At 32.1% G+C, this 57,671-nt stretch carries 57 protein-coding genes, 2 tRNA genes and 1 pseudogene (2 of these 60 running past the window's edge); 37 read left to right on the top strand and 23 right to left on the bottom strand.

Annotated features, from left to right (window positions below; translation table 11 throughout):
• On the bottom strand, window positions 1-79 hold the 5' end (the start) of the coding sequence (locus FQU21_RS13965) for an ABC transporter ATP-binding protein (RefSeq protein WP_147678626.1). The gene continues 1,679 nt to the left of window position 1, outside the view; 79 of the gene's 1,758 nt are visible here — the first part of the coding sequence; it begins with the start codon at window positions 77-79; its stop codon lies off the left edge, out of view.
• A 199-nt stretch (window positions 80-278) separates the two neighbouring features.
• Between FQU21_RS13965 and nusB the strand changes: the two genes are divergently transcribed.
• The 3 genes from nusB (at window position 279) to yajC (ending at window position 2,163) form a co-directional block, all read left to right on the top strand.
• Window positions 279-1,226, top strand: a complete 948-nt coding sequence (nusB, locus tag FQU21_RS13970; RefSeq protein WP_246124840.1) for a transcription antitermination factor NusB — start codon at window positions 279-281, stop codon at window positions 1,224-1,226.
• A gap of 85 nt (window positions 1,227-1,311) precedes the next feature.
• On the top strand, window positions 1,312-1,776 hold the full coding sequence (locus FQU21_RS13975) for a DUF1573 domain-containing protein (RefSeq protein WP_147678627.1): 465 nt from the start codon (window positions 1,312-1,314) through the stop codon (window positions 1,774-1,776).
• Between the two features lie 90 nt (window positions 1,777-1,866).
• The gene (gene yajC, locus FQU21_RS13980) at window positions 1,867-2,163 is read left to right on the top strand and encodes a preprotein translocase subunit YajC (protein ID WP_147678628.1); all 297 of its coding nucleotides are present in this window, start codon (window positions 1,867-1,869) and stop codon (window positions 2,161-2,163) included.
• 109 nt (window positions 2,164-2,272) lie between these two features.
• On the opposite strand, the gene FQU21_RS13985 is transcribed toward yajC, so the two are convergent.
• Together FQU21_RS13985 and FQU21_RS13990 are read right to left on the bottom strand one after the other, a co-directional pair.
• Window positions 2,273-3,514, bottom strand: coding sequence for a DEAD/DEAH box helicase (locus tag FQU21_RS13985; protein WP_147678629.1), 1,242 nt, complete (start codon window positions 3,512-3,514; stop codon window positions 2,273-2,275).
• A 41-nt stretch (window positions 3,515-3,555) separates the two neighbouring features.
• The gene (locus FQU21_RS13990) at window positions 3,556-4,191 is read right to left on the bottom strand and encodes an MOSC domain-containing protein (RefSeq protein WP_147678630.1); all 636 of its coding nucleotides are present in this window, start codon (window positions 4,189-4,191) and stop codon (window positions 3,556-3,558) included.
• Window positions 4,192-4,374: 183 nt separating this feature from the next.
• Here FQU21_RS13990 and FQU21_RS13995 point away from each other — a divergent pair, with 183 nt between their 5' ends.
• The 7 genes from FQU21_RS13995 (at window position 4,375) to FQU21_RS14025 (ending at window position 10,446) form a co-directional block, all read left to right on the top strand.
• Window positions 4,375-5,382, top strand: coding sequence for a sugar kinase (locus tag FQU21_RS13995; protein ID WP_147678631.1), 1,008 nt, complete (start codon window positions 4,375-4,377; stop codon window positions 5,380-5,382).
• Between the two features lie 216 nt (window positions 5,383-5,598).
• Complete coding sequence (locus FQU21_RS14000) at window positions 5,599-6,333, top strand: energy transducer TonB (RefSeq protein ID WP_147678632.1); 735 nt, start codon at window positions 5,599-5,601, stop codon at window positions 6,331-6,333.
• A gap of 256 nt (window positions 6,334-6,589) precedes the next feature.
• Entirely contained in the window at window positions 6,590-7,918 is a 1,329-nt protein-coding gene (locus tag FQU21_RS14005; protein ID WP_147678633.1) for a histidine kinase, read from the top strand.
• Window positions 7,902-8,279, top strand: coding sequence for a 2TM domain-containing protein (locus tag FQU21_RS14010; RefSeq protein ID WP_246124841.1), 378 nt, complete (start codon window positions 7,902-7,904; stop codon window positions 8,277-8,279). The genes FQU21_RS14005 and FQU21_RS14010 overlap by 17 nt, the downstream gene beginning before the upstream one ends.
• 255 nt (window positions 8,280-8,534) lie before the next feature.
• Window positions 8,535-9,290, top strand: coding sequence for a LytR/AlgR family response regulator transcription factor (locus FQU21_RS14015; protein ID WP_147678635.1), 756 nt, complete (start codon window positions 8,535-8,537; stop codon window positions 9,288-9,290).
• Between the two features lie 148 nt (window positions 9,291-9,438).
• Window positions 9,439-9,927: a Panacea domain-containing protein gene (locus FQU21_RS14020; RefSeq protein WP_147678636.1), complete on the top strand. Its 489-nt coding sequence runs from the start codon at window positions 9,439-9,441 to the stop codon at window positions 9,925-9,927.
• Window positions 9,928-10,446 (top strand): hypothetical protein, encoded by a 519-nt coding sequence (locus FQU21_RS14025; protein WP_147678637.1) that lies wholly within the window; start codon window positions 9,928-9,930, stop codon window positions 10,444-10,446.
• Window positions 10,447-10,706: 260 nt separating this feature from the next.
• Here FQU21_RS14025 and lpxD read toward each other — a convergent pair whose 3' ends face one another.
• From lpxD to miaB, 9 genes are all read right to left on the bottom strand, one after another.
• Window positions 10,707-11,702: a UDP-3-O-(3-hydroxymyristoyl)glucosamine N-acyltransferase gene (gene lpxD / locus FQU21_RS14030; protein ID WP_147678638.1), complete on the bottom strand. Its 996-nt coding sequence runs from the start codon at window positions 11,700-11,702 to the stop codon at window positions 10,707-10,709.
• 219 nt (window positions 11,703-11,921) lie between these two features.
• Window positions 11,922-13,556 (bottom strand): chaperonin GroEL, encoded by a 1,635-nt coding sequence (groL, locus tag FQU21_RS14035; RefSeq protein WP_147678639.1) that lies wholly within the window; start codon window positions 13,554-13,556, stop codon window positions 11,922-11,924.
• A gap of 39 nt (window positions 13,557-13,595) precedes the next feature.
• Entirely contained in the window at window positions 13,596-13,946 is a 351-nt protein-coding gene (locus FQU21_RS14040) for a four helix bundle protein (RefSeq protein ID WP_147678640.1), read from the bottom strand.
• 34 nt (window positions 13,947-13,980) lie between these two features.
• Window positions 13,981-14,256, bottom strand: a complete 276-nt coding sequence (locus tag FQU21_RS14045; RefSeq protein ID WP_042498021.1) for a co-chaperone GroES — start codon at window positions 14,254-14,256, stop codon at window positions 13,981-13,983.
• 150 nt (window positions 14,257-14,406) lie between these two features.
• Window positions 14,407-14,766 (bottom strand): preprotein translocase subunit SecG, encoded by a 360-nt coding sequence (gene secG, locus FQU21_RS14050; RefSeq protein ID WP_147678641.1) that lies wholly within the window; start codon window positions 14,764-14,766, stop codon window positions 14,407-14,409.
• The gene (locus FQU21_RS14055; RefSeq protein ID WP_147678642.1) at window positions 14,766-15,719 is read right to left on the bottom strand and encodes a hypothetical protein; all 954 of its coding nucleotides are present in this window, start codon (window positions 15,717-15,719) and stop codon (window positions 14,766-14,768) included. The genes secG and FQU21_RS14055 overlap by 1 nt, the downstream gene beginning before the upstream one ends.
• 71 nt (window positions 15,720-15,790) lie before the next feature.
• A complete protein-coding gene (gene lptE / locus FQU21_RS14060) occupies window positions 15,791-16,297 on the bottom strand; it encodes an LPS assembly lipoprotein LptE (RefSeq protein ID WP_147678643.1) in 507 nt (168 codons plus the stop codon).
• A 61-nt stretch (window positions 16,298-16,358) separates the two neighbouring features.
• Window positions 16,359-17,627: a sigma-54 interaction domain-containing protein gene (locus tag FQU21_RS14065; RefSeq protein WP_147678644.1), complete on the bottom strand. Its 1,269-nt coding sequence runs from the start codon at window positions 17,625-17,627 to the stop codon at window positions 16,359-16,361.
• Window positions 17,628-17,727: 100 nt separating this feature from the next.
• Window positions 17,728-19,167: a tRNA (N6-isopentenyl adenosine(37)-C2)-methylthiotransferase MiaB gene (gene miaB, locus FQU21_RS14070; RefSeq protein WP_147678645.1), complete on the bottom strand. Its 1,440-nt coding sequence runs from the start codon at window positions 19,165-19,167 to the stop codon at window positions 17,728-17,730.
• Between the two features lie 297 nt (window positions 19,168-19,464).
• On the opposite strand from miaB, the gene FQU21_RS14075 reads away from it, so the two are divergent.
• The 8 genes from FQU21_RS14075 (at window position 19,465) to FQU21_RS14110 (ending at window position 30,144) form a co-directional block, all read left to right on the top strand.
• Entirely contained in the window at window positions 19,465-20,250 is a 786-nt protein-coding gene (locus tag FQU21_RS14075) for a hypothetical protein (RefSeq protein ID WP_147678646.1), read from the top strand.
• A gap of 203 nt (window positions 20,251-20,453) precedes the next feature.
• A complete protein-coding gene (gene topA / locus FQU21_RS14080) occupies window positions 20,454-22,973 on the top strand; it encodes a type I DNA topoisomerase (protein ID WP_147678647.1) in 2,520 nt (839 codons plus the stop codon).
• Between the two features lie 116 nt (window positions 22,974-23,089).
• Window positions 23,090-24,256, top strand: coding sequence for a formimidoylglutamase (locus FQU21_RS14085; RefSeq protein WP_147678648.1), 1,167 nt, complete (start codon window positions 23,090-23,092; stop codon window positions 24,254-24,256).
• 163 nt (window positions 24,257-24,419) lie between these two features.
• Entirely contained in the window at window positions 24,420-25,775 is a 1,356-nt protein-coding gene (porK, locus tag FQU21_RS14090) for a T9SS ring complex lipoprotein PorK/GldK (RefSeq protein ID WP_187269388.1), read from the top strand.
• 31 nt (window positions 25,776-25,806) lie between these two features.
• Window positions 25,807-26,454, top strand: a complete 648-nt coding sequence (gene porL / locus FQU21_RS14095; protein ID WP_147678650.1) for a type IX secretion system motor protein PorL/GldL — start codon at window positions 25,807-25,809, stop codon at window positions 26,452-26,454.
• A 47-nt stretch (window positions 26,455-26,501) separates the two neighbouring features.
• Complete coding sequence (gene porM / locus FQU21_RS14100; protein ID WP_147678651.1) at window positions 26,502-28,061, top strand: type IX secretion system motor protein PorM/GldM; 1,560 nt, start codon at window positions 26,502-26,504, stop codon at window positions 28,059-28,061.
• Between the two features lie 71 nt (window positions 28,062-28,132).
• Entirely contained in the window at window positions 28,133-29,023 is an 891-nt protein-coding gene (gene porN / locus FQU21_RS14105; RefSeq protein WP_147678652.1) for a type IX secretion system ring subunit PorN/GldN, read from the top strand.
• An 80-nt stretch (window positions 29,024-29,103) separates the two neighbouring features.
• On the top strand, window positions 29,104-30,144 hold the full coding sequence (locus FQU21_RS14110) for an NAD(P)/FAD-dependent oxidoreductase (protein ID WP_147678653.1): 1,041 nt from the start codon (window positions 29,104-29,106) through the stop codon (window positions 30,142-30,144).
• Window positions 30,145-30,325: 181 nt separating this feature from the next.
• Here FQU21_RS14110 and FQU21_RS14115 read toward each other — a convergent pair whose 3' ends face one another.
• The gene (locus FQU21_RS14115) at window positions 30,326-30,712 is read right to left on the bottom strand and encodes a DUF983 domain-containing protein (RefSeq protein ID WP_147678654.1); all 387 of its coding nucleotides are present in this window, start codon (window positions 30,710-30,712) and stop codon (window positions 30,326-30,328) included.
• Between the two features lie 85 nt (window positions 30,713-30,797).
• Between FQU21_RS14115 and FQU21_RS14120 the strand changes: the two genes are divergently transcribed.
• The 9 genes from FQU21_RS14120 (at window position 30,798) to FQU21_RS14155 (ending at window position 41,319) form a co-directional block, all read left to right on the top strand.
• The gene (locus FQU21_RS14120; RefSeq protein WP_147678655.1) at window positions 30,798-32,702 is read left to right on the top strand and encodes an ABC-F family ATP-binding cassette domain-containing protein; all 1,905 of its coding nucleotides are present in this window, start codon (window positions 30,798-30,800) and stop codon (window positions 32,700-32,702) included.
• Between the two features lie 150 nt (window positions 32,703-32,852).
• Complete coding sequence (locus FQU21_RS17470) at window positions 32,853-33,029, top strand: hypothetical protein (RefSeq protein ID WP_187269389.1); 177 nt, start codon at window positions 32,853-32,855, stop codon at window positions 33,027-33,029.
• 84 nt (window positions 33,030-33,113) lie between these two features.
• Window positions 33,114-33,932, top strand: coding sequence for a hypothetical protein (locus FQU21_RS14125; RefSeq protein ID WP_147678656.1), 819 nt, complete (start codon window positions 33,114-33,116; stop codon window positions 33,930-33,932).
• 3 nt (window positions 33,933-33,935) lie between these two features.
• A complete protein-coding gene (locus tag FQU21_RS14130; RefSeq protein WP_147678657.1) occupies window positions 33,936-35,081 on the top strand; it encodes a hypothetical protein in 1,146 nt (381 codons plus the stop codon).
• Window positions 35,082-35,338: 257 nt separating this feature from the next.
• Window positions 35,339-35,411 (top strand) — tRNA-Met (locus tag FQU21_RS14135).
• A 175-nt stretch (window positions 35,412-35,586) separates the two neighbouring features.
• A complete protein-coding gene (locus FQU21_RS14140; protein WP_147678658.1) occupies window positions 35,587-36,798 on the top strand; it encodes a site-specific integrase in 1,212 nt (403 codons plus the stop codon).
• A 48-nt stretch (window positions 36,799-36,846) separates the two neighbouring features.
• On the top strand, window positions 36,847-39,279 hold the full coding sequence (locus FQU21_RS14145) for a DEAD/DEAH box helicase (RefSeq protein WP_147678659.1): 2,433 nt from the start codon (window positions 36,847-36,849) through the stop codon (window positions 39,277-39,279).
• Window positions 39,280-39,449: 170 nt separating this feature from the next.
• Window positions 39,450-40,313: an AAA family ATPase gene (locus tag FQU21_RS14150; RefSeq protein ID WP_147678660.1), complete on the top strand. Its 864-nt coding sequence runs from the start codon at window positions 39,450-39,452 to the stop codon at window positions 40,311-40,313.
• Complete coding sequence (locus FQU21_RS14155; protein WP_147678661.1) at window positions 40,285-41,319, top strand: DUF3871 family protein; 1,035 nt, start codon at window positions 40,285-40,287, stop codon at window positions 41,317-41,319. The genes FQU21_RS14150 and FQU21_RS14155 overlap by 29 nt, the downstream gene beginning before the upstream one ends.
• A gap of 178 nt (window positions 41,320-41,497) precedes the next feature.
• Here the strand turns inward: FQU21_RS14155 and FQU21_RS14160 are convergent, their stop codons facing one another.
• From FQU21_RS14160 to FQU21_RS14195, 8 genes are read right to left on the bottom strand one after another with little or no spacing between them, the layout of a single operon-like run.
• Window positions 41,498-42,370: an Abi family protein gene (locus tag FQU21_RS14160; protein ID WP_147678662.1), complete on the bottom strand. Its 873-nt coding sequence runs from the start codon at window positions 42,368-42,370 to the stop codon at window positions 41,498-41,500.
• A 1-nt stretch (window position 42,371) separates the two neighbouring features.
• A complete protein-coding gene (locus tag FQU21_RS14165) occupies window positions 42,372-44,159 on the bottom strand; it encodes a DUF262 domain-containing protein (RefSeq protein ID WP_147678663.1) in 1,788 nt (595 codons plus the stop codon).
• Entirely contained in the window at window positions 44,143-44,535 is a 393-nt protein-coding gene (locus tag FQU21_RS14170) for a hypothetical protein (RefSeq protein WP_147678664.1), read from the bottom strand. Before FQU21_RS14170 ends, FQU21_RS14165 begins: the two co-directional genes overlap by 17 nt.
• Window positions 44,532-45,134: a hypothetical protein gene (locus FQU21_RS14175; RefSeq protein ID WP_147678665.1), complete on the bottom strand. Its 603-nt coding sequence runs from the start codon at window positions 45,132-45,134 to the stop codon at window positions 44,532-44,534. Before FQU21_RS14175 ends, FQU21_RS14170 begins: the two co-directional genes overlap by 4 nt.
• A 1-nt stretch (window position 45,135) precedes the next feature.
• Window positions 45,136-47,817 carry a DEAD/DEAH box helicase gene (locus FQU21_RS14180; protein WP_147678666.1) on the bottom strand — a complete coding sequence of 894 codons (2,682 nt, stop codon included), beginning with the start codon at window positions 47,815-47,817 and terminating at the stop codon, window positions 45,136-45,138.
• 9 nt (window positions 47,818-47,826) lie between these two features.
• The gene (locus FQU21_RS14185) at window positions 47,827-48,660 is read right to left on the bottom strand and encodes a hypothetical protein (RefSeq protein ID WP_147678667.1); all 834 of its coding nucleotides are present in this window, start codon (window positions 48,658-48,660) and stop codon (window positions 47,827-47,829) included.
• Between the two features lie 7 nt (window positions 48,661-48,667).
• Window positions 48,668-50,233, bottom strand: a complete 1,566-nt coding sequence (locus FQU21_RS14190; RefSeq protein WP_147678668.1) for a site-specific DNA-methyltransferase — start codon at window positions 50,231-50,233, stop codon at window positions 48,668-48,670.
• A gap of 4 nt (window positions 50,234-50,237) precedes the next feature.
• Complete coding sequence (locus tag FQU21_RS14195; protein WP_147678669.1) at window positions 50,238-50,531, bottom strand: helix-turn-helix domain-containing protein; 294 nt, start codon at window positions 50,529-50,531, stop codon at window positions 50,238-50,240.
• Between the two features lie 280 nt (window positions 50,532-50,811).
• On the opposite strand from FQU21_RS14195, the gene FQU21_RS14200 reads away from it, so the two are divergent.
• Complete coding sequence (locus FQU21_RS14200) at window positions 50,812-51,207, top strand: hypothetical protein (protein WP_147678670.1); 396 nt, start codon at window positions 50,812-50,814, stop codon at window positions 51,205-51,207.
• A gap of 388 nt (window positions 51,208-51,595) precedes the next feature.
• Entirely contained in the window at window positions 51,596-52,033 is a 438-nt protein-coding gene (locus tag FQU21_RS14205) for a JAB domain-containing protein (protein WP_147678671.1), read from the top strand.
• A 147-nt stretch (window positions 52,034-52,180) separates the two neighbouring features.
• Here the strand turns inward: FQU21_RS14205 and FQU21_RS14210 are convergent, their stop codons facing one another.
• Entirely contained in the window at window positions 52,181-52,411 is a 231-nt protein-coding gene (locus FQU21_RS14210; protein ID WP_147678672.1) for a helix-turn-helix domain-containing protein, read from the bottom strand.
• A gap of 104 nt (window positions 52,412-52,515) precedes the next feature.
• Between FQU21_RS14210 and FQU21_RS14215 the strand changes: the two genes are divergently transcribed.
• The 7 genes from FQU21_RS14215 to FQU21_RS14245 all read left to right on the top strand — a co-directional run bounded on the left by FQU21_RS14215 (window position 52,516) and on the right by FQU21_RS14245 (window position 55,175).
• Window positions 52,516-53,187 carry a hypothetical protein gene (locus FQU21_RS14215; protein ID WP_147678673.1) on the top strand — a complete coding sequence of 224 codons (672 nt, stop codon included), beginning with the start codon at window positions 52,516-52,518 and terminating at the stop codon, window positions 53,185-53,187.
• Window positions 53,177-53,536 carry a hypothetical protein gene (locus FQU21_RS14220; protein ID WP_147678674.1) on the top strand — a complete coding sequence of 120 codons (360 nt, stop codon included), beginning with the start codon at window positions 53,177-53,179 and terminating at the stop codon, window positions 53,534-53,536. Before FQU21_RS14215 ends, FQU21_RS14220 begins: the two co-directional genes overlap by 11 nt.
• A complete protein-coding gene (locus tag FQU21_RS14225) occupies window positions 53,484-53,843 on the top strand; it encodes a DUF3127 domain-containing protein (RefSeq protein ID WP_147678675.1) in 360 nt (119 codons plus the stop codon). The genes FQU21_RS14220 and FQU21_RS14225 overlap by 53 nt, the downstream gene beginning before the upstream one ends.
• Before the next feature lie 32 nt (window positions 53,844-53,875).
• Window positions 53,876-54,259, top strand: coding sequence for a hypothetical protein (locus tag FQU21_RS14230; RefSeq protein WP_147678676.1), 384 nt, complete (start codon window positions 53,876-53,878; stop codon window positions 54,257-54,259).
• 18 nt (window positions 54,260-54,277) lie between these two features.
• Complete coding sequence (locus tag FQU21_RS14235) at window positions 54,278-54,667, top strand: hypothetical protein (RefSeq protein WP_147678677.1); 390 nt, start codon at window positions 54,278-54,280, stop codon at window positions 54,665-54,667.
• Between the two features lie 3 nt (window positions 54,668-54,670).
• Window positions 54,671-55,015 (top strand): hypothetical protein, encoded by a 345-nt coding sequence (locus FQU21_RS14240; protein ID WP_147678678.1) that lies wholly within the window; start codon window positions 54,671-54,673, stop codon window positions 55,013-55,015.
• 87 nt (window positions 55,016-55,102) lie between these two features.
• Window positions 55,103-55,175, top strand: a tRNA-Met gene (locus FQU21_RS14245).
• Between the two features lie 90 nt (window positions 55,176-55,265).
• Here FQU21_RS14245 and FQU21_RS14250 read toward each other — a convergent pair.
• A pseudogene (locus tag FQU21_RS14250) lies at window positions 55,266-55,709 on the bottom strand (ISL3 family transposase).
• Window positions 55,710-55,963: 254 nt separating this feature from the next.
• On the opposite strand from FQU21_RS14250, the gene FQU21_RS14255 reads away from it, so the two are divergent.
• Window positions 55,964-57,671 carry part of the coding region annotated (locus FQU21_RS14255; RefSeq protein WP_147678679.1) for an HYR-like domain-containing protein on the top strand (this coding region is incomplete at its 3' end). 5,842 nt of the annotated region lie beyond the right edge of the window, so 1,708 of the 7,550 annotated nt are shown.

The raw sequence follows: 57,671 nt of genomic DNA on the forward strand, positions 1-57,671 counted from the left end.
TTATAGTTATAAAAATCCCGATTAAAAGGTTAGTTTTATATTTTAGAAAGTACTTATTTAAATGTTGTAATTCTTTCATTTATTTTAAAGGAAATAAGTGGCAAATATACGGTATTCATTGTAATTTATAATGTCGATATATTATAAGCAATTGTTAAATATAGTCTAAAGGGTTTCCAAATAATAAAGTGTTTAAAATCTGTTTTTATTTAAATATAGTGTTATTTTTGCCGAAGGAAAGCAATAAAAAATTTTCAACCTAAAAGAAGTTCTTTGTAATGATGTTAAATAGAAGACATATTCGTGTAAAAGTAATGCAAACCCTATATGCCTTTAAAGGTAGTGAAAGCGATGATTTTAGTAAAGATCAAAAATTTCTGCTGTACAGTATAGATAATATGTATAATCTTTATCTGTTACTTATTTCACTAATTATAGAAGTGCAAAAAAAAGCCGAAAGTAATTTAGAGAAAAAACAAAATAAACATCTTGCAACTAAGGAAGATAAAGATCCCAACCGGAAGTTTGTTAATAATGAAGTGTTTCAGGTATTATTGAATAGCACCGATTTAAAAGACAAATTGGAACTCTACAATATAAAAGATTGGGAACTAGATGGAGAGTATGTCGATGTTGTTTTTAAAGCCATTACTACTAGTGAGTTGTATGAAGACTATATGAAAACTAACACCTCTAGTTTTAAAGAAGATAGAGAGTTTTTAGTAGATGTTTTTAAAGAAATTATTGCGCCAAACGACAAACTTTACGAATATTTAGAAGATAAAAATTTAACATGGTTGGACGATTTGCCGACGGTAAATACCACCATTTTAAAGTTACTTAGAAAGGTGAAGCCTTCATCTATAGAAAATCATTTTACACCAAAATTATATAAGGATTTAGAAGATAAACAATTTGCTATCGATTTGTTTAGAAAAACCTTGTTGAATAGAACAGCCATAAATAAGGAGATAGCATTGAAAACAAAAAACTGGGATTCAGATCGTATTGCTAATGTAGATTATGTGCTATTGCAAATGGCTATTTGTGAAGTAAAGAACTTTCCTTCTATTCCAGCAAAAGTGACTATTAATGAGTATTTGGAAATTGCAAAAGAATATTCTACACCAAAAAGTAGTGTGTTTATTAATGGTATTTTGGATAAGTTAGTGAAAGAATATACCGAAGCAGGAGCCTTAAACAAAATTGGCCGCGGATTGCTGTAGGTTAATTTATGTTAAGAGTGTTTTAAAAATTTAAAAACCATTAAATAATTACTATTTTTACAACTTCAATTTAAAATTATTAAAAATGAGAAAAATACTTTTAGGATTAGGTGCCTTATGCTTGTTAGCATTAACATCATGTAAAGATAACAATGCCGCTAAAAAAATTGAAGAAGCTAATGTTGCAGCAGCAGCAGAAAGAGATGCAAAAGCCTCTAAATTTCCTGTAATTGAATTTGAAGAAACAATTCATGATTTTGGCGAAATTGAAGCAAAAAAATCTGTTGAAACCGTTTTTAAATATAAAAATGTTGGAGAAGCGCCTTTGGTTATTACACACATAGCAACGTCTTGCGGGTGTACAGTACCGGAAAATTGGTCTAGAGAACCATTGCCTGTTGGTGAAACGGCCGAATTTACCGTTAAATATAATGGTAGCGGTTCTGGTAAAATATCTAAAAGCTTAACCCTTACAGCAAATACAGAAAAAGGGAAAGAAGTGGTTAAAATTACGGCAATTGTTAAAACAGATTCTAATGCGCCAGCATAAGTTTATATAAATCAACGGTTTTAAGTATTTGCAATAAGTTTAGCATACAACCCGACCACGAAGGTCTTAATAACGATTAATTAAAATATAATGGGAGAAGGAATTGGTAGTTTATTACCGTTTGTATTAATGTTTGTAGTTGTGTATTTCTTTATGATTGCACCACAAATGAAACGAGCAAAAAAGGAAAAAAAGTTTATAGCCGAATTAAAACGCGGTGATAGAGTAATCACTAAAAGTGGTTTACATGGTAAAATTTTTGAAATCAATGAAAAAGATGATAGCTGTGTTATAGAAACCATGTCTGGGAAATTAAAATATGAGCGTTCAGCACTTTCTTCGGAAATGAGTGCGAAGCTTAATGCGCCAGCTGTTGATAAAAAATAAATAGTAACGTTTTTATAACGTGAAATAAAGCAAAAAAAGAACCTATTTGGGTTCTTTTTTTTTGCTCTATACTGAATATATTAATGTCTTATTCTTTATTATAAGCAAACTAATACCAGCGTTTTTTCTTCTTTTTAGAAGCTACACTTTTACGACCCTTTTTGTGTTTGCTTCCCGTTTTTTTCGATTTATGTACTATAGGTTTTGCTTTTGGATCTAAAGGGTAAGGATGCTCATCGATAATATCTATCTGCATTTGTATAAGCTGTTGTATGGCTAATATGTAGCTTTTTTCATCTGCGGAGCACAAGGAATATGCCATCCCTGTTTTTCCTGCTCTGGCGGTTCTTCCAATACGGTGTACATAAGTTTCGGGTATGTTAGGGATGTCAAAGTTTACTACGGCGTCCAAATCGCTAATATCAATACCTCGTGCAGCAACATCGGTGGCAATAAGAATATTAACCTCGCCATTTTTAAAGCGAAGTAAAGCATCTTGGCGTGTCGTTTGGCTTTTATCACCATGAATACTATCCACTTTATAGCCATTTTTTGTTAAGGTTTTTTCAAGCTTATCGACACCAAATTTAGTACGTCTAAAAATAATAATATGACCTTTTATGGTATTTCTAAGTAAATGTAATCCCAATTCTATTTTACTTTGTTTAGGTACAAAATATAATAATTGATTAACGTTTTTGGATGTTGAAGAGTTTTGGGCCACTTCAACACGTTCAGGTTCGTTTAATATGGTATTTGCTAATTGCTCTACTTTATATGGAATCGTTGCCGAAAACAATAAAATTTGTTTTTCGCTAGTACATAAACGTTCTACTTTTTTAACATCGTCAATAAATCCCATATCGAGCATTAAATCGGCTTCATCCAAAACAAGGGTTTCTACGTAATCTAAATTTAACGCATCTTGTTTATGTAAATCGAGTAAACGTCCCGGGGTAGCAATTAAAATATCGACACCTTTTTTTAATATCTCTTTTTGAGGTTCAATAGCTGTACCACCAAAAATAACAGAAGTTGTTAAATTGGTATACGTACTATAGCGTTTAAAATTATTCTCAATTTGAATCGCTAATTCACGTGTTGGGCTAATAATTAAAGCCTTAATTTTTTTTCCTTTTTTGGGAGCATCTTGGTTATTAAACAAACGCTGTAAAATAGGTAGCGCAAAAGCTGCCGTTTTTCCTGTGCCAGTTTGTGCCGAAACAATAATATCTTTTCCGTTTAAAACTAATGGAATGGTTTTTTCTTGAACCAAAGTCGGATTATCGTAACCGGCTTCGGCTACGGCTCTTAATATTGGGCGATTTAATTGTAAGTCTTTAAATGACATGTATAATAATTTACTGCAAAGATACTATAAACCACTTCAGCTTATTTTAAATACGTTGCTAATTTGTTTCTTTTTTTCTTCGGAAGCGCTTCGTTTTTAATCGCTAATTTTAATAGGTTTTGGTCTTTGTTTTTAGTGTAAATTAAACGAAACATGTCTTGTACGGTTAAGGAATTTTTAGCTTCTTCTTGTAAAATCATAAGGTCTCCTGCTTTTACAAAACCTTCTTTTAAAACCCGAATGTAGCTTCCTGGAAATTCATGGTTTATAAAAGCTTTTAGTATATTTTGATTCTTAAATTTTACACCCAATTTAAAACAAGGTTCACGGGGTTGCGTAATCTGTACCAAAGCTTCTCCAATTTTGTAAATACTGCCGATATATATTTCCGATTCATCGAAATTAGAAATTGTTAAATTTTCACCAAACATGCCCCAGTTCCAATTTAAATTTGGATAGCGTTTTTTCCAATAGTCATAATGTTTTTCAGAAAAAATATAGCAAGCTTTAAATTCCCCACCGTGATATTTACGATCGGTAACCGTGTCTTTTGCTACATCGGTTTTTCCTAAGAAAATAGCTGTGTTTGTTGGGGTTTTGTAAATACCTGTTACAACTTCTTTTTTATTCCAAATTATGGTGGTAGGTGTGGCAGTGTTGGTGGAAATTATTTTCATACTTTGAAAAAAAAGGGCTAATTTATTTCTATGTAAACCATATATACGAAGTTACTCTAATTTTAATTGCTTTACAAGTAAACCATGATATGTGCTACTTTGTTAAAAAACACAGGTAATTATTGAGTTATACCAAAATCAAATGTTAAATTTGTGGTAATAATTTTAATTATAACCTTATTTATGAGTCAGATAATCACCTTTGGAGAAGTGTTAATGCGTATATCACCTCGCGGACATAAAAAATTTATTCAATCTAATATGGTTGAATTTTATTTTGGGGGTACCGAATTAAATGTTGGGATTTCTATAGCAAATTTTGGAGGAAAGGTGAGGCATATTAGTGCAGTGTCGAACGATTTTATTGGAGAAACAGCACTTTCCTATATTAATAAATTTGGAGTTGATACCTCTGCTATTAGTTTGTCTAACCGGCCTTTAGGAGTTTATTTCTTCGAGGTTGGTGCTGTAATGCGCCCAAGTAATATTTCTTACAATCGCTCGCACTCATCATTTTCAGAGATTTTACCAACTATGGTAAATTGGGAAAAAGCTTTACATGGTGGTAAATGGTTGCACTGGACCGGGATTACTCCAGCGCTTACCCAAGGAAGTTATGATACCTTAAGAGAAGGACTCGTTTTAGCAAAACAAAAAGGTTTAACCATTTCTGCCGATCCTACTTATAGAAGTGGGTTATGGAAATATGGTCAGGACCCTAAACAGGCTTTAATAGAATTATTGCATTATTCAACTATTTTTATTGGTGGAATTAATGAAATGAATGAAGTTTTAGGAACTCATTATGGATATTCCAATGAAGATTTTGTTGAAGCCAGTAAACAATTAATAGAAACATTTCCTACTATAGAAAAAGTTTTCGATAAAATTAGAACATCCGTAAATGCATCATGGCATAAAATACGGGCTAGAATGTGGAATGGTATTGAGTTTAGAGAAACCAAAGATTTGGATATTACACATGTGGTGGATAGAATTGGAACAGGTGATGCCTTTGCCGCCGGACTTATATATGGTTTAGAAGAATTGAATGACGATTACAGAGCCATTGAATTTGCAAGTGCTGCTTGTGCTTTAAAACACACTTATGAAGGGGATGTAAATTTGGCTACTGTAAAAGAAGTTATGGGAATTTTAGGTGGTAATACATCGGGAAGGTTAACTAGATAACTTTAGATTTTAATACACATAAAATAAATATTATATGTTATCAAAGGCTGTCCAAAGGGACAGTCTTTTTTTTTGCACTATCTTTTAAATATGAAGTGTTCATTTATAGTGTTTTATGGATATCGTAATTATAATAGTTATTTTGTGGTAATATGACAATTGTCATTGTTGCTTGTGGGGAATTATAATAATTTTATAGTACTAAAAAAAGTAGTCATGGAAGTTAAAAAGAACCCACAATTGGAAATAGGTCGTAATAGTAGTATATATTTTGCTATCGGACTTAGTTTGATGTTATTCCTGTCTTGGCAAGCTTTAGAATTTAAAAGTTACGAGACAGATGAAGATGTTACTTTGGATGTTGTTAACATGGATGTTATTTATGAAGATGATATTCCTATCATTAAGGCAAGTGTACCGCCGCCACCAGCCGCACCACCTGTAGTGGTTACCGAAAGTATTGAAGTTATTGAAGATGATGCGATCGATATTGAAGAAACCGTTTTTGAAAGTACTGAAACCGGACAAGACGATGCTATTTCAGAACATATAGTTGCTGTTGGTGATGTTGTTGTTGAAGAAGTAGAAGAAGAAGTTGAAGTGGCTTTTGCGGTTATAGAAGATGTTCCTGTGTTTCCAGGCTGTGAAGGGTTGGATAAAGCAAAAACTAAAGCTTGTTTTCAGAAAAAAATGCAAGAGCACGTGGTAAAAAACTTTACATACCCCCAAGCAGCGCTAGATATGGGAATTCAAGGTCGTGTTTCTGTTATTTTTGTAATTGATACTAAAGGACATGTAAAAGGTATCCGTTCTCGAGGACCCGATAAAATATTAGAAACCGAAGCAGAACGCATTATTAGTAAGTTGCCAACCATGCAACCAGGGAAACAACGTGGTAAACCGGTTAAAGTAGCTTATGCTGTGCCAATATTTTTTAAATACGAACAGTAATAATAATAGTTTAATTTTATACACAAGCAGTCTAAAACATTTTTTAGGCTGCTTTTTTTGTAAATTACAATTCATCTTAAAAAAAATACGGTTCGGTAATTCAATTTTAAAAAATTAATAGTTCTGTTAGATATTTGTATCATCATTAATAAAGAAATAAATTATCATGGAACAAATAAGAATTAAAATTAGAGGAAGCGATTAGAAAAAGAACAAAATTTAATAATACAAATCTTAAAACTACTAAAATTAAAGCATGACAAAATCAGTAAAATATATTATAATCACCTTTGTGTTGGGCTGTTTTATTTTTTTAATTGGATCTTATTTGCAAAATAGATTTCAGTTTAATTCCCTTAACGATATATTTATTTCGTTTGCTTTTTATCAACTTTATACCTTTGTTTTGGGGTACTCTAATATGTTTTTTTTCGAATATATGGATCGAAAAAATTGGAAACCAACCCAGTATTTAAAACGTATTATTGCAGGGATTTTAGGGTCTACTTGTATTACACTTATAGAATTGTTTTTTCTACGAGCCGTAACCGATATGATGTATTACGGATATTCATTTAAAACATTTTTAGGGCACCAACATTGGCAAAGTTATCAATTTGGGTTATGGGTAACGTTATCTATAGTTACTGGATTTCACGTCGTATTTTTTTATAACCGCTACCAGCAAAATAAATTAAAAGAGCAGAAAGTTATAGCTGGAACGGCTAGCGCTAAATTCGATGCGCTAAAAAACCAATTAGATCCTCATTTCCTATTTAATAGTTTAAATGTATTAAGCAGTTTAATAGAGGAAAACCCTATAAATGCTCAAAAATTTACAACAGGTTTATCTAAAGTATATCGCTATGTTTTAGAACAAAAAAATAAAGAATTAGTAACAGTAAGCGAGGAACTGAAATTTGCAAAAACTTATATGTCCCTGTTAAAAATGAGGTTCGAGGATAGTATTGTTTTCTCTATGCCAGAAACCGTACAAAACCCAGAAAGTAGAGTCGTACCTTTATCCTTGCAATTATTACTAGAAAATGCCGTAAAGCACAATACGGTAAATTCTAGTAAACCATTAAACATAAAAATTTATGAAAGCAACGGGTATTTAATAGTTCAAAACAATTTACAACCTAAACAAATAGTAAAAAAGAGTACAGGCGTAGGTTTAAACAATATTAAGCAGCGTTATGCACTACTAACAAGTAAAAACATAATAATTAATCAACACGCGAGCAGTTTTGCGGTAAGCCTACCCATGCTCACAAAAAAAATAACCATCATGAACACACAACAAACAGAAGTAAACGATCAATATTTAAGAGCGCGCAATCACGTAAACCAACTAAAAGGATTTTATTATAACCTTCTTACATATTGTTTAGTGATTCCTTTTTTAATTTTTGTAAATTATAATACCTTTTGGGGCGTACAATGGTTTTGGTTCCCAATGTTTGGTTGGGGTATTGGGTTATCCATACAAGCTTACCGAGTATTTGTAAATCAAGCTGTTTTTGGAAGAAACTGGGAAAAGCGTAAAATGGAAGAGTTTATGCGTAATGACCGAAACCTTTAGAATTAGATTAACCAACTTAAAAAACACAGCAAGAATGACACAAATAGATCATAACAATAGCAACGATTTTAAAAAGCAAGACGCTTATTTACGTGCCGAAAAACAATTAAAAGCACTAAAAGGATTTTATTCACACGCATTTTTTTACGTCGTCATAAATCTTATTTTAATAGGGGTGGTAGCCTTTCATTCCAACGGCCATTTCTGGAATTTTGGCACATTTAGTACAGCCTTCTTTTGGGGGATAGGTTTAGCCTTTCATGCCATAGGCGTGTTTGCCAAAGGTTGGATGTTTAGTAAAAAATGGGAAGACCGAAAAATACAGGAGTACATGAAAAACGATCAAACCCGATGGGAGTAAATTTGGTTTCCATATAAATAGTAGGGCGTTCCCCTAACGGGTCAGGCTGTCACTACTCAATCTTTTTGTTTTTCACAAAACAAAAAGGATTTCAAACAAACCGTTCCATCCTTAACGCGGGCAAGTTTGCAGAAATAGTTTTTAAGAGCGTGTTTTTGTTAATCTGTAAAATACATATCAAAAAAATAGTATCATGTTCATAGCATATGGCACCCTTAAAAGAAAAACCGTAGTTTTAAAACAGAAATAAAATACATGAATATAATCATTATTGAAGACGAAAAACCATCGGCACGCCGCCTTCAGCGTCAGCTAAAAACTTTAAATTTAGAAACTCAAACCATGCTACATTCCGTAGAAGAATCGATCTCATGGTTTAAGGATAATCCGCATCCCGATTTAATATTTTTGGATATTCAATTAAGCGACGGCTTGTCTTTCGAAATCTTCGAAACTATCGAAATAAAAAGTGCCGTAATTTTTACCACAGCTTACGATGAATATGCGCTGCAAGCCTTCAAACTCAATAGTATCGATTATTTATTAAAACCTATAGACGACGAAGATTTAGAAATTGCGGTAAAAAAATATCAAGAACGTGCACCACAAAAAAAAGGTGTAACCTTAGATTTCAACGATATTAAAAAACTATTGGTAAACCCTATAGATCGGGTTTATAAAAAGCGGTTTTCTGTAAAAGTAGGACAACACTTAAAACTGATTAATATAGACGAAATAGAATGTTTTTATAGCGAAAATAAAGGCACCTATGCCCATACTACCGAAGGTAGAAATTACTTGTTAGACACCACGCTGGATCAGTTAGAAGATGAGCTGGAACCACAAACCTTCTTCCGTATCAACCGAAAATTCTATGTAAATATTAATGCCATAAAAGATATGGTGAGTTATACCAATTCGCGTTTGCAAATAAAGTTACAATCCTATCACGAGCATGAGGTTATTGTGGCTCGCGAACGGGTTAAAGATTTTAAAAACTGGTTGGAGTAGAGGGGCAGCGTTTATAATTTACATAATAGAGGTATGGCGTTTTTAAATAGTCATTTTTTATTTTATCGTATAGTTGGCAGTAAGCTAAAAAAAACATTACTGATTGAATAATTTAGGTTATGAATTTAATATTTAGTACTTTTGCAAAATGAAAGCGACAGTATTAGGACATATAATAACCGACTATGTAAATAGCAAAGGAGTTCCTGTATCACCAAAAAAATTACAGAAGCTTGTTTACTATGTAGAAGCTTGGCATTTAGTTCATCTTAATTCTGAATTGATTGAAGAGAATTTTGAAGCTTGGGTTCACGGACCAGTTGTTCCTGAATTATATCAAGATTTAAAACAATTCGGATATAACGACATTAAAGTACTTAATGACGAACTTGACTCTGCGGAAGAAAGAATCGAAAAAGTTGCAACAGAAAATGATTTAACTGAAAATCAACTTGAACTTATTTACTCTGTTCTAAATAAATATGGAACTTTAAGCTCATTTGAACTTGAAATGCTAACTCATAGTGAGAATCCTTGGATTGAAGCTAGAGAAGGTTTTCCACCTCACGAAAGATGCAATAACGTAATTCCTAAAGATAGAATGAAAGAATTCTATTTAGCCCAATTATCTGCATAAATGGCTAAAAAGGGTAAGAAGAATAAAGGATTTGATATACCAGACCCAAAAAAGCAACTTGAAAATGCTATAAATTCATTATCCAAATATAAAGTCGGAGAACAAGGTATTCCATTTCATTCTGTAAAAAATTTAAAACCATTTTTTGCATTTGACTATTTATCACTTGATAAAACTGATTTATGTTTTAATTGTAAAACTAACGACCGAGATGATTTATTAGGATTATTGGAAGGACTAAAAAAAGTTTCCTCATTTACTTACGAAAGTATGCGACTAACTAAAGCTTTGAGGTTTCATTCAATAGATTTATGGGATAAGGAAGTAAATTTACAGCCTAAAGATTTTTTAAAAATATTAGCACCTAGCTATCGTGGAATGACAGAAAATGAACTTCCTACTTTATATCAATTTGACTTACAATATACAATCGAAGCTAGGGCAGTTGGATTTTTATATAAAGGTATTTTCTATTTAGTTTGGTATGATAGAAATCATATCATATACCCGAAAAAATAAGGCCGACTTCCAACAAAGTACTGTGGTAAAAAACAAGTAAAACCTCATTAACTTTTCACTAAAACACTTCTATAATTATTATCATAGGTTAGACCAGATTTTGCGATAGCAAAAGCCTGTTTTAAAAGCTTATTACAAACCGCTATATATAATTTATTGCTGGTTCTAGCCTACTTACGAAAATCCTCGCGGATTTTCTATTCGGTTTTTATTTACTATATTAGATGCTTAAACCACGCAACAAACCATATACAAACACGTTATTTTTTTACCAATCTACGCATAGCTACCCATTGTTTCAGCATATCGCGAGCATCTTGTGCAGGATAACCTAAAACGGTTTGTCCGGCTTTTACATCGTTCATCACGCCCGATCCCGCACCTACGGTGGCACCAGAATCTATTTTAGTGTGGTCTTTTATAGAAGCGCTTCCGCCAATAATAACACCATCGCCTAAAGTTACAGAACCTGCCAATCCACTATGTCCAGCCATAATACAAGAACGTCCCATAACACTATTATGAGCGACTTGTACAAGGTTGTCAATTTTGCAGCCATCGCCAATAATGGTGGAACTAAATTTGGCTCTATCGACACAAGAATTTGCACCAATTTCCACAAAATGTCCAATAATAACATTTCCTATTTGTGGAATTTTAACCAAGCCTCTACCATCGTCACTTGGTCTGTATCCAAACCCGTCGGCACCAATACTCACGTTGGTATGGAAAATACAGTTACTACCAATAATACAGCGCTCACGAATTACGGTTCCCGACCACACTATGGTTTTATCACCAATTACGGTCTCGTCGAAAACGCAAACATTAGGATATAGAATAACCTCGTTACCTAATTCTACATCTTTACCAACATAGCAGTTAGCACCAATTTTACAACCGTTTCCTATGGTTGCTGTTTCGTGCACCACAGCGGTTGGGTGAATATCGGTATCAAAAACAGGAGCGGGTTGATTGTATAGCTCTAGTATTTTAGCCATGGCTAAATCGGCGTTTTTCACTTTAATAATAGCGCGATTATCGCCGGGTTCAATTTTTAAATTATCGTTTACTATAGCAGCACATGCTTTTGAGTTGGCCCAAAACTTGATATATTTAACACTTCCAACGAAAGTGATATGATTGCTGTTTGCTTGTTGTAATTGTTCTGGTCCTTTTATGTCTTGAGTTGTATGGCCTATTAATTCACCTTTTAATACCTCGTTAATTTCCTCAATAGTATATGACGTTTTCAAATTTTTATAATGATTAGTTGATTAGTATTCGTAAATCTAACTTAAAAAAATGAAATCGAGTGGTATTATATAAATATCTTTAAAATTGAGGATGGTGTGTTTTGGTTATGAATGATATTTTTAAAAAATTAGAAACTGTTTTACTTTTATTTAGAATATAAAAAAACGCTCTTTCCAAAAGTATGGAAAAAGCGTTTTTATTATGGTTTGGTATCATGACTACATCATGCCTGGCATACCGCCACCACCTCCCATTGGAGGCATAGCAGGGGCATCTTCTTTAACTTCAATTAACGCACATTCTGTGGTTAAAATCATTCCAGAAACAGATGCGGCATTTTCTAAAGCAACACGCGTTACTTTTTTAGGATCAATAATACCAGCTTTAAGCATATCAACATAGGTGTCAGATTTGGCATCGAAACCAAAATCTTTTTTGCCTTCTAGTACTTTGTTTATCACAACAGAACCTTCTCCACCTGCATTTTCAACAAGCGTGCGTAAAGGTGCTTCAATAGCACGGGCTACAATTTGTATTCCTGTAGTTTCGTCTAAGTTATCGGTTGTAAGTTTTTCTAAAACAGATTTAGCTCTTACTAATGCAACACCACCACCAGCAACAATACCTTCTTCTACGGCTGCTCTAGTTGCGTGTAAAGCATCATCTACACGGTCTTTTTTCTCTTTCATTTCAACTTCACTTGCAGCGCCAACATAAAGTACAGCAACACCACCCGCTAACTTCGCTAAACGCTCTTGGAGCTTTTCTTTGTCGTAATCTGAAGTGGTTGTTTCAATTTGAGATTTAATTTGATTTACACGAGCTTTAATTGATTCAGCATCACCAGAACCGTTAACGATAGTCGTGTTATCTTTATCAATAGTTACTGTTTCAGCAGTACCAAGCATAGATAAATCGGCATTTTCTAAAGTGAAACCTCTTTCTTCAGAAATTACAGTTCCACCAGTTAAAATAGCGATATCTTCTAGCATCGCTTTACGACGATCACCAAAACCAGGCGCTTTAACAGCAGCGATTTTTAATCCACCACGTAATTTATTTACTACTAAAGTAGCTAGGGCTTGCCCGTCAACATCTTCAGCAATAATTAATAAAGGACGACCAGATTGAGCAACAGGCTCTAAAATTGGAAGAATTTCGTTTAAGTTAGAAATCTTTTTGTCGAACAATAAAATGTATGGATTTTCTAAATCGGCAATCATTTTATCAGCATCGGTAACAAAGTAAGGCGATAAGTATCCGCGGTCGAATTGCATACCTTCAACAACGTCTACATAAGTTTCCATGCCTTTAGCTTCTTCAACAGTAATAACACCTTCTTTACCAACTTTGCTAAAAGCTGTAGCGATTAATTCGCCAATAGTATCATCATTATTTGCAGAAATAGCGGCAACTTGTTTAATCATTTCAGATGAGTTACCTACTTTTTTAGCTTGTTTTTCTAGGTCTTCTACAATGGCTTCAACAGCTTTGTCAATACCACGTTTTAAATCCATTGGGTTAGCACCCGCAGCAACGTTTTTTAAACCTTCTTTTACAATGGCTTGCGCTAATACGGTGGCAGTAGTTGTACCATCACCAGCTAAATCGTTAGTTTTAGAGGCAACTTCTTTAACCATTTGTGCCCCCATATTTTCTAATGGGTTTTCAAGCTCAATTTCTTTCGCTACAGATACACCATCTTTAGTAACTTGTGGTGCACCAAAACTTTTACTGATAATTACATTACGTCCTTTAGGGCCTAACGTTACTTTTACTGCATTTGCTAATGCATCAACACCACGTTTTAATCCGTCGCGTGCTTCAATATCAAATTTTATATCTTTTGCCATTTTTTTATGCTTTATGCCTTAAGCTTTATGCTTTAGGCGTTAGTTTAATTTTTGTTTTAATGAATATATTTTTCGTTTAATGGTATTTATATCTTTATCTAATTCTAAAAAAGAGTTTTCATTTATGAAATTTAAATCCTTTGAAAGTAAGATAAGATATTCAACTTCAGAGGCCGAACCTAAAGCTATGGTTAAAAAGCGATTGAATTCAGCATCAGTATCTCTGCCACATCCTTCACTTATATTTGTTGGAATGGAAGAAGATGCTCTTCGAATTTGAGAAATCATACCATAAATTTCCTCTTTAGGAAAAGATTTGGTGAGTTCATATATTTTTAAGGTAAATACATGACTTAATTTCCAAATATCGTATTTTTTGAAATCTCTCATCGCTTAAAGCTTAAGGCGCAGTGCTTAAAGTTATTTATATTATCGCAAGAATATCGCTCTCACGCATAATTAAATAATCGGTACCTTCTAATTTTAGTTCTGTGCCTGCATATTTACCATATAAAACAGTGTCACCAACTTTCACAGTAATAGGCTCGTCTTTGGTGCCTTTTCCTGCAGCAACAACAGTTCCTTTTTGTGGTTTTTCTTTGGCATTGTCTGGAATAATAATTCCTGAAGCTGTTTTTGTTTCAGCGGCAGCTGGTTCAATAAGAACGCGGTCTGCTAATGGTTTAATGTTTAAGCTCATTTTTATATTATTTTAATTAATTAAATTATTATTAATGCTGTAATAGTAAGCGAAAAATATGCCAAGAGCAATAGACTGACAAACTTGCAGAAATAAAAAATGCCAACTGTATAAGTTGGCATTTTAAGACTTTAAATATGTTTTGTGTAATTAGTTTACACTATCTTTTAGTGTTGCCGCAGCATCGTTTGCTGTATTAGTAGGAGCTGTTGGCAATGGTTGTGTGCTAGGTGCATCAGTACTATCTAATGCTTTAGATTCTAAAGCAGTGTCCCCTTTGTTAATGGCTATGTTTGATGTTAATATTAATACTAACAAAAATGTAGCTAAATACCATGTGCTTTTATCTAAAAAGTCGGTTGTCTTTTTTACACCGCCTAATTGCTGTGTGCCACCACCACCAAATGAAGAAGATAATCCGCCTCCTTTTGGGTTTTGAACCATGATTACTACAATTAGTAAAAATGCTACCACAACTATTAATGCTAAAAATATTGTAAACGTACTCATTATTTCTTGTTATTTTGTTCTTGTAATTGTTCTACTGCCCTAATTTGGTTTGCAAAGAAACCACTTTTTTCTGGATATTTCAAACTTAAAATTTTATAAGATTGAATTGCCTTGGAATAATTTTTTTGTTCGACATAAATACGCGCTAAAGTCTCAGTCATTAAAGTCTCTGGCTGCATTAATTGCACTTTGGCCAAATTACCTTTTAATGAAACGGGCTTTGTTGGATTTATTTTTGGGTTTTTTGTAATGAATTTATCTATTAAATCGAACTTTTTTTCAATTTCTAAGGGGTTGCTGGTTTTTGTTTTAACAGGTTTTTTTTCAACTTCAGTTTTTCGCTCAATGGGTTTAAATTTTGTAAGTTTTAGCCATTCATTGAAGGAGTGCGATTCCTTTTTATCGAACGGAAGCGGTTGGCCTAAATTTAACACTGCTTCTGGTGTGTTGTTTTTAGAGGTGATGTCTTCGGTGGAAGTTTCTGTTTTTTCAGATTTTTCTAATTCGTTTAAAACTGTCGTTATTTCTTTTGCCGGTTGAGTTTCTTTAGGTTGAAAAAGAGAAGGGTCTAAAACACCTGTTGTGTCCTCTATTTGTTGTTTTAAGGTATCATCGATAGTTAGGTTTTTGTTGATGCTAATATCTTCAATATCGATTTCTATATCATTTAAATTAGAATTGTTTTTTTTAATATGTTGCGAAATTTCATTTTGAATGAAATGATCTGAAGTAATAAAATCGAACAAAACACTACGATCGGTAGTATAGGCCGCCGTTGTTTTTAGTGCTTGATTATATGCTAAGCTACCTTGGTCTTTTAACCCTTTAAGATGAATAGCTCTTGCCGATTGAAAATAAGGATAAGCTTCTAAAATAGACTGAATAGCCTCGGTTTTCTCGTGGTTAATAGCTTCTGGGTGTTGCAGCAAATATGTAAAGGCGGTTTGGTTCATTGGCTAAGCCAAATTTTTTTTATTAGTTTGATATGGTTTTTTTTAAACAGCATCGTTATTGTAATGATACTTTACCATTTAGCAAGTGTGGCATTAAAAATATCTTGTGTTAAACGTTCAAATATTTCTTCGTGAGCTGTTGTTTTTAAGGAGCCCACAAGTTGTTCTGCGCCAGCATAATCGTAAAAAAAGGTAAAACTTTGTTCTAAATCGTCGTCTGGATTTTTTTTATTAAAAAATCTAATTTTAACCCCTATGGTTAGTCTGTTTTGTGCCGCAACGTCTGATGAGGTTGCTGTAGTTGGTGATATTCTATAATTTGATATTTCGCCTTCGTATACTAAATCGCCATTGGATGTAACGAGGTTTAGGTTGGTTTGATTTTGTATTAAATCTTCCAAAGCTAATTTAAAATCACGGTTTAAACCTGGCTCTACTAAAAGGGCATTATTTTCGAAATAATTAACTTGATAGGTTTTAATATCTGAAGAAATAGAAGCTCCTGTAAAGGAGTAAATACCACAACTTGTTAGGGTTGCCATAGTTAATGCGATAATGATATATTTTGCTTGTTTCATTTTTTGCTTTATAAATCCATGTCTGCTTTTTTGGTAAACATGTGTTTTTATTAACGTCTTTTTATAAATCGTATTGTTTAATTTTACGGTATAAAGTACGCTCGCTAATACCGAGTTCTGCTGCGGCTAATTTACGTTTTCCGCTGTGACGTTCTAACGATTTTTTAATTAATTCTAATTCTTTATCATGAATAGATAAGGTTTCTTCTTCTTCAATTTCTTCAGCAAAATGGTATTTGTCTTGCGAAGTTACGGGGTCATCAAGGTTTGATGTGTGTTCTGGAATTGAAATTAATTCGGCATTAGTTACACTTTCTTCAAAATCAAGCACTTCTTCGTCATCATTACTGTAAATTTTCTGAATTAAACTTTCGTTGTTTTTTTCAACATCTTTCGTGTTTCCATGTTTCATCAGTTCCATGGTGAGTTTCTTTAAGTCGTTTAAATCACTTTTCATATCAAAAAGGACTTTATAAAGAATTTCACGCTCGCTACTAAAATCACTTTCAGATTTCGATGTTTTTATAACGGCTGGAAAATTTGTTCCCGAAGCAGGCAAATACCCCTTAAGCGTATCGGCGTTTATAGTTCTGTTTTGTTCTAATACCGAGATTTGCTCGGCAATGTTTCGTAACTGACGGATATTACCATTCCAACGGTGTTTTATAAGGATTTGTACGGCCGGATCCGTTAGTTTTACAGTTGGCATTTTGTATTTGAGTGCAAAATCGCTGGCAAATTTTCTAAACAACAAGTGAATATCTTCTGGGCGTTCTCTAAGTGGTGGCAAGTTTATATCTACGGTGCTTAAACGGTAGTATAAGTCTTCACGAAACTTTTCTTTTTCTATGGCTTCAAACATATTTACGTTTGTTGCGGCCACAATACGCACATTGGTTTTTTGAACTTTACTGGAACCAACTTTTAAGAATTCGCCATTTTCTAAAACACGTAAAAGTCGGACTTGCGTGGTTAAGGGGAGTTCTCCCACTTCATCTAAAAAAATGGTACCACCATCGGCCACTTCAAAATAGCCTTCTCGGGTTTGTGAAGCCCCTGTAAAGGCCCCTTTTTCATGTCCGAAAAGTTCCGAATCTATCGTTCCTTCGGGTATTGCACCGCAATTTACTGCGATGTATTTATTGTGTTTTCTGTGTGATAATTGATGTATTATTTTAGGAATACTTTCTTTTCCAACACCACTTTCCCCGGTTACTAAAACCGAAATATCTGTTGGGGCAACCTGTATCGCTTTTTCTATCGCGCGGTTTAGCGTTGGTGTATTACCTATAATGCCAAAACGTTGTTTTATTGCTTGAACTGATTCCATGTTTTTTTTAATTCAAAAGTTAGGACTAAAGTGTCTGTGCTTTATGTTTTATTGTAATAATCAATAGTTTTAATTCTTGATTATTGCATCTATATATGTTTTAACTTAACTCGATACCTTCGCCAATAAGCGTGGCGCTAGTACAATCATTAACTTTTACTTTTACAAAATCGCCTACCTTAAAGTTGCCTTTAGGGAACACGCAAACAATATTTTGCGAGGTGCGTCCCGACCATTGTTCGGCAGATTTTTTCGATTCTTTTTCTATTAAAACTTCTACAATAGTATTTAAGTGTTCTTTGGTTCTTATTTCACTATGAATACGTTGTAAATCTACTATATCTTGTAAACGACGTTTTTTTACAGGTTCCGGAACATCGTCTTCCATGTTGCGTCCGGCCATAGTTCCTGGGCGTTCCGAATAAGTAAACATATAACCAAAATTGTATTTTACATATTCCATTAAGGAAACGGTATCTTGAAAATCATCTTCGGTTTCTGTTGGAAAACCTACAATCATATCTTGACTAATAGCACAATTTGGAATAATACGACGAATGTTATCAATTAATTCGAAGTATTCTTCACGCGTGTGTAAACGGTTCATTGCTTTTAAAATACGATTACTTCCACTTTGGACTGGTAAATGAATATGGTTACAAATGTTATCAAATTTCGCCATAGTTTTAACGACATCTAAAGTTAAATCTTGCGGATTCGATGTTGAAAAACGAATGCGCATACCAGGTTGTTCTTTAGCGCAAAGTTCTAGTAATTTAGAAAAATCTACAGCGGTCGCTTTTTCCATATCGCTGGCTTTTACGAAATCTTTTTTAAGTCCGCCACCATACCAAAGGTAACTATCTACATTTTGCCCAAGGAGGGTTATTTCTTTAAATCCGCGGTTCCATAAATCGTTAATTTCTTCTAAAATACTTTGCGGATCACGGCTACGTTCACGGCCTCTAGTAAATGGTACCACACAAAAAGTACACATATTATCGCAGCCACGGGTAATGGAAACAAAAGCCGTTACGCCGTTAGAATTTAATCGTACCGGGGAAATGTCGCCATAAGTTTCCTCTTTAGAAAGGATAACGTTTATTGCGTCTCGACCTTCATCAACTTCGGCTAAAAGGTTTGGTAAATCTTTGTATGCATCCGGGCCAACTACTAAATCGACTATTTTTTCTTCTTCAAGAAATTTGGTCTTTAAGCGTTCGGCCATACAACCTAAAACACCCACTTTCATTTTTGGGTTTAGGTCACGTTTTACGGCGTTATATTTTTCTAATCGCTTGCGTACCGTTTGTTCGGCTTTATCACGAATAGAGCAGGTGTTTACTAAAACTAAATCGGCTTCTTCTAGGTTTTGTGTGGTGTTAAAACCTTGATCTTTCATAATTGAAGCTACAATTTCACTATCGCTAAAATTCATTGAGCAGCCGTAGCTTTCAATAAAAAGTTTGCGGGTATTGCCTGCTTTCTGTTCAAGCGTTAAAGATTGGCCTTGTTTATTTTCGTCTATAATTTTTTCCATAGTTTGCTAGAAACTCAAATCGTTCAATAAGTGTGCAAAGATACAATTTATTTATGTTTTGTGACAAAGTGGCAGTTTTAATTTAAAAGCTATTATTCTCACTTTTTCGGGTGTTATTTTTAAATAATAAAAATTGAATTTCAGACTCATTTTTTTAATAATATTGAGATGAAATGTTATTTGTTTTAGGGTTCTCGTCTTTTGGTTGATAAGTTTTAATCATTGGTTTGTCTGGGTTTTTTCTTTCAATAAATTGGATTACTTTTGACGTCTACTTATATTAACTTAATTTTTAGAATGAATACACTAACCGATTTAATAGAGAAAATTAATAATGCCAGGCAACTCGATTTTGGTACTATTTTTAGTGAATCCATAGAGCTTTTTAAGAAAACCTGGGTGCAAGGTTTTTTATTGCAGTTATTTTCCATGCTTGTTATGATGCCAATCATTATTATGGTTTATATTCCTATTATAGGTTTAGCCGTAGCTCAACAAAATGGAGGCGGAAACGGAGAAGAAGCTTTAGAGAATTTTCTAGGCGGACTCTCAGTGTTGTATATTGTTTTTGTAGTGGTTGCTATTTTTGTTTTAGGAGCCGTTTCTATGGCTTTGCATGCGTCTTTTTTCAGAATTATGAAACGTATGGATTATGATGAAGTGGTAGAAACTTCAGATTTTTTCTATTTTGTAAAAGGAAAATATTTAAGTAAAGCGTTTACCTTAATGTTGATTTCTATAGCTATCGTTGTGCCATCGGCGCTTTTGTGCTATTTGCCATTGCTTTATACTATTATTCCAATATCTTATTTTATGGTGTTTTTTGCTTTTAATTCCGAATTAACTACAGGAGAAATTGTAAAAGCAAGTTTTAAATTAGGCACAAAAAAATGGGGCATAAGTTTAGGCTTGTTTATTGTGAGTTATATGGGGGTTATGGTATTGTCTATGATGACTTGTGGTCTTGGCTCATTGTTTTTACAAACCTTTTTATTTCATCCTATGTATTTAATTTATAAAAAAGTGATTGGCTTTAATGTAAATAGTGTTATTGAAGAAATAGGAACTCAGGTAGAGGACTAAAAAAGCAATACCTGTATATTAAGGAGTGCGTACATAGGCTTTTGTTTAAAATAATTAGAAGCCGCTAAAAAAAATAAAAATAATAAACCCTGCTTTTATAGTGTTAAAAGTGGGGTTTATTATTTAAAAAATATATAGATAATGTTTGAAATTAGGTAGATAAACTTTTTTTGATATACATTTGTAGCCTTAAAAAATGATTTATGGCGAAGAATTTAGTAATAGTAGAGTCACCTGCAAAAGCAAAAACCATTGAAAAATTTCTAGGAAAGGATTTTAAAGTAGAGTCTAGTTTTGGACATATATCCGATTTACCGTCCAAGGAATTAGGGGTTGATGTAGAAGGTAATTTCGATCCCAAATATGAAGTTTCAACAGATAAGAAAGCAGTAGTAAAAAAATTACGAGACTTAGTAAAGAAAGCCGAAATGGTTTGGTTGGCAAGTGATGAGGATCGCGAGGGGGAAGCTATTGCATGGCATTTAGCCGAGACGCTAAAATTAAATAAAGACAAAACAAAACGTATTGTTTTTCATGAAATTACAAAAACTGCTATTTTAAAAGCTATTGAAAATCCACGTGGAATAGATTACGATTTAGTAGATGCACAACAAGCGCGTCGTGTATTGGATAGAATTGTAGGGTACGAGCTTTCTCCGGTATTATGGAGAAAAGTAAAAGGCGGCTTATCTGCGGGCCGTGTACAATCGGTTTCTGTTCGGTTAATTGTTGAAAAAGAACGCGATATTCAAGGGTTTAAACCAGTAGCTTCTTATAGGATAGATGCCGAATTTTCAAATGAAGATGGACAATCATTTAAAGCGAAACTTCCGAAGAACTTTTCAACAAAAAAAGAAGCTCAAGCGTTTTTAGAGAAAAATGCTATTGCCGATTTTAAAGTAGCCGATTTACAAAAAAAACCAGCTAAAAAATCGCCAGCAGCTCCGTTTACAACCTCTACATTACAACAGGAAGCGTCCAGAAAATTATATTTTTCGGTAAGTAAAACCATGACCATGGCACAGCGCCTTTACGAAGCAGGTTTAATTACTTATATGAGAACAGATAGTGTAAATTTATCTGACGAAGCTAAAAAAGGCGCAGAGGCTGAAATTAGAAAAGCCTATGGAGATCAATATAGTAAATCTAGAAATTATAAAGGAAAAGCTAAAGGTGCACAAGAGGCTCACGAGGCCATTCGTCCAACAAATTTTGCAGTACACTCGGTAGATATCGATTATGATCAAGCACGTTTATACGATTTAATATGGAAACGAGCTATTGCCTCGCAAATGAGTGAAGCTCAATTAGAGCGTACCAATGTTAAAATTAGTGCATCAACACATAAAGAAACCTTTACTGCAAACGGTGAGGTAATTACTTTCGATGGATTTTTAAAAGTGTATTTAGAAGGTACCGATGATGAAGATATAGACGAGCAAGATGGTATGCTTCCGGCTATGAAAACCAACGAAAAATTGCTTAATAGTTATATTACGGCAACCGAACGTTATACGCGTCCGCCAGCTAGATATACCGAAGCGTCTTTAGTGAAGAAATTGGAAGAATTAGGTATTGGTCGTCCGTCTACGTATGCACCAACCATTTCAACTATTCAGAATAGAAATTATGTTGAAAAAGGAACGATTGAAGGTGAAGCGCGTAATTATTCGCAATTGAAACTTCAAGATGGTGTTGTTGCAGATAATGTATTAACTGAAAAAGTAGGATCGGATAAAGGGAAGTTAGTTCCAACCGATATTGGAATGATTGTAACCGACTTTTTAGTGAATCATTTTGAGTCTATTTTAGATTATAGTTTTACAGCAAAAGTAGAAGCCGATTTTGATGAAATAGCTGAAGGGAAAGAGGATTGGAAAAAAATGATGAAATCGTTTTATAATAATTTTCACCCTATAGTAGAAGATGTTAAAGAAAATGCCGATAGAGAATCTGGAGAGCGTATTTTAGGTGAAGATCCTAAAACAGGGAAACGCGTTAGTGTGCGTTTAGGGAAATTTGGGCCTATGGTTCAATTAGGAACCGTAGACGATGAAGAAAAACCCCAGTTTGCCAGTTTAGGCCCAGACCAACAATTAAATTCTATTACTTTTGAAGAGGCGATGGATTTATTTCAATTACCTAAAAAATTAGGAACTTTTGAAAATGAAGACGTTGTTGTGAATAACGGACGTTTTGGACCATATGTAAAGTTTGGAGCTGCTTATGTATCGCTTCCAAAAGGGACAGATCCTTTAAGTGTGGAGCTAGACGATGCTATTGTTTTAATAAAAGAAAAACAAAAGGCAGATGCTCCAATTTATATGTATAAAGATTTGCCTGTTCAAAAAGGTAAAGGGCGTTTTGGGCCATATATTAAATGGAACAATATGTTTATAAATGTCAATAAAAAATACGACTGGGATAATTTATCCGATGATGATATTGTTGAACTTATTGAAGTGAAAATTCAAAAAGAAATTGATAAGGTTATTCATAATTGGGAAGATGAAGGTATCCGTGTAGAAAAAGCACGTTGGGGACGACATAATGTGATAAAAGGTAAAGTGAAAGTAGAGCTGGCTAAAACAGTTGATGTTACCGAAATGACCTTAGAAGAAGCTGCTAAAATAATAGAAGCTAATACTCCTAAGAAAAAAACAAGAAAAAAAGCAGCGCCTAAAAAAACATCAACGAGAAAAACGGCAACAAAAAAGAAATAGAATTTATAAATAATAGAGGATATTTTTAATGTTATTTTTTTATATTTAACGTGTTTATTTTCTTTTTTTATTGTTACTATTGTATAATAGCAAAAAGGACTAATTACTAAACTTTAATGAATTTTAATTTTCTGTCTCCCGTATCAGACTTTGTATTGGCTCATAATGAGTTACTTTCGGTTCAAGCTTTGGGTCGAAAGATAAAAGTTCATTCTGCGCAACATGGCATTCCAGATTTAGAGGATGTTGAAATAGCAATTCTTGGCGTTTTAGAAAATAGAAATGATCTTAATTATATAGGAGAATCATTCGATTTGGATGAAATTCGTAATGCGTTTTATAGCCTGTTTCCAGGAAGTTGGAATGTTATTATTGCCGATTTGGGCGATATTGAACAAGGAGAAAGTGTAGAGGATACTTATTTTGCTTTAAAAGAAACCATCAGTATTTTAATTAAAAAAAATATAATACCGGTCATTTTAGGAGGATCTCAAGACCTGACCTATGCTAATTATCGTGCTTATGATAATTTGGCACCAATGGTAAATATTGTAAATATTGATAGTAAATTCGATTTAGGCGATTCTACAAAACCTATAAAAAATAATAGTTTTGTAGGTAAAATTATTTTAGATCAACCTTATAATCTTTTTAATTATTCCACAGTAGGTTATCAAACTTATTTTAATTCGCAAGAAGAAATAGATTTGATGGATAGTCTGTATTTTGAGTCGTATAGATTAGGGCAAGTCTCGCATGATATAACTATAGTAGAACCTGTTTTACGAGATGCTAATATTGTAAGTATCGATCTTGGAGCTGTTAAAGCTTCCGAGGTTAGTGCAAATCAAAAGATGTCGCCAAACGGCCTCGATGGTAAAGAAATTTGCGCCATAGCAAGATATGCTGGTATTAGTAATAAAGTATCTTCCTTTGGTATTTATGAGTATAAACAATCTAGTGACGATGACATGACAGCGATGTTGGTAGCTCAAGTGCTATGGTACTTTATTGAAGGTGTAAACTATCGAATAAAAGATGATGATTTTTCTGATGAAAATACCTATCAAAAATTCATTACTTTAATAGATTCTGAGGAACTAATTTTCTATAAGAGTATAAAAACAGGGAGGTGGTGGATAGAAATACCTTTTTTATCAAATGTTAATAATAAATTAAAAAGGCATACGTTATTACCCTGTATGCATCAAGATTATAAAGATGCTTGCAATAATATAGTGCCAGAACGTTGGTATAAAGCTATACGGAAAAATAGTATTTAACAAGAAATACTTAGTAAAAACAAATATTTAATAAAGGAATTATTACTATTTAGCAATGTAGAGTAGTTTTTTTATTTAAAAATTGTTTTTAAAAAAATATATAAATAAGTTTACGCTCACAAAAATTAGGGCTTAAATAATTAACCGAGAGTTTTCTATGATTATGAAGAAGTTTATATTATTAACCGCAGTATTTGCACTTATGGCTAGTTGCAACTCAACAGATAGAGGAGAACTAGTTGGTGTGAAAGGGAAAACATGGCATCCAGAAAAGCCTTTTGGTATGGAGCTTATTCCTGGCGGTGCATTTATTATGGGAAATGCAGATGATGATTTAGCAGGTGTACAGGACGCTCCTACAAAAACAGTATCCGTACATTCTTTTTATATGGATGCAACGGAAATAACAAATAGTGAATACCGCCAGTTTGTTAATTGGGTAAGAGACTCTACATTAAGAATGAACCTGGCAAAACTAGCAGATGAAATAGGAATGACCCCAGAAGATGGAGGTATTGGAGAGTATGCTTTTAAAGATGCAGATACAGCAGATATGTCGGTATACGAAAGGTATATGTTCGATAATTATACAGGATTGGGACCTACAGGGTACGAAGGGCGAAAACTAAATAAAGATATTGAATTAGTTTTTGATACCGAGGATTATCCAGATGTATGGTATGCTGAAGTTATGGATAGTATGCATTTGTCTTTAGAAGCTTCATACAATGGACAACGTACTTGGGATGTAAAAAAATTTAAATTCCAATACAGTTATATGGATATTCAAGAAGCCGCTAGAAATAGAGGAATTAAACGTGAAGATGTTATTATAAAAGAAGAAATTATGGTATATCCAGACACCACAGTTTGGATAAGAGATTTTGAATATTCATACAATGAACCTAGACATAACAACTATTTTTGGCACGCTGGTTATGACGATTATCCGGTTGTAGGTGTTAGCTGGAAGCAAGCTAAAGCATTTTGCGAATGGCGAACATTAAATAAAAATTCATATCAAAAATCTGCAAATGCAGAATATGTAAATGCATTTAGATTGCCGTCGGAAGCCGAATGGGAGTATGCCGCAAGAGGTGGTTTGCAAGGAGCAACTTACCCTTGGGGAGGACCATATACTAAAAATGATAGAGGATGCTTTATGGCAAACTTTAAACCTTTAAGAGGCGATTATGGTGCCGATGATGCTTTATATACATTAGAAGCAAATTCTTTCGATCCTAATGATTATAATCTTTACAATATGGCTGGTAATGTATCTGAATGGGTAAACTCATCTTATGATCAAGGATCGTATGAGTACTCATCAAGTATTAACCCGAGTGTTAATGATCCTGCCAATAAGCGTAAAGTTATTCGTGGAGGTTCTTGGAAAGATGTAGCATACTTTTTACAAGTAGGTTCTAGAGATTATGAATATGCCGATTCAGCACGAAGTTATATCGGTTTTAGAACCGTTCAAGATTATATTGGTGCGCAAGTAGTTCAAAAAAAATAAAAAATAATACTAAAAAATTAAATTAAAAAAAATGGCGAAATCAAAAGCAGGTAAAAGGTTTATGAATATGGCTTACGGGTTAGGGGCAGCAGTAGTAATCCTTGGAGCATTATTTAAAATTACACATATGGAGTTTGGACCGTTAAACGGAAACATGCTTTTAACAATTGGTTTAGTAACTGAAGCGTTTATTTTTGCGCTTTCAGCTTTTGAACCTGTAGACGATGAGTTAGATTGGGCTTTAGTATACCCAGAATTAACAGGGGGGCAAGCGGCAGATAAAAAGAAGCAAAAAGAAGCCACTACCGATGCCGAAGGCTTGTTATCTAAAAAATTAGATGGCTTATTAAAAGAAGCAAAAATCGACTCTAATTTAATGGCTAGTTTAGGCGAAAGTATTAAAAATTTTGAAGGTGCTGCAAAAGGGATTTCTCCAACAGTAGATGGTATTGCTGCACAAAAGAAATATAGCGAAGAAATGTCATTGGCTGCAGCGCAAATGGAATCCTTAAATAGTTTATACAAAATACAGGTTGAACATGCAAGTCGTCAAGCAAGTATAAATGAGGAAGCTGTAGAAAATGCTGCTAAATTAAAGGAGCAAATGCAATCTTTAGCATCAAACTTATCATCATTAAACGGTGTTTATGGAGGTATGTTATCTGCAATGAATAAATAGTTTGGGGTTAATCCTAAAAATTATTAACCTAATAAACTAATTGAATTATGGCTGGCGGAAAATTATCACCAAGGCAGAAAATGATTAATCTAATGTATCTAATATTTATCGCAATGTTAGCGCTAAATATGTCAAAGGAAGTGCTTTCGGCATTTGGATTAATGAATGAAAGATTAAATGAATCTAACCAATCTGCGGAACTTCGTATAAAAAGTTTTGTTGAAAATTTAAATCTTAAAGCAGAAGAGCAACCAGAAAAATTTGGTTTAATGAAATCTAAAGGAGAAGCTTTAGATAAATTAGCAAAGGATTTTGATAATTATATTGCCGATTTAAAAGAAAAAATGAAAGCTTCTGTTGATAATCCTGAAGAATACGAAAGTATGGATAAAGGGGATTTTTTAGATGAATATTTTTTTAAAGGCGGGAAGTTAAAACCAGAAGGTGAAGCCTTTAAAAATCAAATAATAACCTTTCGAGAAGGGATTGTTAATTTATTAGGAGACGACAAGGGGATGGAAGCCGTTTTGAAAACTGTTAAAGAAAAATTTGCTACAGATGATGTAAAAAGAGGAGCAGGTACAGTAGAGTGGCTAGATCATAACTATAAAGGCTTTCCGTTGGTGGCTTCTTTAACAAAAATGACGCAGTTACAAGCAGATATTAAAACAACCGAATCTGAAATTTTAAGTAACATGTTGCAAGGAACGCTTTCTAATGAACTTTCCATGACAAATTACACCACTATAATGGAAACCACGAAATCTGCTTATTTTAATGGTGAGCAGTTCGATGGAGAAATTGTTTTAGGTCGTACGGATGCCTCTACAAAACCGAGCCGAGTTGAATTAACATTAGATGGTAGAGCACTAACAGAAAACCAATATACTGTTGAAGGAGGAAAAGTAAAACTTAACATTGGCACTGGTAGTGTTGGTGAGCATAGCATCCAAGGAACCTTGTTTTTCTCTCAAGATGGTGAAGAAATTCCTGTACCAGTAAAATCATCTTTTGCTACCGTTTCTAAACCCAATGCAGCAACTATTTCTGCAGATAAAATGAACGTGGTTTACAGAGGAGTGCAAAACCCAATGACTATATCGTTTGCAGGAATTCCAGATAATAAAGTTACAGCAAGTGCACCAGGCTTATCACGTAAAAGTGGAAGTCGCTATATCATGAATGCACAAGGCATTTCTGGAAGAGAGGTAACCATTAATGTAACTGGAGTCTTGCCAGATGGAGGTAAAGTTAGTGATAATGCTAAATTTAGAATTAAAGATTTACCAAAACCTACAGGAACAGTAAGAGGAGAAAGTGGCGCTGTTAAAATGCAACGAAATAGTCTCGAAATTTCAACTATAGGAGCTCAGTTTGATGATTTTGATTTTGAATTACCATTGCGAGTTACTGGATTTAAATTTAAAGTTCCAGGGCAACCAACTATCAGTGTTAGTGGTAGTAAATTAGATAGTAGAGCAAAAAGTGTTTTGCGTAAAGCTAAACGTGGTTCGGATGTTACCATTTTCGATATCCAAGCCAAAGCATCAGGGGTTAGTATATTACTTAAAAAAGTATCGCCAATTATTGTTGAGCTTACTAACTAGATCAGGAATTAAGTACGTGTAGAACGGACCTGTATTTTGAAATTTCATAAAAACCCATAAATAGTAAGTACATGAATTTGAAAAATTTTTTATTAACCATAACAGCTATTTGTACCATATCTGGGGTGTTTGCGCAGGCAAATATCTTAAATGCAAAAAGCCCAGAAGAAATAGGGGTGCTTACAGATGCGCAAAAAATTGCTAGTAACGATAAGCCTTTAGAATATGGTTATGTAGCAGATCGGGATATTCTATTTTCTAGAATGACTTGGGAAAAAATTGTGTTGGATGAACGTGTTAATTTTCCTTTGTATTACCCTATTGATACTAATAATATAAGTCGAGACAGAAGATCTTTATATGATGTTTTAATGACAAACATTAAAAATGGTAGAATAAAAAATGTTTATGATGATTCTTATTTTAATGGTAAAAGAACTTTAAAAGATATTCAGTCAACATTATCAAGAGTAGATACAACCGAGGTGGGTATTGAACAAATAAATATGGGAGAATCTTTATCTGCAGAATATATTGATAGGCGTGACATATCGGCTGCTGAAATTCGGGAATATCATATAAAAGGACTATGGTATTTTGATAAACGCCAATCGGAATTAAAATACCGTTTATTAGGTATTGCTCCAGTAGCACCAGACGTCAATTTTATTGATGATGAGAATCCAGATTTAGTAGAGTTGTTTTGGGTGTTTTATCCGGACGCGCGTGAAGTTTTACACGAAGCAAAAGCTTTTAATAGTAAAAATAGTGCCTCAAGATTTTCATTCGATCATATTTTAAATTCACGTCGTTTCCAAGGTTATATTTATAAGGAAGAAAATATTCAAAACGATAGAACTATTACGGAATACGTGGAAGATAATGCGCTTATGCAATTACTAGAATCAGAAAGAATAAAAGATAAAATTAGAGATTTTGAATCGGATATGTGGGCGTATTAATACCACATTAATTCTAAAATATACGGAACGTTCACTTTTTAGTGAACGTTTTTTTGTCTATTTAATATATAACTTAAGGTATGGAAGTAGATTATATAGTTGTTGGTATAGGGTTGGCAGGTGTTAGTTTTTGCGAGCAATTAAAAGTAAACAACAAGCGTTTTGTGGTGTTTGATAATGCATCACAACAATCGTCTACTGTGGCAGGAGGTTTGTATAACCCGGTTGTTTTAAAGCGTTTTACTTCTGTTTGGAAAAGTGAGGAACAGCTTAATTTGGCTTTGCCTTTGTATAAAAATATAGAAAAAGAACTTGGGGTAAAGTTAGATTATAAAATTCCTGTTTATCGAAAATTTGCTTCCTTAGAAGAGCAGAACGATTGGTTTTCTGCATCAGATAAACCTAGGTTGTCTGCTTATCTTTCAACTAAATTAGTTAAAAATGATAACGCTGCTATCAATGCCTCATTTGGGTTTGGAGAGGTTTTAACCACAGGTCGAATTGATGTAAAAGTTTTAATTGAAACTTATAAAGCACATTTGTTTAATTCTGAAATTTTATTCAAAACTACTTTTGATTATGAGCTATTGTTAACCCATGTTAATGGGGTTACCTATAATAGCATAAAGGCAAAACATATCGTTTTTGCAGAAGGTTTTGGAGTGGTTAAAAATCCGTTTTTTAGTGACTTACCGATGGTGCCCACCAAAGGCGAGTTACTTACCATACATGCACCTAATTTAAATATGAATTTTGTATTGAAAGCAGGTGTGTTTTTAATTCCGTTGGGAGATCATTTATATACGGTTGGTGCTACTTACGATTGGAGTGATACTACTCATGAAATTACGGATAAAGCCAGAATAAACCTTTTAGAAAAACTTAAAAAAGTGATTAATTGCAATTTTGAAGTGGTAAATCAAGTTGCAGGAATTCGACCTACAGTTAAAGATAGACGTCCGCTGGTAGGAAAGCATAATACACAGGCTAATATGTATGTTTTAAACGGTTTGGGGACACGTGGTGTTATGATTGGTCCTTATGTGGCTAAAGCGCTTTTTGAATATATTGAATTAGAAACACCATTAGAACCTGAAATTAATATTGACCGGTTTAATTAAATAAACTACCATTTTAGATTTGTAACTAAACTAGGCAGGTTGGTTTGCGTTAGGGATTGAACGGTTTGTTTGAGCTCCCCGACCTTTTGGGAGGGAGCGAGTAGTGAAAGCCCGACCTTTTGCAATTTTACTAGGCTATTTTGCATAGTAAAATTGCAAAAGGTAACGCCCAAATAAAATTTTACAGCTTTTTTTTCCAATTTTTATCGTAACTCATAAAAATATTTATCCAAATATTTCTGGATAGACGAGAAATTATTGGAATACAAGCAATTAAAGTACATACAATTGCAATGAAAATTTCATTTATACTGGCCTTAAAAATTAAACCAGAAATAACGTAAGCAGCAACTCCAAATGCAATACCCACGCCGTAACTTACGTACATGGCACCGTAGAAAAACGATGGTTCAATTTTGTATTTAGTATGGCAATGACTACATTTTTCGTGCATTACTAGCGTTTCTGAAATGGCATAGGGGTTTTTGTTAACATACATAGATTCTTCCTGACATTTTGGGCAAGTGCCCGTAAAAATACTATATAGTTTAGATCCTTTTTTAAACATATTATTTGTGTATTTTTGCAACCGAAATTGCAAAGCAAAAGTAAGGGTTTTACATTAAAAACTTTGTAATAAAAGTTACATTTCTATGATGAACATTCACAATTTATCGGTTTCATTTCAAGGCGAATACTTGTTTGAAGATATTACATTTAAACTTGGTAACGGCGATAGAATTGGCCTTATTGGAAAAAATGGTGCAGGGAAATCGACCATGCTTAAAATTTTATCTAAAGAAATGGAACCCGATACTGGGCAAATAGCGGCAGATAAAGAACTTAAAATAGGGTTTTTAAAACAGGATATCGATTTTATTTTAGGACGTACCGTTTTGGAAGAAGCTTACGAGGCTTTTATTGAAATTAAGGCTTTAGAGGCTCAAATGGAGGAGGTAAACACCCAATTGGCAACGCGTACCGATTATGAAAGTGACGGCTACCACCAATTGATGGTAGATATTAACGATTTGCAGCATCAATATGAAATTTTAGGTGGTTATAATTATCAGGGGGATACCGAGAAAATTTTACAAGGTTTAGGGTTTAAGCGTGAAGATTTTAATAAACTTACCGATACCTTTTCTGGGGGTTGGCGTATGCGTATTGAGTTGGCTAAATTATTGCTTCAAAACAACGATATTCTGCTATTGGATGAGCCTACCAACCACTTGGATATAGAATCTATTATTTGGTTAGAAGGGTTTTTAAAGAATTATACCGGAGCCGTTGCGATTGTATCGCACGATAAAATGTTTTTGGATAATGTGACTAATAGAACGATTGAAATTTCGTTAGGGCGTATTTACGATTATCCAAAACCATACTCTCAGTTTTTAGTATTACGAGAAGAATTGCGTACACAGCAATTGGCCTCGCAAAAAAATCAGCAAAAGCAAATAGAACAAACTGAGAAACTTATAGAAAAGTTTAGAGCCAAAGCTTCCAAGGCCACTATGGCGCAATCGTTAATTAAAAAACTAGATAAAATTGACAGAATTGAAGTGGATGAGGATGATAATAGTGTTATGACACTAAATTTTCCGGTATCCATTACACCAGGAAAAGTGGTGGTCGAGGCCGAAAATGTTTCTAAAAACTACGGAGAAAATCAGGTTTTGTCTAATGTAAGTTTGTTAATAGAGCGCGATGCAAAAACGGCTTTTGTTGGACAAAATGGACAGGGTAAATCTACATTGGCAAAAATTTTGGTTGGCGATTTACAATATGATGGGAACCTTAAGCTAGGGCATAATGTGCAAATTGGTTATTTTGCTCAAAATCAAGCCGAATATTTAGACGGAAATAAAACGGTTTTAGATACTATGATTGATGCTGCAAACGAAACTAACCGAAGTAAAGTGCGAGACATTTTGGGGTCGTTTTTATTTAGAGGCGATGAGGCCGAAAAATACGTTCGCGTACTTTCGGGAGGAGAACGTAACCGTTTGGCGCTTGCAAAATTAATGCTCCAACCATTTAATGTGCTTATTATGGATGAGCCAACAAATCACCTCGATATAAAGTCTAAAAATGTATTAAAAGAGGCGCTAACTCGTTTTGAGGGCACTCTTATATTAGTGTCTCACGATCGTGATTTTTTACAAGGACTCACCACAACACTTTATGAATTTAAGGACGAAAAAATTAAAAAGTATTTAGGAGATATTGATTATTATTTGGAGCAACGTAAAGTTGAAAGTTTGCGTGAGGTGGAAAAACGCACAGTAATAAAGGATACGCCTAAGGAAAAAAAACAGCAATCGTACGAAGATCAGAAAAAGCTAAAATCTTTAAATAATAGATTGAGTAATACAGAATCTAAAATCAATCAGTTAGAAAAGGAAATTAAGAAAATAGATGAAGAATTAGCTTTAAATTACGATGAAGTATCTTCTAAGCCAAATTTTTTTAGTAGCTATCAGTCTAAAAAAGAGAAACTTAATAAACTTATGAACGAATGGGAAGAGATTCAAATGAAAATTGATTCTTTGTAGGAATAATTGTGCGGTTTAACGAAATTATTCCAATTTTGAAAAAAAAAAGAATAGCTTTGATAATAGTAAATTCTCGAAGAGAAATTATAGCTCGATTTTTATTTAAATGCCTTTAAATAAAGAGAATTTAATAATCTTAAAATTGTTATTATGAAAAACTGGAAAAAAGAATTAACCGATTTTTCGGTAGAAAAACTGGAAGAAAGAAAAGAATTTACCTTTTACTTTAATTATGCACAATGTGAAACCAATGGACAAAGTGGCCGAGGAGGATACGAAGGTTGCCGTCCTAAATGTGACCCAGATATTACTGATGGAATTAATTAATTAGTATTTAAACAAATTTTAGAAAGCTTGAATCAATAAAACAATTGGTTCAAGCTTTTTCAATTTAGAACTTTTTATCATATTATGAAACCAGCAAAACAGAAAACCCTCTCTTTTTTTAAAAACCAAGTAATCTTTTTAGAAGAAGCTTTTGTTATTGAAAATATTGAGGCGTTTACGGCGTTTAAAAAAGCTGTAGAAATGTATTGTTATTTTACATTCGAGTTTGATAAAATTATAGATAGCGAGGTAAATTTTGAATCTCAATATGTAGCTAAAGAAAATAAAACCTTAGTTGCTGTAAAAAGTGTTCAATCTGCAATACAAATACTAAGTTCTATTTTTCCATTAAACCATCCGTTTTGGGACACACTAAACCAAGCATTAAGTGATTATTATGAAAACACATTGGAAGAAAAATACCAAAGTATAAAACAGCCTTTGTATTCATTAGAAGCCTTTGAAAATTACGCCATAGCAAAACATTGTTTGGCATATATTCCTATTGCAGGTTTAAATTTTTTGTTTAAATGTAATCGGGATTATCAGGCGCTTCGTAAAATGTACACGCACATATTTTTGGCCATGCAAATGAATGATGATTTAGAAGATTTTAATGATGATATTGAAAACAATCAATGGACCTATTTGCACGCTCGTGTTGTTAAATTTTTAAATACAGAAAACATTGAAGAGGATAAAAGTTTAACCAAATTTAAAGAACGTTTATTATATGTGTCAGGTATTGGTACCGAGGCTATTGACTATGTTAAACTTCATTTTAACGAAGCGCTTTTACTTGCAAAAACGTTAAGTCTTGTAAAAATATCCGAATGGTTGGAGGATGTTATTGCCGATGTACAAGAAAATGAAGCACTAGTATTACGTTTACTTCACAAATAAAAAATGTCTTTAATAGTTGTAGATTATAAAGTGTCCGCTTATCAGCCAGGAAAATGGGTTGTAGAGGTTAATAGCGAACATTTTATAGTGCAAGATAATGTTAAGATATTAATAGATATCTTGGCAAACGCTAAAACTAAACAAGAAGCATTAATTAAATTTAATGCACATTTTACTCAAGAGTTAAACCGGGTAGAATTTGAATCGTTTTGTAAACAAACCCTAGAAAAAGTAAATTTAGTGGATAGCGAAATAGGTACAGCACCTGCTAAGACAAAAAGTTTTTTACAATTAGAAAAAATTTTATTTTCAAAAAAAACAACCGACCAAGTGGTTCGAGTTTTCGGGTATTTATTTATACCTAAAATATTTTGGGGAGCATTTATTATATTATCCGTCGCTTCTGTAATTTCTATTTATAAAATCCCGATAATAGGATCTACAAAAATCCCCGTAATATGGGTTATATTACTGTACCTACCAACGGTATTATTACATGAAATAGGACATGTTGCGGCATGTAAAAAATTTACAGGACAGGCTAGTGAAATTGGCATTGGTATTTATATTGTTTTTCCCGTGTTTTTTTCAAATATATCTGCTATTTGGCATGCAACAAAGCAAGAACGAATTATAACAAACTTGGCAGGGGTCTATATGCAGTTGTGGTGTATGCTTGTTTTTATTATGTTTTATCTATTAACAGGATTACTTCTTTTTCAGCATATGATTTTTTTAACAGGAATCTATAATTTTTTTCAACTATTTCCTTTTATTCGAAGTGATGGGTATTGGTTACTATCGGATATAACATCGACACCAAACCTTTTAGCTAATTCTAAGGAAATTTTGAAAAACAGCTTGTTTCCTCCTTATAAAATTCCTATAACCATTCATTGGAAACGCGTTTTTTTATTTGCTTATGGGGCTTTTAATTTTTTGTTAATAGGCTATTTTGTGTATTATCAATTTGGTTATAATTGGCAAGAAATAATTGAATTTCCAAGTGTTGTATGGACAATGTTAACTCAAGTAGTTACGCTTCAGTTTTCAAAAATAGATTTTCAGTATAATTATATGTCATATATTATAGTGTATTTTGTATTATATTCATATGGAACAAAAGCTATAAAGTACCTTTATAAATAGTTGTTTCCGAAGAATTAAAACAGGAATTAGATTGTTTTAATATTCATTATTAGGCATAATGTTGCCGTTTATTGTTGGTTTTGTGTTAGTTTATAAAATTAAATAGTTTGTAAACACCATTTTGTGTTTTTATTTTAAATTAAATGCAAACTTTATTTGCAAAGATTAAAAAGGATTGTATATTTGCTGTCCGAAATAATTGAGTCGGCATTATGAACCGAGAGTTAAAAGCTAAGTAAATTATTTCAACATAACATCGCGGGATAGAGCAGTAGGTAGCTCGTCGGGCTCATAACCCGAAGGTCACTGGTTCGAGTCCAGTTCCCGCTACTAAGCAAGAGTAATCAGAAATGGTTACTCTTTTTTTATGCAGTAAAATCAGCTGTTTGGCAATTATTTTAGATTCTTACTAAAGTACAGATTACTTTCATTTAACTAAAAAAAGGCACAGAAAAAGGCACACCCTAATTTAAAAAAAGTACCCCAAAATTTAAAACAGAACATTATGAAATATAATAAGTTAAGTGTTTTGTTTCTAATTGACAAAACCAAAATAAATAAACAGGAGAAATGTCCTATAAAATGTAGGATTACTTATTTAAAAAAAAGAAGAGTATTCTCTACAGGCTTATTTACTGTTGTAGATTGTTGGAACAGTAAAAAACAAAAAGCAATACCTCCTAATAAAGAAAATGAAAACATTAATACTCATTTGAGCCTGATTAAGCAAAAAATTAATCAGGCTTTTTTGTTGCTACAAGTTAACAATGAGAGTTTTGATGTAGAGGATATTTACTTACAGTATGCAGGAAAGAATGTAAAGGCTAATAAAACGCTTTTAGAGGTGTTTGAATTGCATAATAATAGAATGAAGAAGCTAATAGGTATTGAGTACTCAAAGTCGACTTATAACAAGTTTACAGAGGCTAGAAACCATGTTTCAAACTTTATAAGATTCCAATACAAGAAAGGAGATATGCTACTAGAATCTATCAATCAAAACTTTTTAGATGATTTTGATTTCTATTTAAAATCTGAAAAGAAACAAAAGCAGATTACTATTAATAAGAGTATTCAACGTGTTAGAAAGATTATCAAACTAGCTCTAGCAAAAGGCTATTTGAAGAAAGACCCATTTATACTTTACAAACCTAAAAAATATGAAAGTAAAGTAGTTTACCTAAATCAAAAAGAATTAGATAAACTCGAAAATCATACTTTTAGACAAGCTAGATTGAATCAAGTTAAAGATATGTTTGTCTTTTGTTGTTATACAGGATTGGCATATCAAGAAATGTCAACTCTAAAGGAAGAGCATTTAATAAAAGGGTTTGATGGAGGCATCTGGATTGAAATGATGAGACAAAAAACTAAATCTAAAGTGTCAATCCCTTTGTTACCTACTGCATCAAAGATTCTAGATAAGTATAGACCTGAAGGAAGATTACTTCCTGTGATTAGCAATCAAAAGTTTAATTCTTACCTAAAAGAAATAGCTGAGTTGGTTGAGATTGATAAAAGATTAACTCATCACATAGCTAGGAAGACTTTTGCTACTACAGTTTTGCTTTATAATGATATTCCTATTGAAACAGTTTCTGAGCTTCTAGGGCATTCAAGTATCTCTATTACGCAAAGGCACTATGCTAAAGTAGTTCAGCACAAAGTAAGTAGTCAAATGAGTAAGTTAAGTAAGAAATTGAAGAAAAAAAGATAATAAATTAACTGTGTTGTAATACATTTATGGCACAGTTAAATTTTCTAAATGATTTTACCTAACATATATTTTGAGGGAACACCTATTGAGTTTAAAGAAATAAATCCAAAAGATTTTGATAACAACTTTTATAAGGTAAAGCCAAAAGAGGTTTTAGAACCAAATGAAAAAGGATACATAAGTGATGATTTAAGTGCTAGGCTTAAAACAGACCTTGATAACCAAAATACAACTATTATTAATGCTGGTGTAGGACAAGGAAAAACTAGAGCGATAATAGAAGTTCTAACTAAGTATGCAAGTAATCCAAATTACATTATCATAATAGCGGTTCCTTATAAGAGTCTAATAGAACAATACGTTAAAGACTGCTCAAAGTATATCTCAAAAGATGAAATTTTCAACTTATCTAAATATGAAAGCAGTATTCAAAAAGGTGTTAATAAGACCAAAAAAGAAAGTTGGGGGTATACAAATGATGTAGACATGTTGCCTATTACGACTAGAGTAAGAAGTAAAATACATGTTATGACTATTAATGCTTTAATAGGTAATCCAGGAGATGATAACCTGTTTACTTCTAAAGTTAGGAGTAACTACTTTAAATTATTAAAAAATTATTGTGAGAGCACTGATAAAAAGGTGATTTGGTTAATGGATGAGATACATGATAGTATTCATAACTTTAAAGAACAGTTTGTTTTCAATCTTTGGAATTTTCAAGGTTTAGTACATAAGGCATATATTATAAGTGCTACATTTAATGAAGCCTCAAAAGAGGTGATAAAGTATGTATCTGAATTTACAGATAAAAACATATTTATTATTGAATCTAAAAGATTGCCCAAACCTTCAAGACAGAGTAATCTACATCTTAACTTTTATGTAGACCAAAAACTATATCAAGATTCTAATTTGGTAAGTTTAGTTTCAAGTTTAGTTAAAGAAAAGAAGCCTTTTGATATTTTGGTTTACTCAAAGACTTTAGTTGAAAAGCTTATAAATACTAATAAAACATCAAACTCAAAAATCAAGAAAGTTAGTGATGTTCTTAAAAACCAAATCCATCAAGTTAATAGATGTTATTCAGATGCTTTTAATCGAAAAGCGAATAAAAAATACATTGATAGTAAAACTGTAATCAATATAGGAACTAACTTTAGTACAGGGGTTAATATTGAGCAAGAAAAACATACTCTAATAATACTATTTCCTAAAGACTTGTCAGTTGACTATGTAAACAATAAAGGTGTGTTTACAAATGGCTCAAATGTAATTGTACAGGCTTTAGCTAGACAGAGAACTAATGGAGATATTCACATTTTTATACCCAATCCTAATGGTTTAAGTTTAGAGTCTTTACCTTATACTGAAATTCAAAATAGAGAGATGTATGAATGCTTTGAAACTTATAAGCGAGGTAGTGATAAGTACTCAAATTACTCTTCAATTAATAGTCAATCTAAACTTTTAGAGAGTGCCTATGAGAAGTTGATTGATGATGTAAGTTATGCAGAAGAAAAACTAAGAATAACTAACAGGGCAGGCTTAAATCGATTACTATATCCTGCAAAAGAGATATTTATTCTTAATCAAGGAGAAAAGTATATTACAAAGGAATTTTTTGGAGGGAACTTATCTGCTTACATTCTTTGGGCAAGTATTGGTAATCAATTTCTAAACTGTAAATTAAAATCCATAAAGGCTTCAACTAAATTGAATTTTGATAAAGAAAACTTATTTGATGATGTTAAAAGCTTTTTAAATTTTGAGTTAGAAGAACTTAATAACACATTTGAAGAGTTCAATCTTTATGATAGCTTTAGTGCTTATGAAAAGTTAGAGTTTATAGAGAAACTAACAGGGCAAATGTTGGTTAATTTAGATTCTAAAAAGGCTACTCAAGCAGAAATGAATAAGATTTTGTTAATGATTTTAAGTGCTGTGTTCTCTAAATCAAATGACTTTGTTTTAAGGGAAGCTAAAGTAGAAATGTATAAGCTTTATTTAAAGTCATGCTTATTTTATAGTAATAACCTTCATGAAGTTAATGAGAATCTTAAAACTAGAGATTTAACTAGTGTGAAGGTCTTTAAGAAATGGTATCAACTTATAGAGTTAATTGATAAATCTAAAATTGAAAAGGGTAATGGTGTTTTTAGATTGCCAATAACTCCTAGTGATAAGTTTGAAACAGAGTTTTATAAGATTGATTTTAAAGAGAATTTAGATTATCTTCTAAATAATGATTTCCTACTTGGAACAGATGTTTTTCAATTTAAGAATACAATAATTACTGCTATAAAGAATAAGACTCTAGTTGATACATTTTACAAAATTTGTATTAAAGTGTGTTATCTGCCTAAAACAAAACAAACTTCTAAAGATGGGAAAAAAGTTAACTACTATGAAGTAGCATCACTTAATTTCAAAAACTTACCTAATCTACTTTACAAACCTTTACCAGAAGTAATTTTGTAATAGTCCTGCTTTTTCCAATTTACTATATAGGAATAAGGAAAAATAAGGACTTTTCTAAATCATATTAAAGACTCTCATTTTATGAGGGTCTTTTTCATTATGTACTGAATCTATTCAGATTCAAATTAAAAATAATTCAAATTAATATTAACCTTCAAAAACATAAAATTATGCAATTACGAAAATCAGAAAGGCAACAAGCAAAAATTAAAATGGCTCTACAAGGTTCATCAGGTTCAGGCAAGAGTTTAAGCTCTCTTTTATTGGCTAAAGGACTAACTAATGACCAATTAGATAAAGTGGCTGTAATAGACACAGAGAATGGCTCAGCAGACCTTTATGCTCATTTAGGCAACTATAATGTGTTACCACTACAACCACCTTATACACCAGAGAAATTTATAGAAGCAATCACTGTTTGTGAAAAGGCAGGGATGGAAGTGATAATTTTAGACTCTATATCTCAAGTATGGGATGAGCTTTTAGATTACCACTCAAAATTACCAGGGAATTCATTTGCTAATTGGAACAAAGTTACACCAAGACAAAAAGCATTTATCAATAAGATTTTACAATGTGATGCTCATGTTATAGCTACAATGAGAACAAAACAAGATTATGTATTACAACAAAAAGATGGAAAATATGTGCCTGAAAAAGTTGGACTTAAAGCTGTACAAAGAGATGATGTCTCCTATGAATTTACCATAGTATTTGATATAGATATAAAGCACTTTGCTGTAGCAAGCAAGGACAGAACTAATCTATTTTCTGGAAAGCCTGAATTTATGATAAATACTTCTACAGGAAAACGCATTTTAGAATGGTGTACTTCACCTGTAAAAGAAGAAGATGTAAAACAGAAAATAGAAGAGTGCTTATCTGTTAGTCAGTTAATGGAACTGTATAAAGAGCATCCAAGTTTTCAGTTGTCATTAAAAGCTTTGTATCAAGCTAAAAAAGACCAGTTAGAACAATTAGTTAAACCAGAAAATTTTAGTCAAAATGGAAATAGTATCAGTAGCAGAGCTTAACAAGCAACGTAATGGAGCATTTAATAATCCTGAAGGTATTCCTGAAATTGTGCATCCTTTGCAAATACCTTCAGAAAATAAAGTGTATCCACATAACCCATTTATAGAGGCTAACACAAAAGAGGTTAGCCTTTCTACTTTAAAACATGATTGTATTATACCTGTGTTTTCAAAAGATAATGAGAAAACATTAGCACATCAAGAGTTTATAGAGATAGCTCAAGATTGTGTTGGAAAAGTTTTTTCTCATCATACAATAGAAGTGCCAGAGGTTAGAGTTTCTCATCAAATTAAAGGCAGAACTGCTGATGCTATTTACAAGCCAGTAAAAGAGCTTTTAGAACATGAAAAAACCCAGTACTTTGAAAGGATGGCGTTCATCATTAGAATTCCATCTATTACAGAAAGTATAAATGGGCATGATGTCTCATTAACTGTTGGAGGTGTTAGAGCTTACAACCAAGAAAATCTGTATAACAGAAAAACTTATGAGAAATTTAAGTTCTTTATTGGATTTCAGAATATGGTATGTTGTAACTTATGTATATCTACAGATGGCTATCAAGATGAAATGCGAGTAGGTAACTATTCTGAATTACAGTCTAAAATTATGGACTTAATAGAGGGGTATAGTGCACAATCCCATTTACAGGATATGAAGCAGCTATCACAGCATAATTTAACTGAACAGCAATTTGCTCAGCTTATAGGTAGAGCAAGATTATATAACTTTTTACCTAAAGAGGAAAAGACTCTAATTCCAGAATTAATGCTTAATGATGGACAGATTTCTACAGTAGCTAAAGACTATTATTTAGATGATAGCTTTTGTAGAAACGAGAATGGAGATATTAACCTTTGGAATGTATATAATCTCTTCACGGGAGCTAATAAGAGCTCTTATATAGATTCTTTTCTATCAAGAAATGTCAATGCCTTTGATTTTACAAAAGGATTGGCTAATGCTATCAATGGTGATTCTAAACATCGTTGGTTTTTGAGTTGAGTAGAACCCAATCTCTATTAGTTTAGAGGTTGGGTTATTTTAAATTTATACCAATAAAAAAGCCCAGAGCAAGTCTGGGCAATTTTACTTTTTTTAAGTGCAGCACTAATGCAAATGACTAGCTGGGCACTGTAAATGTTTTACAAAGATACGAAATACTTGCATATCTGCAACTGTTTTAACAAAAATCAAATCCTATTTTGTTTTCAATTATGTCTTTAATCTCTTGATTGTCTTTGTGTTGTAGGTATAGTTTCTCTATATCTTTTTCTAAATCTCCTTTTCTGTTAGTTGAAATTTTTCCCAAAAAATGGATAATTACCTGAATAGCAGTATTCAATGAATGTCTGTTATTATTGTTAATTTTAATAAGGGGAGTTGGCTTAACAGCTAATGGTGTGTTAGCATCATAAAGCAGTCCACTATGAGCACAAATGTTTCTTATAAAAATGATAGTTCTGAAATAGTTTATAAATACATCAACTTTTTTGATACCATAATACTGAATAATCTTCTTTTTTAGAGCGCCATCCTTTAAGTTGTAAAAAATACTATAAATACTACCAAAAGTTAGAAACTCTAAAGTTTTCCATGCTGGAGCATAAATATCATTTATGTATTTGTTATGATGCTCTTTTATAGGTTTGTTGTTCTCAATAAATTTATAGTCATAAAATCTAGGAAAATCATGAATGAATTTAGGTTTCATCACTTTAGGGTCAGAGAACCAAGTAGGACTATTTTTATAGTAATTTGATACCTGATAAATAATTTGAGTCCTGATGTTAATTTCAATTCTATTTAAAGCTCTCATAAGTAGATACCTTAAATCAACATCTAAGTAATATAGATTTATTACAGTTGAAAAATTTGTGTCTTTTTTAAAACTATGTTTGTTGTCTATTTCAAATGGATTCCAATAAAAACCTAGTCTATAGTAACCTATGTCAAGTAGATGTTCTTTAGCTTTTTGTTCTCCACAATCCAAAACTAAACCTCTATCTGTTAGTAATTTTATTTGTTCATCTACTGTTGTTGCTATTCTACCCATATTATAACTCAAAAATTTCTAAAGCTTTAGATACTAAAGTCTCTGTTCTATTCTGTATATGTTCTTTTTTCCAAGTAGGCGTATCTTTCAATTTTTCATTCAATACTAAACCGTTGTTAAACCCAATGCTATTCCCTTGCTTATCTTTTTTGTTTTGTTTGTCTAATAAAGGCATATCACTTAATTGAGAATTATAACCTGTTAAAGTAAGATTTCCCAATTTGTGAACATAGCTTTCTCTAATCTCATTTGCTACTTCTTTGTCTCCATCAGCAACCATTTCTACCCAATGTGGTTTCATGTTTTTACCTTGTGGTAAAGCATGTTCAATAGTCCAAACAAATTTATTTTTACTTCTTTCATAAAAGTTTTTATAACCTTCCCTATCATTGTTTTGAGCTAGTTCTAAACTTGATAAAATATATCTAGTAGCACCTACATTTTCTTCATATAAATTGCCATTTAATTTTTGTTCAAAGACATCATTAGAAGCAGGTTTACCATACTGAATAAGAATAGCTTTCACATTTTCATAATTATAGGTTTCTAAACTGTCTATATGCTCAACTATATCCATGAAGTAGTTAGTTAAATCCCTAGTAGGAGGACTGTCAGTAACATTTCTTCTTATAAAGTACCTACATAATAAGTTGATGAGTTCTATTTTCTGAAGCTCTGAAATTTCAAATTTGTGCTCTACAAATAGTAAAAGCATGTATGCATCAGCTCCATTTACATTTTCAAGGTTTCTTAAAGCTCTGGTAAGCTCTGTAGAATTATCATCAGTCTCATACTGGATATTTTTTGAATAGATAATAGAAGCACTTTCTAGTCTATCAAAGATTTTTGAAACATCTCTATTTATGAGTTCCTCAAAAATACCAATAAGATTAGACCTTAATGCTTTAGGTTTTTTATTAACCTTTATAGACTCTTCTAATCTAAAGGCATTGTAGAACTGTCTTATAAAACGTTCTTGAATTTTATAGTTGTCTGTTAAGTTAGCTAGAATACCATTCCATCTATCAAAATTATCATCTATAGTTTCAATTCCTTTTTTCTCTAAAGCTCCTAAAAGTTTGTTTTTAATGAGGTCTATTGCAGATAAAGGAACTCCTCTATTGTTTAGTGTTTCAAAAAGTGTAAAAGCACCATCATGAGTAGTAACATCTATTTTAACCAAAATAGAACTGTTTAACTTATCTAGAAAGTTTTTTGCAGATTGATAAGTGTAAATTGGAGTATCATTTTCATCTACTTGGTAAAGCCTATCAATAAAATAATTAAAAGCCCTACTAATTTGTCTATTTCCAATATATTTAGGAGCTTTTAAGGTTCTTATTTCTTCAATATTTTTTGAAAAAATATAGTTGTAATCCTCAAAGTTACTATTAGTATATGAAGGTTCTAGTCTAGGTTTGTTGGAACTCTCTAATAGAATTCTATTTTTTAAGTTCCAAAGAGCAAACATTTCCTTTTGTTGGTTCTCTGGCAAATGGTCTGATAAGAATTTGTAAACAGCTAAATAAAGTAGGCTAATAGTAGTCATTCTTTGTTGTCCATCAACTAACTCAAATTTTGCATCTTCCATAGCATCATTCTCTGTGTTAATACAGATGATTGAACCTAAAAAATGATTCCCTTCACTTTCTTCAACATCATCAAATAGAGCTTCCCAATTGTCTTTTTTCCAGATGTATTCTCTTTGGTATTTAGGTATGTGATAGGTTATTTTATGCTCTCCACTAAATAGTTGAGCTAATGACTTGTCTTTAGTTTCTTGAATCATCCTGTATAATACTGTTTTTAAGTTCTTCTACTTCCATTTCTAGCACATTTGCCCATTGGTAGTAGTCAATATGTTTATCAATGTTATTTACATACTCTTCCAAAAGAGCAAGTGCAATAATTTTATACTCTGGATGCACAAAAAGAGGATATAAGCTGAATACATTATTGTATTCTCCTTGCATTTTTATAAAGGCTTCTGCAATAGACATTGAGTATTTAGAATTTTTGTCAGTACCTTCAATATCTAAATCTTCATAACTCATTTCATTAACTGAATGGTAAAACCAATCTTCATTTTTCTTATCTGTACACTTGTACAAAGTAATAGAGCCACCTTCAGCTCCCATTTCTATAATTTTTGTGTGGTTTGTCATTGTTGTAAATCTTTAAAGTTGTCAAAGACTATTTCTTTAATGTTTCTGTAATTTAGATTGTTTAATTTTAAGTTGTCATAATCAGAAACAAAAGGCAACTTTTTATTTATCATATCTTTTTTAATATCATAGTATGATACTCCTTCCCATACTTGGCACTCTAAATATTCAGCTAATTTATCACAAGCATTATCGGCTAGATAAATAATTTCAGTACCTCCAAAAATTGAAATTATATCATAAATGTTTTTTCTAAATTCATTAATGTAATCAGTCTTTTCATCTTCATATAAAAATCGATACTTATATATAGTTATCAATTCAATGCAGTTCTCATAAACTCTTATGTTAAACACAAAAGGACTGTTAAAACTTATTAATTCTTTAGCTTCTGTATCTGGTAAAATCTTATCCTGTTTTTCGCAATAAATTTCTGGAAATTCATATTCCCAATCTCCTGTTAGTTTGCCTGAACCAATAACAGTAATATGGTCTAGTTTTAGCGCCTTTAATTCAGCTAGAAACTCATCTTTATGTTCTTTAATGGTGTTTTGTGTAAAAGACCTACAGTTACTTATAATATGTAAATCAGTAGCCATTTTATAATCCTTTTAAAACCTCAATTACACTTCTAGATGTATAAGTATTCTCAACCTGTTTAGATTCAAATACCATAAAGTACTTAAAGTTGTCTCCTGCTTTTTCAGCCCAAGTCTTACCTAAAATATTTTTATTTCTACTATCATCATTATCATAGACATCTCCTTTGGTTTCTAATAGTATGATGTTTCCTTTTTTAGTGTAAAGAATAAAGTCTGGATAATGGTTAGAACTAAACCCATTTAAAGCAAACCCTTTACCTCTTTCAAGGTTTCTATGCCAAAAGACTATGTTTTCAAGTGAAGCCACTTCCATAATCATATTTTGCTCATAATTGTTCATGCTAGCCTCTCTATCATACAGAGATTTGCCAATAGTAGTACTAGGATTTAAAAACGTTAGTGTTTCAGGAAATTCAAAATTGTCTTTTACAATAATCTTATTACTATCTATAAGAACTTTAAAACGCTCTTTAGCATAAGTGTCTGTTAGTTCATTGATTTTATCTCTAATCTTTTTTACATAAATAAAATCATTATCGACTATATCTCTAATTTGCTCACTAGATAGATTATCAAAAACGCGACTTACATATTTTTGTAATTCTTGTTGCGAAATAGGTGTCATGTCTCCAAGTTTAGAAACTATGATGCTACTAATTTGATTTACCTGCGATGCTTTAGGTTTAGACAATATGGTGTCAACTAGAATATCCTTTGCTCTCTTACTTACTTTTTGAGCAGTAGCAGTCTTTTTTTGCTCATTAAAATCTACAGCATATATCTCTTTAGAAATATCATCAAAAGTTACTTCTGTGCTATAATTAGATAGCTTAAAACCATCTAATAAACTTACCTTATTTAGGTATTGGTCTTCGGAATTTAATTCTTCAAAAAGGCTAACCTCACCAAGTTCTCCTTCTTCCACTTTTTTAAAGAATTGAGGTAATTTAATAGTAGTTGCAACTTCTTTAAATTGGGAGTCTAGTTTATAAATTTTAGGTGCAGTTTTCATAATATCTGTAAAAATAGAAGTGGTATCATCAATCTCAATATCATTTACTTTCTGTTCAAAAGTTTGTCCTTCAACTTTTGCCTTTTCTGTAATATGAGATACTAAAGTATTTTGCTTACTAATAGTATCTAATGTAACTTCTTCCTCTGGATTAAACTCAACAGCTTCTACATCAAAATCTTCATCAGATTGCACATAGTCATCAGATTTAGGTTCTTCTGCAAATAAATCTTGAGTTAATACTTCATTTGGAGTTAATTCTTCCTTTGGAGCTTCTTCTGCATAGTAATCATCTTTACTAAAACCAGATTCTTGTAAACCTTTAACAATACTATTTAAGGTCTCATTAAACTTTGCTGAAGCTGTTAACACAAAAGACATGTTTAATAATGCCTCTTTATGTTTTACCACATAAGGCTGTCTTAAAACTCTACCTAAAATTTGTTCTACTTCCACAGGGGAAGATTTGTCTGCTAATGATGCTAAAATATATGCATTTGGGCAATCCCAACCTTCTTTTAAAGCATTAACTGTAATAATATATTTAACAGGGCAGTCTTTAGCCATTAGGTCAATACCTTTTAGCTCATCAATGCCACTAGTTTTTATTTTTATTTGTTCCTCTGGAATCTTAATTTTCACTAACTGCTCTTTAATCTTCTGAAAAGTAGTGTTGTTCTTTCCTTTAATGTTAGATTGAGCTTGGAATAACACTATAGGTCTTATGTATTTTCCTGTTAGCTTTTCTTCTTCAATAGCTAGTAGTTCTAACTGTCTTTGTAGATGCAATGCACTAGTTATAACCTCTTCTTTTTTATGATGATTATAAACCACAACAGGAAGCTTTACCATACTTTCCTTTTTAAGAGCCAATGCATTTACAAAAGAAATGATATTACTGTTTTCTTTAGGTGTAGCGGTTAAATCTAAAACTAAAGAAGGGTTTAAATTGTTTAGCATTTCAACACTTAAATCACTTTCAGCATTATGGCTTTCATCTACAATTACAATAGGGTTGAGGCTTCTTATAACATTAATTAAAGCAGTTTCATCTGTATCTGGTAACACAAGGGCTTTATCTACAATAGTGTTTCTAAAAGACTCTAAAGCACCATTTTCTTGAAACACTTTTCTATCATCCTTTTTCCTTGAGTTTATACGTAAACTACTAAAATTGAAAACAAAAATGTTTAGCTGTTCTGTTACAGAAGTAGGATTGAAATTTGCACCTTGTAAAAGTTGGTCTTTTTCATACACTTCAACTCTGTTACCAAATAGGCTATTTAACTTTTCTCTATATGGGTGACTAGAGTCTGAAAGGTTTTTTACTGTTTGTTGTAATAAATTAGACCAAGGGACTAACCAAACAACTGCTTTTGCATTACCTTGATAAAAATGCTTGTTTATAGTGTGTATAGCATTACAAGCAATAAATGTTTTACCACCAGCAGTAGGAACTTTTATGGCTATATGTAATGCATTTGGAATATTATCTTTATAAGGTTTCATACCTGTAAAAGAACCATCTAATTGTGGGGTATAGGGTATGCCTAACTTGTCTTCCCAATATTGATTAAATGCTTTTGCAGGTGTAGACTCTTTTTGTGTGTAAGACAAAAAATGCTCTAAATCTTTAATGACTTTATGTTGGTATGGTTTTAATTCCATTTATTTGTTTTACAAATTATTAGTTTTTTTATATGTATTTAATCTAAACAGTAAATCATTTATTTTTAATAGTCTTTTTCCAAGGTCATTAATAGTATTAGAATTGTCTAATAAACTTCTTGTAGGATGTGCTATTTTATTTCTTAATTCATTAATACTACTGAAAGATTTCCAAACTTGTTTTGACAATAACAATTCATTGTGTAATCCATAACTTTTAATAATATTAAAAAAATCAACCAAAAAAAGATGCTCTGTAAGCATGTTTTCTAAACCTTGTGCTGCTAGAGTATTGTAGGTATTAACTATCTGTGAGTATTTATTCTCCTTCTCTTCTGAACCTTCAGATTTTTCATTAAGCCATTTCAAAATTTCATCGTTGTTAAGGTGAAAGTTGAGGAATATAGCTAACTCTCTTTCTAATTCACATACTAAACTAAATACATAAACTTGAACCTGTTTACAATTCAAGTTCCCAATAGTTATTAAGCCAGAAATCTCCTTATTAAAACTCAAAAAATAAAATGATTTTTTTTCTTTACAAAACTTATCAATTACAGTGTCAATTGTAGTATCTATGGGTAATACATCTTCATGAGAAATTAGCTCTTTTTCTATTTCTGTAAAATTATCTGGAGTTTTAGTTTTGTAGAATTCAGTGATAACACCATTATTTGGAATAATAGGTAAATGGTCTATCCTGTATTCAGACATTTTCTCCCTATGCTTGCCTCCATCATCTTCATCTTCAGTTATAGCAATCCATCTTTTTTTACTGATACCTACTGAAGCAGCTAGTATTTTTACTTTTCCTTCATCTTGAAAATAAATATCTTCTATCATAATTATTCTAAAATCTAGTTATATCTCTTGGTATCTTTTTAAAAACAATATTATACTTATCCATAATGCTTTGGTCTAGCAAACAATTATCTGCATAAATAATGTATTGATTAGCTTTGGTTTTTATAGACCTTAAGAAGCTTTCATCTAAAGTAGTGATACTGTCTTTTTGGTAATAGAAATAATAAGCAGTATCATTTTTAGCACCTAGTAGATAATCTTCTTTAGGTTTAGTAAAAGGAGTTTTAGCTTCACTATACCAAACATACTCTAGTATTTTATCTAAGGCAATATCTTCATTTAAAAAGCCATTATCTAAAAATAAAGGTTCTCCTAACTCATAGTATGTAAAATCTCCACCAGTACCTTCAATAGCTTTAGAGCCTTCTCCATAGCCATTAATTACTCTTTTTACACGTTCAGCAGTAATGGTATTGGCGTAGTCTTCCATTTCTACTAAAATGAATTTTCTGTTACCACCATCTTGTTGGTTCAGGTTTAGAATTGAGTGTGCAGTTGTACCTGAGCCTGCAAAAGAATCAAGAATAATTGAATTTTTATCAGTAGAAATTTCAAGAACTCTTTCAATTAATTCTATAGGTTTTGGTGTATCAAATGGAACATCATTATCAAAAATTGTTTTTAAGAGTTTATTAGCATCTCTTGTTGTTCCAACATCTTTTCCAAACCATATACTTTCAACCACTCTACCCTGTTGCTGATTTAAATAAATTTTTCTTGTTATTTTCGTTTCATCATCATTAAAAATGATTTCTCCAGTTTTAATTTTTTTTGCAATTAATTCCTTACTCCATCTCCAACCTATATCAGGTGCTTTAATCTTTTTTCCAGATGGTGTGATAATGTCATAGATTAAATTTTCTCTTAAATTAGGGCTTCTAACATCCCCAGACCTCCATTTTCCATTAGGGTCATTATCAGGGTTAGAGTAGGCTTTATTGTGCTCATCAGTTCTTTTTAATCTGCCTATTTGAAAATCTTTTTTACAATAAACAAATGTATGATTATGATGTAATGATATTTTTTTAGCATCATTTTTTCCTTGAATACTATGTTGCCATATTATATCTCCTACAAAGTTCCCAATACCAAAAATTTCATCACAGATTAATTTTAGATTTGCTTGTTCATTATCATCTAATGAAATAAAAATAGCTCCATCATCAGCCAAAAGTTTATGTAATAATTTAAGTCTTGGGTACATCATACATAACCATTTGTCATGCCTAGATAAATCTTCACTTTCTTTACCTACAACTTGCCCTAGCCACTTTTTTAACTTTGGGTCACTTACATTATCATTATACACCCAACCTTCATTTCCTGTATTGTATGGTGGGTCTATATAGATACATTTTATCTTACCTTCATATTCTGGCAATAAACTTTTTAATGCTTCTAGGTTGTCACCATGTATAATTTTATTTTGTGAGGTAGCAGCTTTACTCACTTTACCATTAGTAAAAGTATATTGGGGTTCTAATGTTTTATAGGGTACATCTTGATGATGGTTTATTACTTTTTCTTTTCCTATCCAGTTTAATGTTGGCATACAGTTAGTTCTTTTCTTCTGATTTAATTCTTTTTAAGGCTATTTTAATGGCATCTATGGCAACTTCTTCCCCTTTTACATCTTCATATACTTTCTCGCTAAGCCATAACTTTAAAAGTTTACTATGTTCAATATCTAGTGCAATAGCTAATTTATCTATTTGCTCTCTAGTAGGCTTTCTATCTCCTTTTTCAATTTTACTTATTAAAGCAGTATCTGTATCTATCATAGAAGCTACTTCTCGCAATAATAGGTTTTTAGTTTCCCTTTTAGATTTTAGTAATTCTGAGAGTATCATTTGGTAGTCAAATTAGTTCTTGTCAAATATTGTCTAAATCTAACTAGAATTATTGATATAAAAAATTTTTGAAAAATAATTTTTTGGATGCTATATGAGAGAGCTGAGTACCTTACTCAAATGACCCCTACTGATTCACAGGAGGAACTTCCCCCTACCACTTATATAGTAAAGATAATTTTCTAGCAGGATAAATAAATTCAAGTTGATAGCTGTAATTTATATTCTATGGAAGATTGATTTTCTGTGTGGTGTACTACAACTCAAAAATTTTAGAACAATGGTTAGAATCGTAAACTACAAAGAGAGACAAAAAGAGGATGGAACTTCATTCTTTGTTTTGGAACTGCAAGGAGGAATTGAAATGGTATTAAGCAAGTCTACAGGTAACTTCTACGCTACTGCAAAGCGTGCTTTTATCCCAAGTACATTTGATGAACAAACTTGTACTGGACTTATTGGCACAGAAATGCCAGGAAGCATCATTAAAGAGGACTGTGAGCCTTTTGAATATGTTGTAAAGGAAACAGGGGAGGAAATAACATTATCCCACAGATGGGTGTATGTTACAGAAGATGCTGTAAAGCCAAAACAAACTGCTGTAAAGTATGAGCAGAATGTTATTGCAAACTCTGATGTGTTTTCAAAAAATGGTATTCTTGAACATGCAGAGTAAAAATATAAGCCTAGTCTATGTAAATAGATTGGGCTTTGTTTTTTGAGTTTTAAAATACCCTTACTTTATTATACTTGTTTGCTCATACCTTCATAAATAAAAGATAGTCTAGCTGTAGTTAGTTTACACTATTACTATAAGGATATATTATTAATCTTGAAGGTAAGAATAAGATAGTATAAATAGGTTTTAATTCTGCTTAAGAAAGAAAAAGAACCAAAAAGAAAGAAACTTCATAGCTCTTCCCCTCTAACCATATTTATATACTTTTTGCGAAGAATTGTTCTGAAGTGTTTCAGAAAGAAACTTCTTTGGCAAAGGTATATGTTCCAAAATTAAGATGCAAGTAAATTGATAATTATTTTCCTAGGAAAATAAATTTAAAAATATGAAAATTTCAGAAATAAGTGTCTCATACTCAAATAACAGGAGTGATAGACTAAAAATAAGTAATAGTAAGCAGTCTTATGATATTATAAGAGCTTGTTGGAGTGATTCTACTATAGAATTACAAGAGGAGTTTAAGATTTTAATGATGAATAGGAGTAACCAAATTTTAGGTGTTTATCCGCTTTCAAAAGGAGGTGTTTCTGCTACTGTGGTAGATGCAAAATTAGTGTTTAGCGTAGCTCTTAAATGTAATGCTTCAAACATTATCATTGCTCATAATCATCCTTCAGGAAATCTTCAGCCAAGTGAAGCAGATAAAAAATTAACACAAAAGCTAAAACAGGCAGGTCAGTATTTAGATATAGTACTGTTAGACCACTTGATAGTAACTAAAGATGACTTTTATAGTTTTAGTGATAATGGAATGATAAAATAGTCCTCTTTTTTCCATTTCTATATATAGTGAATTGGAAAAAGTGGGACTTTTTGTCTTTTGTTTATGTATGAATGAGTGTGTGAGTAGTCTTTTTAGGAGGAAATTTGCAGTTTGAAAGACCTGTAGATTAGTATTAATAGCTAAATCTTACTTTTTATCCTCTAGGTTTACAATATCACATAAAGTAATTCCTAAATTATCAGCAATCCTTTTTAAAGTGTATAAAGTAGGGTTGGTTCCACCAGCTTCTAAACGACTAAAGTTAGATTTTTCAATATTACATTTAGCAGCAAGGTCTTGTTGAGCAATTCCTTGCTTTTCTCTTAACATTTTAACTCGTTTTCCAATTGCTACTTGAAGTTGGTCTTTATCATCCATTTTAAAACACTTATTATCTAGTTGTCAAAAATGATAATTAAGTGCAGTGTTTTGGTTATCATAAATGATAAAATAAGTATGTTTGTTTCATCAATACTAAATAGATGGAATACATATTAATTTTTACAGGCTTACTATTATTAATCTTTCTTTTATATAAACTAAAGAAAACTAAAGGGAGTCTTGCTGAAGGAAAACTTAAAAGGAATATAGATTTAAGTACTTCAATTGTCAAGTCTGATGTCGAAAAATTAGAACTGAAAGGTCCTGTGAAATCCATTAAAGATGAGTATTGGATTATTTCTGTAAATGATGGTGAGGTTAAGAAACAAGAACCTTTTGATTACACAATAACAAAAGAGTTTGATGTAAAAGGTAATCTTACAGATACTGTTGTAGAAAACAATAACCCATATTATAAAAACATAGAAAGCAATAAGTTGTTTTATGGTGATAAAGGGGAGTTAATTGAGGAGAAAAAATATAATCTGGATGGTAAGTTATTGTGGAAGAAAAGTTTTAGATACAATAAAAGAGACAAGATTTCAGAATGGGTAAATTTTAATGTAGAAGGTATCGGTTTAGGAAGAATAACTTTTGAATATGACCTTAACAATAATAAAATTTATAGCATGCTCTATAGGTATGATGAGAGTTTGTATGGAAAACTCAATTATGAATATGATAAGTATGGAAATTGCTTGAATCAATATAAGGAAGATACTTTTTGTAACCCAATAATGGCAATACGTGAAATAGTTTATTATGAGGTTTAAAGAGGTAATAGAAGAGCTAGAAGCTCTATTAAATCTTGAAGGTTTTTGTAGTAGGGATAAAGTTGCTTGGTGGTTGCTTAAACATGAAGAAAGATACATTGGTTTAAGTAAAATTAAAGACACTTTAGAAGCTGAATTTCCAGATAGAAACTTAAGAGAGCAAAAATCTTTCATAATAGAATTACTATTCACAGAGCTATATGAAGATGTAAATAAGAGTTTTGAAACCACAAAACCATTTAGTAAAGAAGAGGTGTGTCTTAAAGATATTATAATGAAAATTAAAACGTCAACAAATGGACTTAATAGGAAAGATAAAAATTTTAAATGGGACTCAAGTCCTAGGTGATAATGGCTTTAGAAAAAGAGAGGTTGTTATTACTACAGAAGAACAGTATCCTCAACATATTTTAGTAGAGTTCATACAAGATAAGTGTGATTTGCTAGATAACTTTGATGTAGGTCAAGAAGTAAAAATTGCTCTTAATTTAAGGGGTAGAGAGTGGGTTAGTCCAGAGGGAGTAACTAAATACTTTAATGCTATTCAAGGTTGGAGAATAGAGCTTGTAAATAGTGAACAGCCTACACCTCAAATACAAACACAGCAAGAACCAGTTAGCTTTTTAGATGAAGCAGATAATGACTTGCCATTTTAACAAAAAATCAATTAACCAATAAATTATAAATTATGAAGAATATTTTTTTAGCATTAATAGCCATTTTAGCATTTACAGCTTGTTCTAGTGATGAAGATGGTGAGGTTGCAGAAATGACAAATGCTAACCTCAGTTATAAGTTAGTATATACTACAGGTGTATTGCCTAGTTATTATGTAGTAAGAGCAGGAAATACAATTACATATGAAGATTCCTTTGAGTTTAAAGAAGTTGGTTATGATGAAGATACTAGAACTGTTACAGTAGAAACAGATTTAAATCCAATTAAAATAGAATCGAATTTCTATATTGAAGGAGGTTCAGAAGTAAATATCAAGCTAATTAGTTCTGAAGGTAACATTATAGATGAGCAAACTATTTCAGAAGTAAACTATACTTATATCCATAATTTTTAAAAACTAAAACCAAATATAATGAAGAATACATTTTTATTATTAATAGCAATTTTTGCATTTACAGCCTGTTCAAGTGATGATGACAATCAGGAAGAAGAACAACAAATTAGTCAATCTCATATAGTAGAGTTTACAACAGGAACTCTTGAAAGTTGGGTATCTGTAGGGTTAACAACTACATTGACTTTAGAAGATGGTACAGAGTCGACAATTAATTCAGATTTCGATTATACTCAAAATATAGTTAGTGTAGAGATTCCAGAGAATACAGTAAGCTTTGAGTTAGAATTTTATATTGAAGATTCATCTCAAGCTGAAATGCGCTTTTATGGTTCTGTAGATAATGTTAATGTGTATCAAGAATCCATAAACCAACAAAGTTATCAGTATCAATATACTTTTAATTAGGGTATGTGTAATTCCTTATTAAAAGAATTACGCTTTAAGATTGGAGAACAGTATGAGTTAAATGAGTTTAATCTTAAGACTTTAGAATCAACTTTTAGTAATGGATTAGAATTAGAAAACTATGAGTATATAAAAGGAGATTTTAAAACACTATTAGAAGTACCTTTTTCAAGTAATGTAATTTTACAATATAATGCAGATATACTCTATAGTGTAATTTACGAATTTGAGCTAACTCATTACAGTTATCTAAAATCTAAAGTTAATCAGTGTATATTTAAAGAGGTAACTATTGAAATTCTAATCAAAGATAAATACCATTGCCAAATAGTATTGCAGAGTAAATAAGGCACACTTTTCGGCATCACTTTATAAATGGCTATTAATATTTATGAAGGTCTATGATAAATATAGAGTGTTAAAGTGTTGATATTTATAGGGATAGAGCAGTAGGTAGCTCGTCGGGCTCATAACCCGAAGGTCACTGGTTCGAGTCCAGTTCCCGCTACTAAGCAAGAGTAATCAGAAATGGTTACTCTTTTTTTGTGCATTAAAGTCAATAGTTTGGCAAATATTGGATTAATCCAAATTGTTGTGTTTACGCAAAAATTGTTGTTAATCTATAGAGGAAGAATTCTACATTCCTAACCCCTCTAAACTGTGCTCTAAAAGCTTTTATTTTGGCATTAAAGGATTCGGCAGACGCATTAGTGCTTCTGTTTTTAAAATAATTTCAGATTGATCTATAATTCAGTTTTATTGTATTTGATATGGTTTTAAAAGTTTTTAACTCGGATTTTTCAACTTCAATAGATTTAGTAGTATGGAATATAGTTCTTAATTCTTGTACTATTTTATATGCCTTTTTTAGACCTAGATATTCCTCAAATAGAATTTTGGTTCTTACGTGTTGATTTGGAGTCCATTTATTAGGAGCTTTATAGAGTACGTATTGGCTTCTTGCTAAGAGTTGTTTTCTAGAGTCTACATTACTAAAAGTTTCCGTGTAGACTTCCCTAAAAACCGAACTGTTTAAAATTATATTAGCGCTAGAGTCTTTGTTTTTGTATTAATTGTTTGATTTTTAGAGAGGTGGTTTTTTATTTTAAAAGAAATACTGTTTTTAAAAGTTAAACAATAGGTTTTTTAACTTTTTTTTAACCTTTTAGTCCGTTATATGCGGTTTTCTGAGTGATTAATAGTATTTTAGTGTTAAAATTTATTTAAAATTATTTGATATATAACTTAGTTTTAAATGAAAAACTCGAAAAAAGCATTTGATATAATATTATTCATATGAAAAGAATATTACTCCTTATTTTATTAACTTTTTCTTTATTAACAAACAGTTTTGCGCAGCTTAGTGATTTACATTACCTCCCACCATTAAAGCAAGGTGATGGAGGTACAGGCTCTATACTCCAACAAAAACTATATTTCTCTACTCCAGAAACTACACCTTTCAATGTGTCGGTTTATAGAGGTAATGGTACTTTGTTAACAACAATATCAGGACTGTCAAATACAAACTCTCAGTCCTATGGACTTCCTAACGGAAACAATGGAATTGCTTTAGTTTCCACTGCTAACACAGGAAAAGTTCTTAATAATGCTGGGCTTCGTATAGAATCTTCAGGTGGGGAAAAGTTTTATGTAAATTATAGAGGGCGTTCAAGTGCCCAAGGCACATCTTTAACTTCTAAAGGACGCGTAGCGTTAGGGACACTTTTTAAATGGGGAGGGCGACCAAATTATGGAAAAGGGGAGAAAACCTTAAATGCTGTTTTGGGTATTATGGCAACGGAAAATGCAACAACTGTTGAAATTTATGGTTATGATTCTGGGTGTACTTTTAGAAATGGGAATGATGCTGATGGTTTTCCTATTGGTGGTGCTACCAGTATGACTATTATGTTAGATGCAGGTGAGAGTTATGTGTATGAAGCTCCAAGAAATAATGGTAGTGCTAATATTGATTGTTGGTTAGGAACAACTATTAAATCGGATAAGAAAATTGCTATTTCTAATGGTAATTTAAATGGAGCACCTTTAACCAGTGCTAATAATAGAGATGCAGGAATTGATCAACCTGTTCCAGAAAATGTCCTAGGAAGAGAATATGTGTTTGTGAGGGCTGGAGGTACCAATGTAAATGAAACTCCAATAATTATTGGGACACAAAATGGAACAGGTATTTATGTAAATGGACAAGCAACTCCTATTGCAACTATTAATAAAGGAGATTATTTTGTAATTCCGGGATCTAATTATTCTACAAATTCTACCGGTGGTAATATGTATGTTACTACTTCAAAAGAATCATATGCGTATCAAAATATAGCAGGAGCATCAGCATCTCAAACAGGAGGGTTAAATTTTATTGCTCCTGTAAATTGTTTATTACCAGATATTATGGATAATATTCATGACATTAGAGATGTTGCTAATTTAAATTATACAGGTGGAATTACTATTATAGCTTCTACTTCAACATTAGACAGTAATATCGAGGTTTATGAAAACAATGTACTAGTTACAAAACCTGCGTCTAAAGTAGTTGCGGGTACTACAGAATGGAAAACCATTACCATTTCTGGTTTAGATGGCGATGTAAGAGTGCAGTCTACTGGACCAATAGCTGTAGGGTTTTTTGGTGTTAGTGGTAATGCTGGTGTTGCAGGTTATTTTTCTGGTTTTGATACAGTGCCAATTGTAGAAATAAGTGTTACTGGAGGAGGATGTTTACCTGGTGCTGAAATTAAAGAAGTTACTGGTGGTTTTGAGTATTATGAATGGTTTCAAAATGGAGTATCTGTATCCGAAGGTGTAACCCAAAGTTCTTATACTCCCACAGAAGCAGGTGATTTTTATGTTAAGGTTACCAAAGGAGGCTGTAGCTATGATTCTGCAATTTTATCGGTGTACAATTGTGACCCTGAAATAGTATTAACCAAAACAGTTGATGCTACGCCCGTGTTAGAAGGAGATACGGTAACATTTACCG

It is taken from the genome of Algibacter pacificus, assembly GCF_008033385.1.
Taxonomy (GTDB): domain Bacteria; phylum Bacteroidota; class Bacteroidia; order Flavobacteriales; family Flavobacteriaceae; genus Algibacter; species Algibacter pacificus.

Excerpts from the sequence above, each read along its gene's own strand:
- FQU21_RS14205 (WP_147678671.1), top strand. The coding sequence starts at position 51,596 with ATGAAAATTTCAGAAATAAGTGTCTCATACTCAAATAACAGGAGTGAT.
- yajC (WP_147678628.1), top strand. The coding sequence starts at position 1,867 with ATGGGAGAAGGAATTGGTAGTTTATTACCGTTTGTATTAATGTTTGTA.
- FQU21_RS14180 (WP_147678666.1), bottom strand. The coding sequence starts at position 47,817 with ATGGAATTAAAACCATACCAACATAAAGTCATTAAAGATTTAGAGCAT.
- FQU21_RS14215 (WP_147678673.1), top strand. The coding sequence starts at position 52,516 with ATGGAATACATATTAATTTTTACAGGCTTACTATTATTAATCTTTCTT.
- porN (WP_147678652.1), top strand. The coding sequence starts at position 28,133 with ATGAATTTGAAAAATTTTTTATTAACCATAACAGCTATTTGTACCATA.
- topA (WP_147678647.1), top strand. The coding sequence starts at position 20,454 with ATGGCGAAGAATTTAGTAATAGTAGAGTCACCTGCAAAAGCAAAAACC.
- FQU21_RS14240 (WP_147678678.1), top strand. The coding sequence starts at position 54,671 with ATGTGTAATTCCTTATTAAAAGAATTACGCTTTAAGATTGGAGAACAG.
- FQU21_RS14125 (WP_147678656.1), top strand. The coding sequence starts at position 33,114 with ATGAAACCAGCAAAACAGAAAACCCTCTCTTTTTTTAAAAACCAAGTA.
- FQU21_RS14195 (WP_147678669.1), bottom strand. The coding sequence starts at position 50,531 with ATGATACTCTCAGAATTACTAAAATCTAAAAGGGAAACTAAAAACCTA.
- lptE (WP_147678643.1), bottom strand. The coding sequence starts at position 16,297 with ATGAAACAAGCAAAATATATCATTATCGCATTAACTATGGCAACCCTA.
- FQU21_RS14150 (WP_147678660.1), top strand. The coding sequence starts at position 39,450 with ATGCAATTACGAAAATCAGAAAGGCAACAAGCAAAAATTAAAATGGCT.
- FQU21_RS13990 (WP_147678630.1), bottom strand. The coding sequence starts at position 4,191 with ATGAAAATAATTTCCACCAACACTGCCACACCTACCACCATAATTTGG.
- FQU21_RS13995 (WP_147678631.1), top strand. The coding sequence starts at position 4,375 with ATGAGTCAGATAATCACCTTTGGAGAAGTGTTAATGCGTATATCACCT.
- nusB (WP_246124840.1), top strand. The coding sequence starts at position 279 with ATGATGTTAAATAGAAGACATATTCGTGTAAAAGTAATGCAAACCCTA.
- FQU21_RS14165 (WP_147678663.1), bottom strand. The coding sequence starts at position 44,159 with ATGATTCAAGAAACTAAAGACAAGTCATTAGCTCAACTATTTAGTGGA.
- FQU21_RS13985 (WP_147678629.1), bottom strand. The coding sequence starts at position 3,514 with ATGTCATTTAAAGACTTACAATTAAATCGCCCAATATTAAGAGCCGTA.
- porL (WP_147678650.1), top strand. The coding sequence starts at position 25,807 with ATGGCGAAATCAAAAGCAGGTAAAAGGTTTATGAATATGGCTTACGGG.
- FQU21_RS14005 (WP_147678633.1), top strand. The coding sequence starts at position 6,590 with ATGACAAAATCAGTAAAATATATTATAATCACCTTTGTGTTGGGCTGT.
- porK (WP_187269388.1), top strand. The coding sequence starts at position 24,420 with ATGAAGAAGTTTATATTATTAACCGCAGTATTTGCACTTATGGCTAGT.
- FQU21_RS14065 (WP_147678644.1), bottom strand. The coding sequence starts at position 17,627 with ATGGAATCAGTTCAAGCAATAAAACAACGTTTTGGCATTATAGGTAAT.
- FQU21_RS14220 (WP_147678674.1), top strand. The coding sequence starts at position 53,177 with ATGAGGTTTAAAGAGGTAATAGAAGAGCTAGAAGCTCTATTAAATCTT.
- FQU21_RS14040 (WP_147678640.1), bottom strand. The coding sequence starts at position 13,946 with ATGAGAGATTTCAAAAAATACGATATTTGGAAATTAAGTCATGTATTT.
- FQU21_RS14140 (WP_147678658.1), top strand. The coding sequence starts at position 35,587 with ATGAAATATAATAAGTTAAGTGTTTTGTTTCTAATTGACAAAACCAAA.
- FQU21_RS14145 (WP_147678659.1), top strand. The coding sequence starts at position 36,847 with ATGATTTTACCTAACATATATTTTGAGGGAACACCTATTGAGTTTAAA.
- FQU21_RS14155 (WP_147678661.1), top strand. The coding sequence starts at position 40,285 with ATGGAAATAGTATCAGTAGCAGAGCTTAACAAGCAACGTAATGGAGCA.
- FQU21_RS14020 (WP_147678636.1), top strand. The coding sequence starts at position 9,439 with ATGAAAGCGACAGTATTAGGACATATAATAACCGACTATGTAAATAGC.
- FQU21_RS14170 (WP_147678664.1), bottom strand. The coding sequence starts at position 44,535 with ATGACAAACCACACAAAAATTATAGAAATGGGAGCTGAAGGTGGCTCT.
- FQU21_RS14230 (WP_147678676.1), top strand. The coding sequence starts at position 53,876 with ATGAAGAATATTTTTTTAGCATTAATAGCCATTTTAGCATTTACAGCT.
- FQU21_RS14185 (WP_147678667.1), bottom strand. The coding sequence starts at position 48,660 with ATGATAGAAGATATTTATTTTCAAGATGAAGGAAAAGTAAAAATACTA.
- FQU21_RS14085 (WP_147678648.1), top strand. The coding sequence starts at position 23,090 with ATGAATTTTAATTTTCTGTCTCCCGTATCAGACTTTGTATTGGCTCAT.
- FQU21_RS14000 (WP_147678632.1), top strand. The coding sequence starts at position 5,599 with ATGGAAGTTAAAAAGAACCCACAATTGGAAATAGGTCGTAATAGTAGT.
- groL (WP_147678639.1), bottom strand. The coding sequence starts at position 13,556 with ATGGCAAAAGATATAAAATTTGATATTGAAGCACGCGACGGATTAAAA.
- FQU21_RS14075 (WP_147678646.1), top strand. The coding sequence starts at position 19,465 with ATGAATACACTAACCGATTTAATAGAGAAAATTAATAATGCCAGGCAA.
- FQU21_RS14225 (WP_147678675.1), top strand. The coding sequence starts at position 53,484 with ATGGACTTAATAGGAAAGATAAAAATTTTAAATGGGACTCAAGTCCTA.
- FQU21_RS14210 (WP_147678672.1), bottom strand. The coding sequence starts at position 52,411 with ATGGATGATAAAGACCAACTTCAAGTAGCAATTGGAAAACGAGTTAAA.
- FQU21_RS13975 (WP_147678627.1), top strand. The coding sequence starts at position 1,312 with ATGAGAAAAATACTTTTAGGATTAGGTGCCTTATGCTTGTTAGCATTA.
- FQU21_RS14235 (WP_147678677.1), top strand. The coding sequence starts at position 54,278 with ATGAAGAATACATTTTTATTATTAATAGCAATTTTTGCATTTACAGCC.
- FQU21_RS14115 (WP_147678654.1), bottom strand. The coding sequence starts at position 30,712 with ATGTTTAAAAAAGGATCTAAACTATATAGTATTTTTACGGGCACTTGC.
- FQU21_RS14025 (WP_147678637.1), top strand. The coding sequence starts at position 9,928 with ATGGCTAAAAAGGGTAAGAAGAATAAAGGATTTGATATACCAGACCCA.
- FQU21_RS14130 (WP_147678657.1), top strand. The coding sequence starts at position 33,936 with ATGTCTTTAATAGTTGTAGATTATAAAGTGTCCGCTTATCAGCCAGGA.
- FQU21_RS14160 (WP_147678662.1), bottom strand. The coding sequence starts at position 42,370 with ATGGGTAGAATAGCAACAACAGTAGATGAACAAATAAAATTACTAACA.
- FQU21_RS14175 (WP_147678665.1), bottom strand. The coding sequence starts at position 45,134 with ATGGCTACTGATTTACATATTATAAGTAACTGTAGGTCTTTTACACAA.
- FQU21_RS14110 (WP_147678653.1), top strand. The coding sequence starts at position 29,104 with ATGGAAGTAGATTATATAGTTGTTGGTATAGGGTTGGCAGGTGTTAGT.
- secG (WP_147678641.1), bottom strand. The coding sequence starts at position 14,766 with ATGAGTACGTTTACAATATTTTTAGCATTAATAGTTGTGGTAGCATTT.
- miaB (WP_147678645.1), bottom strand. The coding sequence starts at position 19,167 with ATGGAAAAAATTATAGACGAAAATAAACAAGGCCAATCTTTAACGCTT.
- FQU21_RS14010 (WP_246124841.1), top strand. The coding sequence starts at position 7,902 with ATGACCGAAACCTTTAGAATTAGATTAACCAACTTAAAAAACACAGCA.
- FQU21_RS17470 (WP_187269389.1), top strand. The coding sequence starts at position 32,853 with ATGAAAAACTGGAAAAAAGAATTAACCGATTTTTCGGTAGAAAAACTG.
- FQU21_RS14045 (WP_042498021.1), bottom strand. The coding sequence starts at position 14,256 with ATGAGCTTAAACATTAAACCATTAGCAGACCGCGTTCTTATTGAACCA.
- FQU21_RS14120 (WP_147678655.1), top strand. The coding sequence starts at position 30,798 with ATGATGAACATTCACAATTTATCGGTTTCATTTCAAGGCGAATACTTG.
- porM (WP_147678651.1), top strand. The coding sequence starts at position 26,502 with ATGGCTGGCGGAAAATTATCACCAAGGCAGAAAATGATTAATCTAATG.
- FQU21_RS14200 (WP_147678670.1), top strand. The coding sequence starts at position 50,812 with ATGGTTAGAATCGTAAACTACAAAGAGAGACAAAAAGAGGATGGAACT.
- FQU21_RS14055 (WP_147678642.1), bottom strand. The coding sequence starts at position 15,719 with ATGAACCAAACCGCCTTTACATATTTGCTGCAACACCCAGAAGCTATT.
- FQU21_RS14190 (WP_147678668.1), bottom strand. The coding sequence starts at position 50,233 with ATGCCAACATTAAACTGGATAGGAAAAGAAAAAGTAATAAACCATCAT.
- FQU21_RS14015 (WP_147678635.1), top strand. The coding sequence starts at position 8,535 with ATGAATATAATCATTATTGAAGACGAAAAACCATCGGCACGCCGCCTT.